Origin of the sequence: Campylobacter sp. BCW_6463, assembly GCF_001762785.1 — a bacterium.
Classification (GTDB): domain Bacteria; phylum Campylobacterota; class Campylobacteria; order Campylobacterales; family Campylobacteraceae; genus Campylobacter_D; species Campylobacter_D jejuni.
The window spans coordinates 57672-113469 of the sequence record NZ_MJXL01000048.1; the positions used below are offsets into that span (position 1 = coordinate 57672).

Here is a 55798-nt window from a genome sequence, read left to right on the forward strand (position 1 = left end):
TAGAACCTATGCAAAATCGTATCGATAGAGGAAAAATCGCTATACAAGCTCTAAAAGACTATAAGCTTGCTAAAGAAAACAATGATACAATAGCTATGGCAAATCACAAATCTATTTTAGAAACTCATTTTAAAGATTTTGGCTATGGATATCTAGAAAAACCAAGCGATACTATTCCGCCTGTGGCTTTAACTTTTTATAGCTTTCATATCATGGTTGCTTTGGGAAGTTTTTTCTTTTTACTTTTCATCGTTACTCTTTATCTTACTATGGCAAATGATATTGAGAAATTTAGAAAAGTACTTTGGGTATGTTTATTATCCATTCCATTGGGTTATATCGCCGCTGAAGCAGGCTGGATTGTTGCTGAAGTAGGCAGACAACCTTGGGCAATTCAAGACTTACTTCCTGTACATATCGCAGCAACGCAACTTGGAAAAGTCAATGTTCAAATTTCATTTTGGATTTTTGCAGTACTTTTTACAGCCTTATTGATTGCAGAAGTTAAAATCATACTTACTCAGATTAAAAAAGGTTTTGACGCACATGCAGAGCATACTCCACTTATGGGCAAAGGAGAAAAATGATGTTTTTTGGTTTAGAACTCGAAGGTTTGCAAATTTATTGGTGGTTGATTTTAAGTTTGCTCGGCGGACTTTTAGTTTTTATGTTTTTTGTCCAAGGTGGACAAACTTTAATCGATGAGCTTAGCAAGGATGAGCTTGAAAAAACCATGCTAGTCAATTCTTTAGGGCGTAAATGGGAGCTTGGTTTTACAACTCTCGTACTTTTTGGCGGAGCTGCTTTTGCAGCTTTTCCACTTTTTTATAGTACAAGTTTTGGCGGAGCTTATTGGGCTTGGCTTTGTATTTTATTTTGTTTTATTTTACAAGCTGTGGCTTATGAGTATCGTAAAAAAGAAAATAATGTTTATGGCTCTAAAACCTATGAAATTTTTCTTAAAATTAATGGCTATTTAGGTGTGTTTTTAATCGGAGTTGCAGTAAGTAGCTTTTTTAGCGGTTCCGAATTTATCTTAAATGAGCATAATTTTGTTTCTTGGCAAAATCCTTTGCACGGCTTAGAGCTTTTACTCAATCCTTTTAATTATCTCTTAGGCTTAGCTTTGGTATTTTTAGCAAGGCTTTTAGGCGCAGCGTATTTTATGAACAATATCAATGATGAGAATATCAAAATAAGAGCTATGAAAAAACTTATGATCAATAGCATTCTATTTTTACCTTTTTTCTTAGGTTTTTTAGCGTGGATTTTCTTAAAAGATGGTTTTAGTGTAGATATCAATGGAGTTGTAAGCATGAGTGCGAATTTATATTTATATAATTTCTTAAATCAAATGATTTTTGCTGTTTTGCTTGTTATTGGTGTGATTTTAGTGCTTTTAGGTATGGTTCAAGGAGCAAAAGGTTGCTCTAAGGCTATTTTTACTTTAGGACTTGGAACGGTTTTAATAGTTTTTGCTTTATTATCAAGTATTGGTTTAGGTCAAAGTGCTTTTTACCCATCTTTAAGTGATTTACAAAGTTCTTTAACTTTAAAAAATGCAAGTTCAAGCTATTATACTCTAAGCGTCATGGCTTATGTGTCTTTGCTTGTACCTTTTGTTTTAGCTTATATTATCTATGTTTGGAATGCAATGGATAAGGTAAAAATCACACGCGAAGAAATCGCAAACGATGATCACGCATATTAAGGAGAAAAAATGTTACATGCTTTGTTTTTATTGACTTGGCCTTTAGTAATTTATCTAAGCTATAAATTTATAATGCTAAATATCAATCAATTAGAAAAAGATAGCAAACTATAAAGCAAGATAAGATTTAAACCGATATAAGTATAAATCTTTTCAAAATATTGCAATTTGCCCACTTTTGGGCATCTTTTAATCATAAATCTTTTAAAGCTTCATTAGCAGCATCAAGGGCGTGAATAAGGCTTGTGTCAAAAATTTTGATATTTGTATCATTTTTGGATATTAATAAACCAATTTCAGTGCAAGCTAAAAGCACTCCCTTTGCACCTTTTTCTTGTAATTTTTTTATAATATTTAAATATTTTTCTTTAGATTCTTGCTTGATTTTACCCTTGCAAAGCTCATTAAAAATAATATCATTAACGATTTTTATATCTTCATCGCTAGGAATAATAACGCTAATATTTTCTTCAATAAGCATTTTTTTATAAAAATCCTGAGTCATTGTGTATTTAGTACCCAATAAACCAATTTTTTGTATGTTTTCTTGTTTTAAAGCCTTAGCAGAGCTTTTTGCAATATGCAAAATAGGGATATTTATGTTTTGTTGAATTTCATCAAAAACCTTATGCATAGTATTAGTTGCAATTATTATAAAACTAGCCCCTGCAAGTTCTAATTTTTTAGCACACTGAGTTAAAATTTGCGCAGCTTCTTGCCATTTATCTTGGCTTTGTAAATTTTCTATTTCTTCAAAATTAACACTGTAAAGTAAAATTTTTGCAGAATTTAAAGATTTTAATTTATCATTTATAGCTTGATTTATTGTTTTATAATAAGTAATAGTACTTTCAAAACTCATTCCGCCTATAATACCAATGGTTTTCATTTTTCTCCTTAAAAATTAATTTTTGAGTTGTTTTATTATAATATATTTCATAGAAATACGATTTATTTTTAAATAAATAAATATATTTTAATATTTTTATTAAAATTTAAAATAATTTTTTAAACTATTTTCCAATCTACAGGAATTTTACCAACTTTTTTTAAAAATTTATTAGCCTTTGAAAAATGTTTACAACCTAAAAATCCTGTTCTAGCTAAAGGGCTTGGGTGAGCTGCTTTTAAAATCAAATGCTTAGCATTATCAATCAAAATCTCCTTGCTTTTTGCGTAATTTCCCCAAAGCATAAAAACAAGCCCTGATTTTTCATTGCTTAATTTATGTATTATAGCATCACTAAATTCTTGCCAACCCCACGAACTATGACTAGCTGCTTTATTTGCTTCAACGCTAAGAATAGAATTTAAGAGCAAAACTCCTTGTTTTGCCCAAGAGCTTAAATCTCCGCTTTTTGCTGGAGCGATGTTTAAATCATTTTGCAATTCTTTAAAAATATTATTAAGACTTGGTGGGATTTTTACATTTTTTGGAACCGAAAAACTAAGCCCCATTGCTTGGTTTGGTTGATGATAGGGATCTTGTCCTAGGATAATAATTTTAATTTCTTTTAAGGGACATAAATTAAAAGCATTAAAGATTAAATTTGCAGGCGGATAAATAATTATATTTTGATCAATCGCATTTAGGTATTGTTTTTTGATTTCTAGAAAATATTTTTTTTGAAATTCGTCTCTTAAAAATTCTTTCCAGTCATCATTTATTTTAATCTTATCTATGTTTATTGTAATTTCTTCCATGTTATCCCTAATTATTTAAATTATTAAAAATTTTATTCTAGCAAAAAAAGCTTGCAAAAATATATTAATTTTTTTTGAAGTAAATAAAATTTTTTATATTAATAAAAATTAAATATAAAGACATAATTTAGGATATAAAAATACTTAATTTATTATATTTTGAAAGTATTTTAATTATTAACCAATTATTAACTAAAAATGCAATATCATTATTTTATGATTTAAATCAAAAATTTTTGATTTTAAATTAAAATACTTTTTATGAAAGGTTCAAAATGGGAACAAGAAAAGAACATGATTTTATTGGGGAATTGGAAATCTCTGATGAGGTTTATTATGGAGTGCAAACTTTTAGAGCTGTTGAAAATTTTGATATTTCTCATGATAGATTAAAAGATTTTCCTCGCTTTGTTAGAGCTTTGGCTAGAGTAAAAAAAGCTGCAGCTATGGCAAATCATGAATTAGGTCTTTTGGATAAAAATATCCAAGATGCGATTATTAAAGCGTGTGATAAAATTTTAGAAGGCGGGTATTATGATCAATTTGTAGTAGATATGATCCAAGGAGGTGCTGGAACAAGTACAAATATGAATGCTAATGAAGTTATAGCAAACATAGGACTTGAACTTATGGGTCATAAAAAAGGTGAATACCAATATCTTCATCCAAATGATCATGTTAATTTAAGCCAAAGTACTAATGATGCTTATCCTACAGCTTTACACCTTGCCTTGCATGATTATTTAAGTGATTTGGCAAAAGCTATGGAGCATCTGAAAAAAGCTTATGAGAGAAAAGCTGAAGAATTTAAAGATGTTCTTAAAATGGGTAGAACCCAACTGCAAGATGCTGTACCTATGACTTTAGGTCGTGAATTTAAAACTTTTGCCGTAATGATAGGTGAAGATATACAAAGAGTATTAGAAGCTAGAAAATTGATTTTAGAGATCAATTTGGGTGGAACTGCTATTGGAACGGGAATTAATTCTCATCCTGATTATCCGAAGGTTGTAGAAAGAAAAATAAGAGAAGTGACAGGTTTTGAATATACTGTGGCTGAGGATTTGATCGAGGCGACTCAAGATACGGGAGCTTATGTACAAATTTCAGGTGTTTTAAAACGTGTTGCAACAAAACTTTCTAAAGTATGTAATGACTTAAGACTTTTAAGTAGTGGTCCAAAATGTGGTCTTAATGAGATTAATCTTCCAAAAATGCAACCAGGTAGTTCTATCATGCCAGGTAAGGTAAATCCTGTTATTCCTGAAGTAGTTAATCAAGTTTGTTATTTTGTTATTGGAGCAGATGTAACTGTAACTTTTGCTTGCGAGGGTGGACAATTACAACTTAATGTTTTTGAACCAGTTGCAGCATATAGCTTATTTAATTCTATTGTAATGCTAGAAAAAGCAATGTATACTTTAGCTGATAAATGTATAGATGGTATTACTGCAAATGAAAAAATTTGTTCAGACTTTGTCTATAATTCAGTAGGTATAGTAACAGCTTTAAATCCTTATATTGGTTATGAAAATTCAGCTTCTATAGCTAAAGAGGCAATGAACACTGGAAAAAGAGTGGCTGATATTGCGCTTGAAAGAGGGCTTTTAAGTAAAGAACAAATTGATGAAATTTTAACACCATCAAATATGCTAAATCCTCACATGGAAGCTAAAAAATAGCATTTTAGGATTTAATATGGATATAATGATAATTTTGCAAGTAATCGTCCTTCTTGGGGCAATTTTTATCGGTATTCGCCTAGGCGGTATTGCTATAGGTTATGCTGGAGGATTGGGTGTAGTTATACTAGGACTTGTTTTAGGTATGAAACCTGGTAATATTCCTTGGGATGTTATTTTAATTATTGCTGCAGCTATTGCAGCAATTTCTGCTATGCAACAAGCAGGTGGACTTGATTATATGGTAAGGGTGACAGAAAAAATTTTAAGATCAAGCCCTAAATTTATAAATTATTTAGCTCCAGCTTGTGGATGGTTGCTTACAATCTTAGCAGGAACAGGAAATGCAGTATTTTCTTTAATGCCTGTTGTAGTTGATGTTGCAAAATCTCAAAACATAAAACCTAGTGTTCCACTTTCATTAATGGTTGTTTCTTCGCAAATTGGAATCACTGCTTCTCCTGTAAGTGCAGCTGTGGTTTATATGAGCGGCGTTTTAGAGCCACTTGGATGGAATTATCCAACTTTAATTGGAATTTGGATCGGTACAACTTTTATAGCTTGTATGCTTACAGCTTTTATAGTGAGTTTAATCACTCCTATGGATTTAAGCAAAGATAGCGTTTATCAAGAACGCTTAAAAGCAGGACTTGTTAAAGATGCAGGAGCTATTTTACATGGTGAAGATAAACCAGGTGCTAAACTTTCAGTAGGAATTTTCTTGATCACTGTTTTGGCAGTTGTACTTTATGCAACTGCAATTTCAAGTAATATTAAATGGATTGATCCTGTTGTGGTTCCAAGAGATGCAGCTATTATGAGCTTTTTACTTACTGCAGCAACTTTGATCACTTGGCTTTGTAAAGTTGAACCAGGTAAAATTCTTGATACCAGTGTATTTAAAAGTGGTATGACTGCTTGTGTTTGTGTTTTTGGTGTAGCATGGCTTGGAAATACTTTTGTTGCAGGACACGAAGCTTCTATTAAAGAAGTAGCAGGCGACTGGGTTAAACAAACCCCTGCTATGTTAGCAGTTGCATTTTTCTTTGCAAGTATGCTTTTATATTCTCAAGCAGCAACCGCAAAGGCCATTGTACCTGTAATTATCACCGCTTTAGGAATTTCAGCAACAAATCCGCATGATTCTTATATGCTTGTAGCTTGTTTTGCAGCAGTTTCAGCACTTTTTGTGCTTCCAACTTATCCAACCTTACTTGGCGCTGTGCAAATGGATGATACAGGAACGACTAGAATTGGTAAATTTATATTTAATCACTCTTTCTTTATACCAGGAGTTTTAGCTATTGCAATTGCTGTAGCATTAGGCTTTGTATTAGCTCCTATGCTTATTTAAATCAAACCCTAGGTTTTTCTCCTAGGGTGAAAATTTTTTCATTAGTTTTTAAGTATATACTACGCTATAATATTCATTTTTAATTTTCTTTAAGAAAGGAATTTAATGAAGATAAAAGTTGGGTTGATTTTTTCAGGTATTGTTTGCCTTTTTTTAACAGCTTGTGTTAATCAGGTTAAACAAAATACAACATTTGAAAATGCTTTAACACAAAAATATTGTGGTGATGATTTTTTCAATCAAAATTTAGAAAAAATTAAAAAAAATGATGATGTCATTTATACAGGATTAAATGCAGGTTTGATTGCTAGAAATTGTGGTGATTTTAACAAAAGTAATGTATTTTTTGATGCTGTGGAAGAATCTTATAAATATGATGTGGATTTAGAAAATGTAGGCTCTAAAGCAGCTAAATTTGTTGGTACAACCTTGCTTAATGATACTATAGTTGATTATGATGGTTCTTTATATGAAAGAATTATGGTTAATATATATAAAGCTCTAAACTATATGGAAGAAGATGATTATGAAAATGCAAGAGTTGAGTTTAATCGTGCTTTAATGCGTCAAGATAAGGCAAAAGAATATTTTGCTAAAGAAATTGAGAAAAATCGTGCTGATTTAGATAAGGCAAAAGAAGATAAAAATTATGATAAAAATATGAATGAAAACTCAAAAGTTATAGAAGCACAATACGATAACTTATTTAAAGAGTTTGATACAACAAAAAATTTCATAAATCCTTATGCGACTTATCTTGCTTCAATATTTTTCTTTATGGATAAAGATTATAGAAAAGCTGCAGATTTATTTAGAGAAGTAGCTATTATTTATCCAAAAAATAAAACTATCAAAAAAGAGGCTAAAATTTTTAAAGAATATGCCACAAAAATAAAAGTCAAAAAAGCTAAAAAATATGTTTTTGTAGTTTATGAAAATGGATTTGGTGTAGTTAAGGATGAATTTGCTTTAACCTTACCTTTTATAGTGGATAAAAAAATTATTAGCACAAATATTGCTTTACAAACCTTGAAAAAAAGGGAAGCTTCTTTTGCAAATTTAAATATAAATGGTCAAAATACAAATGATTTTGTAGATTTAGACAATATTGTCGCTACTGAATTTAAAATAAATATGCCTGCAATGATTGCTAAAGCCTTAGCTCAAACTATAATTAAAACCACTTTAAATGTAGCTGTTGCAAATAATGACTCTACAGGTGGATGGCTAAGTCTTGCAACAGCAGTAGCAACTGCTGCAACCAACAAAGCTGATGTGCGTTCTTGGAGAGGTTTACCAAAAAGTATTGCCATAGCAACAATAGAAAACGACGGAAATTTAGAAATCAAAGATCCACAAGGCAATATTTTGTTTCAAAAATCATTGGATAAAAATAAAAATGCTCTTGTTGTAGTGCGTTCTTTTGCTCCGTATTTACCTGCAAGTGTTGCTATCATGGAAAAATAAGGCTAAAAGATGAAAAAAATTATTTTATTTATTTTAATGTTTTTACTTAGTGCTTGTGCACCAAGTTATCAAATAAATTCAAATCAAAATACTGTAATTTTAGGTTCAAATTTACCAAAAAGTTTAGTAAAACAATTTCAAAAGCGTATAAATAGCAATGGTTATTTAGAATTTGAAGTGATTTTACGCAGTACTTTTGCTAAAGATGTAATTTATAAAGTAGATTGGTTAGATAAAGATGGTTTTGTGCTAAGAGATGTTTTAAATGAGGATTATCAAGCCCTTAGAATTCCAGCAGGACAAGAGGTAATTCTTCGTAAACTTGCATCTGATACAAGAGCGAAGGATTTTAGATTAGAAATTAAAGCAAAAAATTAATCTCATTTTAGGAAGGATAAATCATGAAAAAAACAAAAATTTTAGGAACAGCTCTTATTGGAGCTTTGCTTTTTAGTGGTTGTGCGCAAACAGCTTATACAGATGGAAAGGCAAGTCAGGTAAAAAAAGGCGATGCTTTAACCTTGGGTCTTGATAGACAAGATTTTGAAAGTGCAGCTGAAACTATGATAAATAGTATGTTAAGCGATCCTGCTTTTGCAAATATTAAACCAGGTACAAGAAAGGTTATTGCTATTGGTAGGGTTGTGAATGATACCCCGCAAAGAATCGATACTGAAAAACTCACCGCAAAAATCACTTCTGCATTAAGAAAATCAGGTAAATTTGTTCTAACTTCGGCAGTTGCTGCAGGCGGAGCGCTTGATAGCATGAGTGAAGATGTAAGAGAATTAAGAGATAATGATGAGTTTAATCAAAAAACCATAGCAAAAAAAGGGACATTGGTATCGCCTGATTTTTCTCTTGCGGGTAAAATTAGACAAGATAATGTAAAACTTAGCAATGGTAAAACTCAAGTAGAATACTTTTTCTTACTAAGACTTACTGATTTAACATCAGGTTTAGTTTATTGGGAAGATGAGCAAACTATTGATAAAACTGGTTCTAGTAAATCAGTTACTTGGTAAAATAAAAATTAATTTATGAATAAAATTTTTAGCTCAAGTGTTTAGCTTGAGCTTTTTTTATGATTTTTAAAAGGATATGAAATGAAAAAAATATTATTTATTGGCTCTTTAGTTATGGCAAGTTTACTTTATGCACAAGGTTCCCAGCCTGTAGAAATTACACAACAAGATATAAATACTCAAAATGAAATGTCTGATGCAAGTACTAAGGATATTACCCCAAAATCAATTGAAGATTTTTTTGAAGAATTTGCCGATAATTTCGGTATAGAATATGGTATAACCAAAGATGGAAAAACTTTTTATACGGGAAAAAGTACTGTTGCTGTAAATGATACTGATCCACAATTTGCACAAGCTTTACAAAATGCTTATCAAAAAGCAATGTTAAATTTACAAAGCGAATTTATAAGAGATGCTTTTGGAAGAATTGCTACAAGCAAGATTCAAAATTATGAAGCAGATAATTCTACTAATGCTAAGGAATTTGATGAATTGCCAAAAGGTGATAAGGTTGATCAAATTTTAAATAAACTTACACAATTAGCTGGTGCTCAGCTTGATAAGGCATTAAAAGATTTAGGTATAGATACAAATTCTTTAAGCGAAGACAGAAAAAAGACTTTATTAAAGCAAGAATTTCTTAATAAAACTATGACAAATGCCATAGGTTCTATGAGTGGACTTGTTCCTGTGCAAACTATAGTTACACAAAGAAGAGGTGAGTATGATGTAGGTGTTATTGCTGTTATTTCCAATAAAACTCGCCAATTAGCAAAAGATATGGCACTAGCAAGACAGAGTGCTATTAAGGGTAAAGGCAAGGCAATAAGTGAGTATCTGCCAAAAGATACAAAAGGCTTTTTAAATGAATATGGAATTCGCTTAGTTTATGATGAAAATGGTGCGCCTATTATTTTAAGTTATGGAAACTGGGGTTATGTAGCAGATCCTAGCAATGCTAAAAAAACAAATATTTTAGAAGATAGAGCCAAAGAAACAGCACTTACTATGGCTGATGCTGCTATTATAGAGTTTATTAATACAAATTTAAGTCTTAAAGATGAAAGAACAACTGGTGATACTTACGAGGAAATTATCAAACAAAGTATTAATGTTAATGATAGTTCCACTCAAGAACAAACTCAAAACATAACAAATATTATTGACAAAGTAAGTAGTAAAATAAAAGCAAGTGCAAGCGGTAAAATTCGTGGTATTCGTACTCTTAAAAAATGGAGCTATACAAGTGAAAATGGTATTGAATATGTAGGAGCTGTGAGATTTTATTCTTATGAAAATTTAGCTAACACAAATGAGGCTTTAAATTCAAAGTCAAATACAACAAAAAATGAAGCTAAAAAATCTTCTAGCATACAAAGAAGCTCTAATGTTGTAAATAGCATGGATGATTTTTAAAGGTAAAAGATGAAAATAATTAAAATTCTTTTTTTAGGCTTATTTTTAAGTCTAAGTCTTAATGCTAAAGTTATAACCACAACTTCAACAAAATCAAGCACAGGCGAAGGCACAGGCTTGACTAGGGAAGATGCGATAAACAATGCCATTATAGAAGCTATAGGAAAAATGAGCGGAGTAAGCATCAATTCTCTTAAGAAATCTAACACTAGCGTTTCAACTGATAATTCAGGTTCAAACATACAAGATAATTACAGCGAGCAAATTTCAAAAGCCACCAAAGGTAGAGCCGATACTTATGAAATCAATAGTGTTGAACAAGATGTAAATGGTAAATATACAGCCAATGTAACGATTTTTAAAACCACAACAACAAAAAAGTATCAAGCTCCAGGTTTAAGTGCAGATAATAGAAGAAGTATTACTGTTTTTGATTCTACTCCAGATGTTGCAAAAAGAGGTATAGGCTCAGCTTTGCAACAAAAAATCATTTCTGATTTATTGCAAAGTCGTAAATTTAATGTTTTAGACCGTGATTCTAGTGGCTATTATGAAATGGAAAAAGCTTTAATCAAAAGTGGCGACGCAGCTAGTGATGAAGTTTATAAACTTAAAAATGTGTTAGCAACAGATTATATTTTATTGTTTTCTATTTCAGGACTTGAAGGTAAGCAAAAAACAAGCAATTTAACAGGAAAAAGCAAAACTGAAATTGAAGTTATCGTAGATTATCGCGTGTTTTTATTTGCTACAAGACAAATTAAATTTTCTAATACTTTAAGTATGAAAGTTAGCATTAAAGACGATAGCCTTAGTGCCAATGAAGCTGCACTCAAACAAATTGCAAATCGTATTGCAGGAGATATTTTAAATGCAATTTATCCTTTGAAAGTTGCAAGCGTTGAAAACAATGAAGTAGTATTTTCTCAAAGCTTAAATCAAGGTGATATTTATGAATGTTTTGCTCTTGGGAAGGTTATAAAAGATGCTTATACAAAAGAAAATACAGGAAGAGTAGAAAGCAAAACAGGAAGTATTGAAATCACTCGCACAAGCCCTAAACTTTCTTATGCAAAAATCACAGAAGGTAGTGTAAAAGTAGGCGATATTTGTAGACCTTTAATTGGTAGCAATAGTGGAAATGGTTATACTATAGGTCGTGATGCAAATTATGAAACCCAAGAAGGTGGCGGAGTAAATCTAGGCTTTTAAATTTTTAGAGTTTGATTTTTCTCAAACTCTAAATCCTTTCTTAAATTCATCAAAAATTAAAGAAAAATTTTGTAAAATCAAAATTCTATTAAACCACTAAAGCTTTTAAATCCGTTATTGCGGTGCTTTATGGTACTACCAATTTATAAGGAAAAGCAATGTATGCTATTATCAAACACAGCGGAAAGCAATACAAAGTAAGTGTTGGCGATGAGCTAAAACTAGATCACTTTGAAGCTGAAAGCAAAGCAAGTATTGAAGTAAGCGAAGTTCTTGCTATCAATGATAAAGAATTAAAGGTAGGTGCGCCTTTCGTAGCAGGTGCAAAAGTTGTTTTAGAAGTGATCAATCACGGAAAAGATAAAAAAGTTGTGATTTACAAAAAAAGACGCAGAAAAGATTCTAAACTCAAACGCGGTTTTAGAAGACAATTTACTCGCGTTGTAGTAAAAGATATCAAAGCTTAAGGAGTAAAGAATGGCACACAAGAAAGGTCAAGGTTCAACTCAAAATAACCGCGATTCTATAGGTCGTCGTTTAGGTGTTAAAAAATTTGGTGGCGAGTTTGTTAGAGCTGGAAATATCATCATCCGCCAAAGAGGAACTGCAACTCATGCAGGTAACAATGTAGGTATGGGAAAAGATCATACTATCTTTGCTCTAATTGATGGTTTTGTAAAATTCGAAAGAAAAGACAAAGACAGAAAAAAAGTTTCTGTATATCCTGCATAAGTTTTCAGGACGCTTTTTTAGCGTCTTGAAAACTTTAAATTTATAAATTTAACTTCTTTTATTTACTCAAATTTAGCTTTATAAATTTAAAGTCAAAGGCAATTTAAATGTTTATTGATAGTGTTAAAATTACTTTAGCTTCAGGCGATGGCGGCAAAGGTGCTGTAAGTTTTCGCCGTGAAAAACATGTTCCACTTGGTGGCCCTGATGGAGGAGATGGTGGAAATGGTGGTGATATTATTTTCGTATGTGATAATAATACCCACACTCTTGTAAATTTCAAAGGCAAAAGAGAATTACGCGCACAAAATGGTGCTGGTGGAATGGGGCGCAATAAAAATGGCAAAAAGGGTGAAAATTTAGAACTTATAGTGCCCGAAGGAACGCAAGTTATCGATGCGCAAACTAATGAAATTTTACTCGATCTTACCAAAGAAGGACAAAGAGAGCTTTTTTTAAAAGGTGGAAAAGGCGGACTTGGCAACACTCATTTTAAACACGCCACTAATCAACGCCCCGATTACGCACAACCTGGTATAAAAGGAGAAAGTCGCTTAGTCAGACTTGAGCTTAAACTTATTGCCGATGTAGGGCTTGTGGGCTTTCCAAATGTGGGAAAATCTACTCTTATAAGCATTGTTTCAAATGCAAAACCTGAAATTGCAAATTATGAATTTACCACCCTTACTCCAAAACTTGGACTCGTGGATGTAGATGAGTATAATTCCTTTGTTATGGCTGATATTCCAGGGATTATCGAAGGAGCAAGTGGGGGTAAAGGCTTAGGACTTGCCTTTTTAAAGCACATAGAAAGAACGAGCTTTTTACTTTTCGTGCTAGATCCTATGAGGCAAATGCCTTTAAAAGAACAATTTATAGTACTAAGAAAAGAACTTGAAAAATTTTCCAATGAACTTTTTGGGCGTAAATTTGGCATCATGATTTCAAAAAGTGATAGTGTTAGTTTAGGAGAAGAATTTGCCGAGCAAATTGCTTTAAACATTAATGAGTTAGAAAATTATCTCAAAGAAATAAATAATCCGCAAAGCTTTTTAATCAAAGTCTCAAGTCTTGAAAAAACAGGACTTAAAGAACTTAAATTCATGCTTTTAGAAGAAATTAAAACTTTAAGAAATAACAAATAAAAATTTTAACAATCTAGGAAGTGTTTTATATTAAAAGTTTCAAACACTCCCTATTTTTTCAAACAATAACTAGTTTATATGAAATTTTGGCTAAAATTATAAAAATTTTTCAAGGAATAAGCATGAAAAGAATAGTTGTTAAAGTGGGTTCTCATGTGATTAGTGAAGAAAACACTTTAAGTTTTGAGCGTCTTAAAAATTTAGTCGCATTTTTAGCTAAACTCATGGAAAAATATGAAGTGATTTTAGTAACTTCAGCAGCGATTTCAGCAGGACACACTAAACTAGATATTGATAGAAAAAACCTCATTAATAAACAAGTTTTAGCCGCTATTGGACAACCTTTTTTAATCAGTGTTTATAACGAGCTTTTAGCCAAATTTGGTAAACTAGGCGGACAAATTTTACTTACAGGCAAGGATTTTGACTCTAGAAAAGCTACCAAACACGCAAAAAATGCTATCGATATGATGATAAATTTAGGAATTTTGCCTATTATCAATGAAAATGACGCTACAGCTATAGAAGAAATTGTCTTTGGTGATAATGATAGCTTAAGTGCTTATGCTGCGCATTTTTTTGATGCGGATTTGCTTGTGATTTTAAGCGATATTGATGGATTTTATGATAAAAATCCTAGTGAATTTAGTGATGCAAAACGTTTAGAAAAAATCACTCATATCAAAGAAGAATGGCTACAAGCAACCATAAAAACAGGTAGTGAGCACGGAACGGGTGGTATAGTAACCAAACTTAAGGCAGCTAAATTTTTACTTGAACACAATAAAAAAATGTTTTTAGCAAGTGGATTTGATTTAAGTGCGGCAAAGACATTTTTATTAGAAGATAAACAGATAGGTGGAACTTTGTTTGAGTGATTAATTTATTAAATTCTCTTTTAAAATCAAATAAGTTATAATTAAAACTTTTAATTTCACATAAAGCGAAAAAATGAAAAAAATTATTTTTATGGGTACTCCATCTTATGCAACTTGTATTTTAAAAGCACTAGTAGAAAATGAAAATTTTAAACTCGTAGCACTTTTTACCCAGCCTGATAAAGCCGTAGGTAGAAAGCAAATTTTAACTCCAAGTGATACTAAGGCTTTTTTAAGTCAAAATTATCCTAGTATTCCTATTTTTACTCCAAGTTCTTTAAAAGATGAAAATATTATAAGAGAGATTAAGGATTTAAATCCTGATTTTATCGTGGTTGCTGCCTATGGAAAAATTTTACCTAAAGCCATTTTGGATTTAGCACCTTGTGTGAATTTGCATGCTTCTTTACTTCCAAAATACCGCGGTGCCAGTCCGATCCAAAGTGCGATTTTAAACAAAGATGAAAAAAGTGGAGTTTGCACCATGCTCATGGAAGAAGGGCTTGATACAGGTGCTATACTTGAAAGCTTAGAGTGTGATATAAAAGATAAAAATTCAAGTGAAGTTTTTGAACTTTTAGCAAATTTGGCCGCTAAGCTCATCCTCACTACTCTTTTAAATTTTGATAAAATCACCCCTAAAAAACAAGAGGAAAGTCTAGCAACACTTTGTAGAAAAATCAAAAAAGAAGATGGACTTATAAATTTGCAAAATGCAAGAGAACTTTATCAAAAATATCTAGCTTTTACTCCTTGGCCTGGAGTTTTTTTGGAAAATGGACTTAAATTCTTAGAGCTTGAACTTGTGGATGAATTAAAACAAAATGCTAAGATGGGTGAAATTTTAGAATTGGAAAAAGAAAGTTTTTTGCTTGCTTGCAAACAAGGAGTTTTGCGTATTAAAAAACTTCAAGAAAGTGGAAAAAAAGCTCTTGATGGTAGGACTTATTTAAATGGAAAAAGGCTTAAAAGTGAAGATAGTTTGTGTTGAAAGTATAGACTCAACTCATCTTTTTTTATGCAAGCAAATACGCAATGGAAAGATTGATGGAAATTTTGCTATTTATGCTTTAGAACAAACAAATGGAGTTGGAAGTAGGGAAAATTCTTGGCAGAGCTCTAAAGGAAATTTACATCTTTCTTTTTGTATTAAAGAAGAAGACTTGCCAAAAGATTTACCTTTAGCTTCTGTGAGTATTTATTTTGCTTATTTACTTAAAGAAGTTTTACAAGAAAAAGGTTCTAAAATTTGGCTTAAATGGCCTAACGATTTATATTTAGATGATAAAAAAGCTGGAGGGGTTATAAGTGCTAAAATTTCAAATTTTATCATAGGTGGTATGGGTTTAAATCTTAAATTTGCACCCCAAAATACAGCTTTTTGTGATATAGAAATTTCGCTTAAAGATTTAGTGAGTGAGTTTTTGCAAAAAGTAGAAAAAAAAAATTTATGGAAGAATATTTTTAGCAAGTATATGTTAGAATTTGAAAAATCAAGAAAATTTAGCGTCCATCATGAAGGTAAAGTTTTTTCACTTGAAAATTCTTTTTTGTATGAAGATGGTTCAATTTTACTAGGTGATAAAAGGGTGTATAGTTTAAGATGAGCGAAATTATTACAATAGCAAATCAAAAAGGTGGAGTAGGAAAGACTACAACAGCAGTAAATTTAGCTGCTTCTTTGGCTGTGGCTGAAAAAAAAGTACTTTTGATCGATGTTGATCCGCAAGCTAATGCGACTACAGGACTTGGTTTTAATCGTAATAATTATGAGTATAATATTTACCATGTTTTTATAGGAAGAAAAAAGCTTTCAGATATTATTTTAAAAACAGAATTGCCACAACTTCATTTAGCTCCTTCAAATATAGGTCTTGTAGGTATAGAACAAGAGCTTGCTAAAGGTGAAAATAATGAAAAAAAAATGCTGCTTAAAAATCAAATTCAAGAAGTGATTGATGAGTATGATTTTATTATTATTGATTCTCCACCTGCTCTTGGAAGTATTACTATAAATGCTTTTGCAGCAAGCGATAGTGTAATTATCCCTATACAGTGTGAATTTTATGCGCTTGAGGGTGTAGCTATGGTTTTAAATACAATTAAAATTATCAAAAAAACTATTAATTCTAAACTCAGGGTTCGTGGATTTTTACCGACAATGTATAGCTCTCAAAATAATCTTTCTAAAGATGTTGTAGATGATTTGAAACAAAATTTTAAAAAACAACTTTTTACTATTAATGGAAACGAAGATGACTTTATTGTGATCCCTCGCAATGTAAAGCTTGCAGAAAGTCCAAGTTTTGGAAAGCCTATAATTCTTTATGATATTAAATCGCCAGGTTCTGTTGCTTATCAAAATTTGGCGTATTCTATATTAGGATAATTATGATGGGGTTAAATAAAGATAGGGGTTTAAGCAGTTTAATCAGTGATATGGATACTGTTTATAGTAAAGAATTGGGTTTTGATAAAAATCAAAGCACTATGATAGAAATTGATCAAATTTCACCCAATCCATTTCAGCCAAGAAAGAATTTTGATCAAGAAGCTTTAGATGAGCTTGCTAATTCTATCAAAGAATTTGGGCTTATTCAGCCTATTATTGTATTTAAAAAAAATAGTAAATTTATTTTAATTGCTGGAGAACGTCGCTTAAGAGCGGTGAAAGCATTAGGAAAAAAAGAAATTCTAGCTTTTATTGCTGATATTGATGAGAATAAGCTTAGAGAATTGGCTCTTATTGAAAATATACAAAGAGAGAATTTAAACCCTATTGAGCTTGCTAATTCTTATAAGGATTTGATGCAAGTTCATAAAATTACTCAAGAGAATTTAGCAGAACTTATTCATAAGTCTCGTACTCAAATAACAAATACTTTAAGACTTCTGAATTTAGATATTAGAACTCAAGAGTTGATTGCTTCTGGAAAAATTTCTCAGGGTCATGCTAAAGTTTTAGTTGGTTTAGATCAAAAAGATGAAAAAATGTTGGTTGATAGTATAATAGGTCAAAAACTTAATGTTAGAGATACCGAAAAAATAGTTAAAAAAATAAAAAATAATGAAAGCTTACCTAATCAAGAATTTGAAGATGAAATAAAGAAATTAAAACACATACTAAATCGCTTTGGATTTGACTGCAAAAATAAAAATAATGATTTTGTAATTCATTTAGAAAATATTGATAAAATTAAAAAATTAATCAAAATGCTTGAAAAGTTTTAACCAAAATCTTAGCTTTTTTATGGTAGAATAGTCCTTCAAAAATTCTAACCAAGGAGAATTATGTTTGAAGATATGCATCCTTCCATAATGCTTGCTACTATGGCTATTTTTTTAGCTATGATAGTTATTTTAAATAGTATGCTGTATAAGCCGCTTTTAAAATTTATGGATGAAAGAAATGATTCTATAAAAAATGATGAGAATAAAGTAAAAGAAAATTCTCAAGAAGTTTTAGGTGTGAATGATGAACTAGAAGCTATTCATATTAACACTAGAGAAGAAATTCAAAAAATTAAACAAAGTGCTATAGCTGTTGCTAAAGAAGAGGCAGAGCAAATTCTTAGAAGCAAAAAAGAAGAATTAGAACGAAAAATGGCCAGCTTTTATGCAGATTTAGCTGTTCAAAGAAAAGAGTTGCAAGAACATTTAAACATACATTTACCTGAGCTTAAGCAGGCTTTGCAAAATAACATAAAGAAAATTTAAGAGGAGAGAAATGAGTAAGTTATTCTTTATTATATTTTTGCTACCTTTGTATGCCTTTGGTGCATCAAATGGTAGTGGAGAATATGATATTATTCCAAGGACTATTAATTTTCTAATTTTTGTGGCTATATTGTATTATTTTGTTGCAACTCCATTTAAAAATTTTTACAAAAACCGTATTGTAAAAATTTCTTCTAAGCTTGATGAAATTCAAAAAAAACTTTTAGAAAGTAAAGCTAAGAAATTAGATACGATGAAAAAACTTGAAGAAGCGAAAGCAAATGCTGCTGCTGCTTTAGTTACAGCAAAAAAAGAAGCTGAAATCTTAGTTCAAAATATTAAGAAAGAAACTCAAGATGAGTTGGATTTACTTCAAAAACATTTCGAGGAACAGAAAGATTATGAATTTAGAAAAATGGAAAAAGAATTAGTATCAAATACTTTAAACGAAATTTTTTCTGATCCAAATATGACATTAAAACAGAGTGAAATAATAGAACTTATGATGAAGAAGGTATCTTAAATATGGAGAATATAATTGCAAGAAGATATGCAAAAGCGATAGCTTCAAGAGCTGATATAAATGATTTTTATCAGAATTTGTGTATTTTAAATTCTGCTTTTGTTTTGCCGAAATTTAAAAATGTTATAGAATCTAACGAGATTAAAAAAGAAAGAAAAATGGAATTTCTTGATTCTTTTTTTGATATTAAAAATTCTAGTTTTCAAAATTTTTTAAGACTTTTGATTGAAAATTCAAGATTAGAATACATTCCTCAAATAGTTAAAGAACTTGAAAGACAAAAAGCTTTTAAAGAAAATATTTTTGTTGGTATTGTGTATTCTAAAGAAAAATTAAGTCAAGAAAATCTTAAAGATCTTGAAGTAAAACTTAACAAAAAATTTGATGCAAATATTAAATTAATCAATAAAATCAGTCAAGATGATAGTGTTAAAATAGAATTAGAAGAATTAGGTTATGAACTTTCTTTTTCTATGAAAGCTCTTCAAAATAAGCTAAACGAATATATATTGAAAATTATCTAAGGAGAAAAAGTAAATGAAATTTAAAGCTGATGAGATCAGTTCAATAATCAAAGAAAGAATTGAAAATTTTGATTTAAATCTTGAAATTGAAGAAACAGGAAAAATTATTTCTGTAGCTGATGGTGTTGCTAAGGTATATGGACTTAAGAATATTATGGCTGGAGAAATGGTAGAATTTGAAAATGGTGATAAAGGAATGGCCTTAAACCTTGAAGAGTCGAGTGTAGGTATTGTTATACTTGGAAAAGGAGAAGGTTTAAAAGAAGGTGCTTCTGTAAAAAGACTTAAGAAGTTACTTAAAGTTCCAGTAGGTGAGGCTTTGATTGGCCGTGTTGTAAATGCTTTAGGTGAGCCAATTGATGCTAAAGGTGTGATCAATGCTAATGAATATCGTTTTGTTGAAGAAAAAGCAAAAGGTATTATGGCGAGAAAAAGTGTTCATGAGCCTTTACATACAGGAATTAAAGCTATTGATGCACTTGTGCCAATTGGTCGTGGTCAAAGAGAGCTTATCATAGGCGATAGACAAACAGGTAAAACTACTGTTGCTGTTGATACTATTATATCTCAAAGAGGTCAAGGAGTTATCTGTATATATGTTGCAATTGGTCAAAAGCAAAGTACAGTGGCACAAGTGGTTAAAAGACTAGAAGAACATGGTGCTATGGAATATACTATTGTTGTAAATGCCGGCGCTTCAGATCCTGCGGCTTTACAGTACTTAGCTCCATATACTGGTGTAACCATGGGTGAATTTTTTAGAGACAACGCAAAACATGCTTTAATTGTTTATGATGATTTGAGCAAGCATGCTGTAGCTTATCGCGAAATGTCTTTGATTTTACGTCGTCCTCCAGGTCGTGAAGCTTATCCAGGCGATGTTTTTTACCTTCATTCAAGATTGCTTGAAAGAGCAAGCAAGCTAAATGATGAATTAGGTGCTGGTTCTTTGACGGCATTGCCGATAATTGAAACACAAGCAGGAGATGTTTCTGCTTATATTCCAACTAATGTTATTTCAATTACAGATGGACAAATTTTCTTAGAAACTGATTTATTTAACTCAGGAATTCGTCCTGCAATTAATGTTGGTTTATCAGTATCTCGTGTAGGTGGGGCTGCTCAAATTAAAGCTACAAAACAAGTTTCAGGCACATTAAGACTTGACCTTGCTCAATATAGAGAGCTTCAAGCTTTTGCACAATTTGCTAGTGATTTAGATGAGGCAAGTAGAAAACAACTTGAACGTGGACAAAGAATGGTTGAACTCTTAAAACAACCACCTTATTCTCCGCTTAGCGTTGAAAAACAAGTAGTTTTAATTTTTGCAGGAACCAAAGGTTTCTTAGATGATATTGCTGTTTCTAGAATTAAGGAATTTGAAGATGGAATTTATCCTTTTATTGAGGCAAAACATCCAGATATTTTTGAGCAAATTCGCTCTAAAAAAGCTTTAGATTCTGATTTGGAAGAAAAACTAGCTAAAGCCATTAATGAGTTTAAAGCAAATCATTTATAAGGTCTTTTATGTCTAATTTAAAAGAAATTAAAAGAAAAATTAAAAGTGTTCATAACACTCAAAAGACTACAAATGCTATGAAGCTAGTTTCTACTGCTAAGTTAAAAAAAGCAGAAGAAGCAGCTAAAAGATCAAAAATTTATGCACAAAAACTCGATGAAATTTTGAGTGAAATTTCATTTCAGATCAATAAAATTGTTCACAATGAAGATGATGTGTGTTTATCTTTGTTTCATAAAAAAGAACAAATTAAAACCGTAGATTTAATATTTATCACTGCAGATAAAGGCTTATGCGGTGGTTTTAATATTAAGACTTTAAAAACAGTAAGTGAAATGCTAAAAGAATATGAAGCAAAAAATATTAATATTCGTCTTAGAGCTATAGGTAAAACTGGGATTGAATATTTTAATTTTCAAAAAATAGAATTGTTAGAGAAATATTTCCATCTTAGTTCTAGTCCTGACTATGAGAAAGCATGTGAAGTAATTCATGCTGCTGTAGATGATTTTTTAAATGGAAATACAGATGAAGTGATTTTAGTTCATAATGGTTATAAAAATATGATTACCCAAGAACTTAAAATTAATCATCTTATTCCAGTTGAACCAAAGAGTATTGAACAGACTCATAATTCTCTTTTAGAGCTTGAACCGGAAGGAACTGAGCTTTTAGAAGATTTAATGAAAACGTATTTTGAGTATAATATGTATTATGCGTTAATCGATTCTTTGGCGGCAGAGCATAGCGCAAGAATGCAAGCTATGGATAATGCAACTAATAACGCAAAGGCAAGAGTGAAACAACTAAATTTAGCTTATAACAAAGCAAGACAAGAATCTATTACTACTGAGCTTATAGAAATTATCAGTGGTGTTGAATCAATGAAATAGTAAATTTTAAGGAGAAGATAAATAATGCAAGGATTTATTTCACAGGTATTAGGTCCGGTTGTTGATGTAGATTTTAACGACTATTTACCTCAAATTAATGAAGCAATTGTTGTAAATTTTGAAAGCGAAGGAAAAAAACATAAACTTGTTTTAGAAGTAGCAGCTCATTTAGGAGATAATAGAGTTAGAACTATTGCTATGGATATGACAGATGGTTTGGTAAGGGGCTTAAAAGCTGAGGCTTTAGGTGCTCCTATTAGTGTTCCTGTTGGTGAGAAAGTTTTAGGAAGAATTTTCAATGTTACTGGAGATTTGATCGATGAAGGTGAAGAAATTTCTTTTGATAAAAAATGGGCGATTCATAGAGATCCACCAGCTTTTGAAGATCAAAGCACAAAAAGTGAGATTTTTGAAACAGGGATTAAAGTTGTGGATTTACTTGCTCCTTATGCAAAAGGTGGTAAAGTAGGTCTTTTTGGCGGTGCAGGTGTTGGTAAGACTGTTATTATTATGGAGCTTATTCACAATGTTGCATTTAAGCATAGCGGCTATTCTGTATTTGCAGGTGTGGGTGAGAGAACTCGTGAAGGAAATGATCTTTATAATGAAATGAAAGAAAGCAATGTTTTAGACAAAGTTGCTCTATGTTATGGGCAAATGAATGAACCACCAGGGGCAAGAAATCGTATTGCTTTAACAGGTTTAACAATGGCTGAGTATTTTAGAGATGAAATGGGTCTTGATGTGCTTATGTTTATTGATAATATCTTTAGATTTTCACAATCAGGTTCTGAAATGTCAGCACTTTTAGGAAGAATTCCATCAGCTGTGGGTTATCAACCAACCTTAGCAAGTGAAATGGGTAAATTCCAAGAAAGAATTACTTCAACTAAAAAAGGCTCAATCACTTCAGTTCAAGCTGTTTACGTTCCAGCTGATGACTTAACCGACCCAGCTCCAGCAACTGTTTTTGCTCACTTAGATGCTACAACGGTTTTAAATAGAGCTATTGCTGAAAAGGGTATTTATCCTGCAGTTGACCCACTTGACTCAACTTCAAGAATGCTTGACCCAAATATCATTGGAGAAGAACATTATAAAGTTGCTCGTGGTGTTCAATCAGTGCTTCAAAAATACAAAGATTTACAAGATATCATCGCCATTTTAGGTATGGATGAGCTTAGCGAAGAGGATAAACTTGTAGTTGAAAGAGCGAGAAAGATTGAAAAATTCTTATCACAACCATTTTTCGTTGCAGAAGTTTTCACAGGTAGCCCAGGAAAATATATAAGCCTTGAAGATACAATAGCAGGATTTAAGGGAATTTTAGAAGGTAAATATGATCATTTACCAGAAAATGCTTTCTATATGGTTGGAAATATAGATGAAGCTATTGCAAAAGCGGATAAATTAAAAGGTTAATTTATGAACGATTTGATTAATTTCGAGATAGTTACGCCTTTGGGTGTAATCTATCAAGGAGAAGTAAAATCTGTTACTTTACCGGGTAGTGAAGGAGAATTTGGCGTGCTTAAAGGACATGCTGCTTTGGTTTCTTCTTTAAAATCTGGAGTAATTGATATTGAAAAAGCTGATTTAAATCATGAATTAATTGCTATTGATGCTGGGCATGCAAAGGTAGATGAAGATAAGATTTGCGTGCTAGCAAAGGGTGCGGTTTGGGTTTGCGGAAGTGATGAAAGTGAGATTGAAAAAAATCTTGCTCAAGCAAAAGATTTGATCAAATCTATGAGTTCTGATAATGCAGCTTTAGCGGCAACTTTTTCAAAACTTGATAATGCAAGGATGCATTAATGAATTTTGAAGCTATATTTCATTTTTTCAATAGTTCAAGTATTATTACTTATATAGTTTTATTATGGCTTTCTTTATATTTTATTTTAGCGTTTAGTATTTTGTTTGCTAGATTGACTTATTTGGCTACATGGAGAAATAAGGAAAAAGAAAGTTTAGAAACTTTGCTCTTGGGTGAGAAGGATTTAAGTCGTACTGATTCGATTTTAAGAAAATGCAATGATACAACTTCAAATCATTTAGAAATCTATAAAAATTTAGCAAGTCGTCGCGCTTCTGCTGGACTTACTTGGCTTAGTATTATTGCTTCAACTTCACCTTTTATAGGTCTTTTTGGGACAGTTATTTCTATACTTGAAACTTTTGGTGGGCTTGGAACTCAAAATTCTTTAAGTATCATAGCTCCTAAAATCAGCGAGGCTTTAGTTGCTACAGGTTGCGGTATTTTAGTGGCAATTCCTGCTTATACATTTCATCTCATCATTAAAAGAAAAGCTTTCGAACTTTTAAGCATTATTGATAGCGAGATTAAAGTTATAAGTTCGAGTAAATAAGGTTAAAAATGCCATTTGATGATGAAAAACCTGAACTTAATATCACACCTTTAGTGGATATTATGCTTGTATTGCTTGCGATTTTAATGGTAACAGCTCCAAGCATTACTTATGAAGAAAAAATTAATCTTCCACAAGGTAGTCAAAAAAATACTAGCGCTCCAACTGTTAAGAGTTTAATTATTAGTATTAATGCAAAAAAAGAAATTTTTTTAAATCAAGAAAAATACGATTTTATAAGTTTTGCTGACAATCTTGCTCAAAGAAAAGCACAATTTAATACCGAAGATCCAGTTTTTATACGCGCTGATAAAAGCTTAAAATATGACGATGTTATTTCAGTCTTAAGAAGTGTAAAAAATTTAGGATTTAATAAAGTTGCTTTACAGACTGAATAATCATGAAAAATTATGGTTTGAGTAATTTAAATTCGTTTTTACTTGCTTTAGTAATATATATTAGTATAGTAATTCTTGTTTTTTTTAGACTTGTAAGCGAGGTTGAATCTGCTATACAATATACCGATATAAAAGATAGTTTTGTAGATATTGAACTTACTGAACCATCAAAACAAGTTATTACTCAAAGCAACACTCCTAAAGAAATACAAAAACCAACAGAGCAAATTGATATAGAAAAACTTTTTGCTCAGACTACAAATAAAACAGTTAAAACTGAAGATATTGACCAAAAGGCAAGTAATTTTAATGAGCTTTTTGGAAATATTAAAGAAATACAAGAAGAAAAGACTACAAAAATTCAATCAAGTGCTAAATCAGGAATTTCTAGTGCTCCAAAACCTCAAGCTTCCGAACTTGTAAAACAACTTAATGATAGTTTACTTCAAGAAGAAAGTTCAACGCAAGGCGAAAGCACAAAGGCGCAAAAGATTGGAATTTATGATGAATTTTTAGGGAAAGTTGTGCGTATTATCACTCAAAGATGGACTCAGTATTATCCAAATAGTGAAAAAATTTCTGTTAAGGTAAAAATTTTTATTGATGAAAATGGAAAATTTGGCTATACTTCAGTTGAAAAAAGTGGGAATCCTTTATATGATGCTAAAGTGGCTGAATTTTTAGAAAGTCAAAAAGGTAAATTTATTACTTATCCTCCGCAAAATAAAAATATAAGCATTACCATGAATTTAAGAGATGAAGCAAAAGTTAAAAATGATTAGGAGAAAAAAATGAAAAAAATTGTAGCAATTTTTTTAGTCTTTTTAGGAAGTCTTTGGGCAGAAGATCCAGTGATTGATGTTGTTAATTCTGGTGTAGTTTTACCAAAGATTATTGTTAAAGATAATTCAAATTTAAGTGATGAGAATTTAAAGAAAAGCTTTTATAATATCATTGTGAACGATTTGAAAGTAAGTTCAAACTTTGAAGTTGTTGCTAATGCAACTGAGACAAGTAATTATACTTTTGAATACGCTTTAAATAAAAATGGTAACACTTTGAGTTTAAATGTAAAAATAAAAGCTGGCGGTTCTGATAAGTCAGAGCAAACTTATACTTTAAATGGTTTAGAGCAATATCCATTTTTGGCACATAAAAGCGTCAAAGCTTCTGTAAATGCGTTAGGACTTGCACCTGTTGATTGGATGGATCATAAAATTTTGATCGCGAGAAATTCTAGCTCTAAGAAAAGTCAAATTATTATGGCTGATTATACTTTAACTTATCAAAAAGTTATTGTTGATGGTGGGCTTAATTTATTTCCAAAATGGGGAAATAAAGAACAAACTCTATTTTATTATACAGCTTATGATCATGATAAGCCAACTTTATACCGTTATGATTTAAATACCAATAAAGCTAGTAAAATTTTATCAAGCGGCGGTATGGTTGTAGCAAGTGATGTGAGTGTAGATGGAAGTAAACTACTTGTTACCATGGCTCCAAAAGATCAGCCTGATGTTTATTTATATGACTTAAATACCAAAAATCTAACACAATTAACTAATTATTCTGGTATTGATGTTAATGGAAATTTTATTGGCTCAGATGATAGTAAAGTGGTATTTGTAAGCGATCGTTTAGGATATCCTAATATTTTTATGCAAGATTTAAATAGCAATAGTGCTGAACAAGTTGTTTTTCATGGTAGAAACAATTCGGCTGTTTCGACTTATAAAGATTTTTTGGTTTACTCAAGTCGTGAACCAAATCAAGCAGGTGTTTTTAATATTTATTTGATGTCAATTAATAGTGATTATATTCGTCAACTTACAGCAAATGGAAAAAATTTATTTCCAAGATTTTCTAGTGACGGTGGAAGTATAGTATTTATTAAATATTTAGGTGCGCAAAGTGCTTTAGGTGTTATTCGTGTAAATGCAAATAAGACTTTTTATTTTCCTCTTAGGGTTGGAAAAATTCAATCAATTGATTGGTAAAAATTTCAATTTTAGGTTAAAATTAATTAAAAATTAGATATAATAGTAAGAATTTATTAACTTTGAAAGGTCATAAATGAAAAAAATTCTTTTTACTTCAATTGCAGCTCTTGCAGTTGTTATTAGTGGTTGTAGCACAAAAAGCACTAGCGTAAGCGGTGATAGTAGTGTTGATTCAAATCGTGGTTCAGGTGGAAGTGATGGTTGGGATATTGATTCAAAAATTTCTCAACTTAATGATACTTTAAATAAAGTATATTTTGATTTTGATAAATTCAACATTCGTCCTGATATGCAAAATGTTGTAAGCACGAATGCTAATATCTTTAACACTGAAGTAAGCGGTGTAAGTATTACTGTTGAAGGAAACTGCGATGAGTGGGGAACTGATGAATATAACCAAGCTCTAGGTTTAAAAAGAGCAAAAGCTGTAAAAGAAGCTTTAATCGCTAAAGGTGTAAATGCTGATAGAATTGCTGTTAAAAGCTATGGAGAAACAAATCCTGTGTGCACTGAAAAAACTAAAGCTTGCGATGCGCAAAACAGACGTGCTGAATTTAAATTATCAAGATAATTAATGAAAAAAATATTCACAGTAGCTCTTCTTGGAGCTACTTTACTTTATGCAGAAAGCTCAGCTTTTGGTGCAGGAGATATAACAAGCAATTCTTCTTATGGTTTAACTTCAAATGAAAAATTATTTAAAGAAAAGTTAGATAATTTAAATAATGAAAATATACAAACAAATGCTAGAATTAATGAAATTAACGAAAGAATCGAGGGTTTACAAAGCACTTTAGAAGGTATAAATTCTCAATATGCTAAATCAAATTCTAGATTAAGTCAAGTTGAAGAGAATAATCAAAATATTGAAAATAATTTTACTAGTGAAATTCAAAAATTAAAGGCTTATGTTGAAGAAAGTAGAAAAATTCAAGAAGCTAATAATAAGCAAGTAAAAAAAGTTTTAGCCGAACTTAGTTCTTTAGTAGATGCTATTAATGCAAATTATGTTTCTAAAAACGAATTAAATGATGCAAATTTAAGCGTTAAAGCTACTACACCTAGTGTTGTTGTTTCAACTACAGATTCAAACAGTACTATTGAAAACAATAATGCTCAAAATACCCAAGATGATAAAGTAAAACAAATTGATGAATCTTGGAAAAAGAAAAAAAATAATGAAATTTTAGAATTAGCGATAAAAGATGTTGATAAAAATGCTTTTGAAGATTCCAAAGCAAAATTAAATTTTCTCATAACAAAGCAGTATAAACCCGCAAGAGCAAATTTTTGGTTAGGGGAGATCGAGTATAAACAAAAAAATTATAACAATGCTATTGTTTATTATAAAAAAAGTTCTTCTTTGAGTACAAAAGGGGATTATTTCCCAAAACTTTTATATCATACTGCCATTTCATTGGATAAAACAGGTGATACAAAAACAGCAAATGGTTTTTATAAAGCTTTAAAAACTAATTATCCAAATTCACCCGAAGCAAAAGCTTCACCCAATAGAAAATAAATTAAGGAGATAAAATGGCTATAGAAAAAAATAGTGTAGTTTCAATGTTTTATGAGTTAAAAGACGCAAATACAAATGAAGTTTTAGAATCAAATTTATATTCTCAACCTATTTCTTTTATTTTAGGCAAAGGTCAGATTTTAGAAAGCTTAGAAGAAGAAGTGATGAAGCTTGATTGTCCTAGCAATGCTGATGTGGTAATTAAAAAAGAAAAAGGTTTAGGCGAATACGATGAAAATGCCGTTCAAACTTTACCAAAAGAGCAATTTGCAGGTATTGATTTAAAGGTAGGTATGGAGCTTTTTGGCGAAGGTGAAAATGGCGAAACTGTTCGTGTAACTGTAAAAGAAATTAGTGAAAATGATGTGACAATTGATTATAATCACCCTTATGCGGGTCGTGATTTGCTTTTTTCTTTAAATATCGTAGATGCTAGAGCTGCAAGTGAAGATGAAATTCTTACAGGTATTATCGCAGGAAGTCATAGTTGTGGTTGTGGAAGCGGACATGGACACGATCATAATCACGGACACGGTGGCGGCGGTTGCTGTGGTGGCGGCGGTTGCGGTTGTCATTAATGAAGACCGCGTTTATATTTCCAGGTCAAGGCTCACAAAGTCTTGGCATGGGAAAAGATTTTTATGAAAACTCTATAAAAGCCAAAGAACTCCTTCAAAACGCAAGTGATTTTTGTAAGATTGATTTTAAACATTTGCTTTTTGAAGAAAACGAAAAACTCAATCAAAGTGAATTTACTCAACCCGCCATCGTTTTAAATTCCTTAATGGCTTATAGTGTTTTACTTGAAAAAAAACCTGATTTAAGTTCGAAATTTGCTTTAGGGCATTCTTTGGGAGAATTTTCAGCCTTAGCTGTCAATGGTGCTTTTGATTTTTTAGAGGCTCTTTCTTTGGTCAATAAAAGAGGGCTTTTTATGCAAGAAGATTGTGTAAAAGTTGAAGCGGGTATGATGGTTGTTTTAGGGCTTGATGATGAAAAGGTTGAAGAGCTTTGTCAAAAAGCACAAAAAGAAAACAAGCAAATTTTCGCTGCAAATTATAACTGCGATGGACAAATCGTTGTAGCAGGTTTAAAACCTGATTTAGCAAGTTATGAAAGTGTATTTAAAGAAGCAGGAGCTAAAAGAGCTATGCTTTTAAATATGAGCGTGGCAAGTCATTGTCCTCTTTTGGAAAATGCTTCAGCTAAGCTTTGTGTGGAGCTTGAAAAGGTGTTAAAACCAAATTTTAAAGCCGTAATTTCTAATGCAAATGCCAAAATTTATACAAGCAAAGAAGAAGCCCTTGAGCTTTTAAAAGCACAACTTATCTCTCCTGTGCTTTATAAACAAAGCATTAAGGCATGTGAAAATGAAGTAGATTATTTCATAGAATTTGGCGCAAGTGTGCTTAAGGGTTTGAATAAAAAAATCACTTCAAAAGAAACTTATGCTTTAACAAATATGAATGATATTGATGAATTTTTAAAGGTTATATGATGAAAATAGCAATTTTAGGAGCCATGAGTGAAGAAATCACTCCTTTGCTTGAAACACTTAAAGATTATACAAAAATAGAACACGCTAATAATACTTATTATTTTGCAAAGTATAAAAATCATGAACTTGTTTTAGCGTATTCTAAAATCGGCAAGGTAAATTCTACTCTTAGTGCTAGTGTGATGATAGAAAAATTTGGCGCACAAGCTTTGCTTTTTACAGGAGTTGCAGGTGCTTTTAATCCTGAACTTGAAATTGGTGATTTGCTTTACGCAACAAAATTAGCTCAATACGATCTTGATATTACCGCTTTTGGGCATCCTTTGGGTTTTGTTCCAGGTAATGAAATTTTTATCAAAACCGATGAGAAATTAAACAATCTTGCTTTAGAAGTTGCTAAGGAATTAAATATCAAACTTCGTGCAGGTATTATTGCAACGGGTGATGAGTTTATTTGCGATGAAGCAAAAAAAGCAAAAATTAGAGAAATTTTCAATGCGGATGCTTGTGAAATGGAAGGCGCAAGTGTGGCTTTGGTTTGTGATGCTTTAAAGGTGCCTTGTTTTATCTTAAGAGCTATGAGTGATAAAGCAGGGGAAAAGGCTGAATTTGATTTTGATGAGTTTGTGATCAATTCAGCTAAAATTTCAGCCAATTTTGTGCTTAAAATGTGCGAGAAATTATGATAAATCTTAGCAAAAAACTTATACGCCAAGTTGCACAAGCTAATGCTAAATTTGGACTTATTAAAGATGAAGATAGGGTTCTTTTAGGGCTTAGCGGCGGGAAAGATTCTTTGGCTTTAGCCCATCTTTTAAATCGTATGCAAGCTCATGCTCCTTTTAAATTTGAACTTGAAGCGGTAACTTTGAGTTATGGCATGGGCGAGGATTATTCTCATCTTCATGCACATTGTGAAGAACACGGCATTAGACATAGCGTGCTTGATTCAAATATTTATGAAGTTTCAGGTGATACCATAAGAGAAAATTCAAGTTTTTGTAGTTATTTTTCGAGAATGCGTCGTGGAGCTTTATATACTTACGCTCTTGAAAAAGGTTTTAACAAGCTTGCTATAGCCCATCATTTAGATGATGCAGCAGAAAGCTTTTTTATGAATTTTATTCATAATGGAGCTTTAAGAACCTTAGCGCCTATTTATCAAAGCAAACGCGGTGTAATTGTGATACGCCCTTTGATTTTTGTGCGAGAAAGACAGCTTAGGGATAATGCTACGCAAAATGAACTTAGCGTGATAGGAAATGAATTTTGTCCTGGTATGAAACTCAGCGAAAAAAATGTAAAATTCCCCCACGCTAGAGAAGAAGCTAAACAGCTTTTAGCAAATTTAGAAAAAGATCATCCTAAGCTTTTTACAAGTTTAAAAACCGCTTTTGCCAATTTACACACGGAGAGTTTTTGGCTTCAAAAGGCATAAAAGCATGAAAAAAGCTTTTGTTTTAGTGGATTATCAAAATGATTTTATTGATGGAAGTTTAGGTTTTGATAAGGCTTTAAAAATCAAAGAAAATATTCTTAAAGCCTTAAATCAAATCGATTTTAATAACACGCATTTGCTTTTAACCTATGATACGCATGATGAGCATTATCTACAAAGTAAAGAAGGTTTAAATTTACCTGTAAAACATTGTATTAAAGAGAGTTTGGGTTGGCAAATGCCAAAGGAATTTGAACCTTTTTTACAAAAAGCTCATAAAATTTTTTATAAAAATACTTTTGGTAGCTTAGAACTAGCTAATTTCATACAAAAAAGCGATTATGAAGAACTTCATTTTGCAGGGCTTGTTTCTCATATTTGTGTGTTTTGTAATATCATTTTAGCTTTTGGTGCTAAGCCTAATGCAAGGATAATTTTACACCAAAATTTAAGTGCAAGTTTTGATGAAAATTTAGAAAAATCCGCTTTTGATATACTTAGAGCTTATGGTATTGAAATTGTTTAATGCAAGGCTTTATACTTCATACTCAAAAAGTTAAAGACGAGGATTTGATCGTTTATATTTTAAGTCCTAAAATGCTTATTAAGGCTTATCGTTTTTATGGACTTAGACATTCTAGTATTTTAAGCGGCTATAAAATCGACTTTGCTTTAGAAGAAAATCCTAGTTTTTTACCAAGACTTAAAGATGTATTGCATTTGGGATTTTTATGGATTATGCAAAGGGATAAAATGCTTATTTGGCAAGAATTTATCCGTCTTTTATATAGACACTTAAAAGATGTGGAAGAGCTTGATAGTTTTTATTTTAATTTACTTGATGAGTGTGTGAAAAGGTTTGAAAAACAAAATCCAAAGCGTGTTATTGTTGATGCTTATTTAAAAATTTTGGAATTTGAAGGAAGATTGCATAAAGATTTTTTTTGTTTCGCCTGTGATGAGAAAATTCAAAATTCCATTACATTACTAAGGGCTTTTTTACCTTCGCATTCTCAATGTGCTTTAGGATTTGAGTTTGAAGAGAAAAAACTAAAACAATTTTATAGCAGTAAAAATTGTGCGATTTTTGATGATGAAGAAATAGAAAATTTATATCATTTGATTAAGGAAGGTTTATGATATTAAGTGATGAAAAATGTGATTTTTTAGAATCTATAGCAAGTTTTTTAAGCCCTAAAGATGTGGAGCTTGTCTTTGTGGATAGTAAAGAAATGCAAGAAATTAACTTAGAGCAAAGAAAACAAGATAAAACCACTGATGTACTTTCTTTTCCGCTTGAAAATATCGATGAAAGTTTGCCTTTGGGTTCTGTTGTGATCAATGTGGATTTGGCAAAAGAGAAGGCTAAAGAGTTAGGGCATAGCTATGAAGAAGAAATAAGCTTGCTTTTTATCCACGCTATGCTTCATTTGTTAGGTTTTGATCATGAAAATGATAATGGAGAAATGAGAGAAAAAGAGAAAGAACTTATAGAGCATTTTAATTTGCCTAAAAGTTTGATTATAAGGACTTTAAAAGATTAAGTAAGAATTTTTTCTTCGAGTGTTAGAAGGTTTTATATTATATATTTTAAATTATGAGTAGATATTTTAAGAAAAAATCATTTTTGCCGATTTATCTTAATAAATTTCATTTACAAGGAAGGCAAAAATGATTAATGGTATAAATTCTTATTCAAACTACAATTACACAAATACTTTTAGTAATACTACTTCAAATACAAAATCATCTAATGCCATAGCAAATAATAACCTTGTAAGTGATAAATCACAAGCGGTAGATAAAATTTTAGGCTATGGCGTAGATAAAGAGGGCTTTTTTACAAGTGATTTCAACGAAGCAGCAGGCTTGCCAAAAGATTATAAGATTTATGCAGATGGTTTAAATAATTTTGTAAATAACTTTATTAAAAGACAACCTTTTTACTCTCAAATAGACATTGCCAAAACAATAGGAGATGCTTATAACTCTTTTTCTTCTTTTGTTAAAGATAAGGGATTAGGAGAAAGCTTTCAAGAACAGGATTTAAAAAATCTATCCCAAAAAGATGGGGTAAATTATTGGCAAGAATTACAAAGCGATAATGCTTTCATTTGGAAGCTTGCTGATAAAAATATAGCGGATTTGGGTTCTAATAAATATCAAATACATGATAACAAAATATCTAAAGGTGGTGCTTTAATTGCGTTTTTTATAAATAATCTTAGCACAATTAAAGGACAAACAACCTTACTGGGTAAATTAGCTGGACTTAATAGCGATACGGACAACAATGAAATAAAAGAATTTTTGTCCTTTATGAATAAAAATCCCTTAAAATATTCCTACGAGCAAGATGGCTGGGGCAATCCTATGGGAGATAGTTTATCAATATGGAATTATATAAATAGAGCTAAAAATTTAGGAGATGATAAACTAATAAAAACTATTGAGAATTTAGGAGATGAATACAATAAGCTTATTAATTCTAATATGAGCCTAGAAGAATTTAAAACTAAATATCTTGATTTTAAACAAAGGCACGATGAGTTTGTAAAATCACTAGAAGAAACAGAAAAGGCAAAAGGTGTAGATTATAGCAATCCTTTAAAAAATACAAATAACAAAGAAACTTCAGAAGAAGACAAAGAAAAGCCTTTTAAACCTATACAAGCAGAAAGTAAAAACAAAGAAACTTACAAAAATGATAATGTAAGAAACGAGCTTGTAAAAAAACTATTAGAAGGTAAATTTAGCACAAGCGATGAGTTAGAACTTCTTTTTGGTATGAAATTTAGTGATGATAACACAGGAGAATTTAATAAAATTCTTTCTTTAAATTCTGCACCAAAAAGTATAGATATTAAGGCTTAAGGTTTTTTAAATTATAAAAATCGATCAAGTTAAACTAAAAAATTCTTCTATTTTTTTTCGCATTTCTTCGACATTGTCGATACGATTAACGCTATCTCTAAAGGCTGAAGCGTCTTTATAGCCTTTAGAATACTCGTGTAAATGTTTGCGAAATATACTTACGCCTTGATCTTTGTAGTGTTTTATCATTTCATCAAAATGAGTGAGTATGATTTCTTTTTTGAGTTTTTCATCTACGCTTTTACCGCTTTTGATTTCATAAAATATCCAAGGATTTCCCACGCTTGCACGCCCTATCATGAGTCCATCGCATTTTGTGATTTCATAAACTTCTTTAGCGTTTTGTGCGTTAATATCACCATTTGCAATCACAGGAATTTTCACGCTCGCTTTAGCACTGGCAATGGATTCATAATCGGCTTTTCCGCTATAAAGCTGTTTTCTTGTGCGTCCGTGGATGCTTACAAAATCCACCCCCAAGCTTTCACAAATTTTAGCCATTTTTTCAGGATATTTTTCATTAAATCCTAGTCGAAATTTCACACTTGTAAGGCTTTTTTTATTGTTTTCTTTAATTACTCCTACAAGATTTTTAAAAAGCTCTAATTTTTCTAGCAAAGCACTACCAGCGCATTGTTTAACAACTTTATTTACAGGGCAACCGCAATTAAAATCAATCCCATCTACAAAATCCATTTCATTTAGCATTTGCACTGCTTTTTTTAGCACTTCTTTATCTCCACCTGCAATTTGGACTATATAAGGATTTTCTAATTCAGCTCTTTCTAGCATATGTAGAGTTTTAGAACTTTCATAAACTAAGGCATTAGAACTTATCATTTCGCTTATGGTGATATCAGCACCAAATTTTTTTACTACATTACGAAAAGGCAGATCTGAAAAACCTGCCATAGGAGCTAAAAATAAAGGTTTTTTGCTAAAATCTATCATTGTATGAGTTGGTTTAGATTGATTTTGATATTTTTTTCACGCAAGGCTAAAAAGGCCTTAAAATCATTAAATTTCTTATCATCATTGTGAATTTGCTCTCTTAACTCATCTAAAAGTCCAAATTCAGCTAAAAGATATAAATGTGCTCTTAAAGCTTCGCTTTTTTCATTTTTAATTTTGTTAAAAATTCCTAAAATAGCATCAGGATTTAAAAGTTTAGTACTTAGTTTTGCTGCGTTAAGATAGTCTTTTTCGCTTAGTATATTGTGTGAAAGTAAAACTTCGTATTCTGCTGCACTAAGTTCTAAATTTCCTTCTTTAAAACGCTTGATAAGTGTGAGAACTTCAGAAGGCTTTTTAGGGATTTTTACATTTTTAATTTGTTCATAACTAGCTTTTTCTATAAGAGTATTAAAAGCAATTTCTTCAAATTCATCTTTGATTTCATTAAGGTTTTTAAGTTTGCTATAGGCATAATTTGCATCGTTTTTGAGATGATTTTTTTCATTTTGCAAATATAAAACATTGTTATTTTCGAGTTTAAATTTACTAAGGTTAAAAAATTCGTTTTTATTTAAACCATCAATAAGATCTAAAATTTCATTGATTTTATTTGAGTGTGGAATTTTTTCATGTGTTTTTAGGGTTTTAAAAAGCTGTGCCACAGCTCTAAATTCTTTTGTTTGAAAAGTGGTTTTAAGATCTTTTTCAAGGAGCAAATCTTGAGTATAAGCTTCAAATTTAGTTGCATCTTTAAAAAAATGCTTAAATTTTAAATAACGCAAAAATCCATAAAATGCTATGTGCAAAACGGCTAAAATCATATAAACAAATAAAGGAATAACAAGCCATATCATAATAGGTAGTTCAAAGGTATAAGTACTGATATTTAGAGTATAGCTTCCTAGTTCTAGATGCCAAGCAAAGGCAAAAATAAGTGCTATATAAATAAAACTTGCAAGTAAAAAGAGTTTAATTTTCATGTTTTTTTCCTTGTTCTGCAATTTGACGGCAAGTGATACAATATCTTGCGTGAGGTTTGACTTTTAGTCTTTGAGAGTCGATTTCATCATCGCAAGATTCGCAAATTCCATAAGTGCCGTTTTTGATTTTATCTAAAGAATTTTCGATTTCTATAAGTTCTTCTTTGAGATTGGTGCTGATAGTAAAGTCAATTTGAGAGCCTGTTTCTATGATAGAAAAATCTACACTATCGCTTGGGACGCTATTGTGAAGAGCTTCGATTTCATTTGAATTGCTTTGCAAATTTTCTAAGATGGTTTTTTTTCTTTCTTCTAAAATATTTTTGAAATTTTGTATTTCATTTTTTTTCATTTTAAAACTTTCTATTTGTGATAAGGGTGATTGTTGTTGATGCAAAATGCACGATAAATTTGTTCTAAAAGTAAGGTTTTAACAAATTGATGTGCTAAAGTAAGTTTGCTTAATGATAGTCTAAAATCCAAACTTTGATTAAATTCTTCTCTTAAACCATAAGCACCACCTATAAAAAAACTTAATTCATTTTTATCTTGGATGAGTTTTGCAAATTCTATACTTGTAAGTTCTTTCCCTTTTTCATCAAGAGCGATACAATAGCCTTTTTTATAAGGCATAAAAGCTTCTTCATAGCTTTTTTTTGCTTCTATGGCATTTAAATTTTGAGCTAAGGCTATTTTTTTATTAAAAACATTTATTTCTTTTAAAGTGGCGTATTTAGAAATAAGTTTAGAGTATTTCTCACTCCAAGTTTTAAATTCATCACTTTTTTGAATACAAAAGATATTAACTTGCAAATTATTTTCCACTGAAAAATTTTAGCACATCGCTAAGATATTGTTTTTGTTCTCCTCTTTCAACTATGGCATCTATAAGTCCATGTTCTAACAAGAACTCTGCTTTTTGAAAGCCTTCAGGTAAATCTGCTCCTATAGTTTGTTTAATAACTCTTGCACCAGCAAAACCGACTAAAGCTTCAGGTTCAGCGATGATTAAATCTCCAAGCCATGCAAAAGAAGCACTTACCCCACCCATAGTAGGATCAGTTAAAATGCTAATATAAGGAAGTTTTTCTTTGCTAAGAAGTTTAAGCGCGGCGCTAGTTTTGCTCATTTGCATTAAAGAATAAGTGCTTTCTTGCATTCTAGCTCCACCGCTTGCACTTACGATGACAAGAGGGGTTTTGCTTGTGATAGCTCTTTGTATAGCTCTAACGATTTTTTCTCCTTCAACAGAACCTAAAGATCCACCCATAAAAGAAAAATCAAATACAACAAGTTGGGTTTTTAAACTGTTGATTTCACATTCTCCGCTGATGACAGAACTTTTTCTACCTGTTTTACTTTCACCTTCGCTAAGGCGTTTTTTATAGGATTTGCTATCAACAAATTTTAAAGGATCTATAGCTTCTAAATTTGCATCATACTCAATAAAACTGCCTTCATCGCTTAAAAGTTTAATACGTTCATCAGCTGAAATTCTCATGTGATAATTGCATTTAGGACAAACATTAAAACAAGATTCTATTTCTTTATAATACATCAAAGCATGACAACTTTGGCATTTTACCCAGTGATTTGGAGCTTCTTTAACGCTAGGTTGTTGTCTTCTTATTTTTGAAAAAATATCTGCAAAATTCATATATTCACCTAATTATTTTTTAAAAATTTTAAGATTATATCAAAAATTTTCTTGTCTTGGCTTAGTAGAAGGAAATTTTCATTTTTTTCTATATATAAATTTTGATGAATTGTTAAAGCAGCTACTGTATCAAAAATTCGTGTTTTTCCAAGAATTAATACAAAACTAAAATACGAAGCATAAGCGAGACTTAAAGCTGTTGCGCCCAAAGAGCGAAATTTTAATTGATTTTTTGTTAAAAAATCGAGAAGTTCTGGATAAAGTGAAATTTTTTCAACTATACCTATTTTAGAAAATAGATTAGGTGTTAAGGGTGAGTATTTTGGATCGAAAAGATTAGATTTAAAAGCTTGATTGTTATTAAAAGCAAAAATTTCTTGACTGACAAGATTGCAAACAAAAGCGCTTTTTGCCTGATCTTTTTCTATGAGAGCTATAGAAGTTCCATAAAATGGTATTTTAGAAACAAAATTTGAACTTCCATCCAAAGGATCAAGAATCATTTGTTTTGGGTTATCTTTCCCGATCAAGCCACTTTCTTCAGAAAAAATTTGCCCAAAACAACTAAGATATTTTATGAAAATTTGTTCACATTTTAAGTCAAGCTCATAGCCTTGATTTTCATCATAGCCTAATTTAGAGCAAAGTTTAAGATCATTTTGTGGGATATTGTTTAGATACTTGCGTATTTGCAAATTTGCATTCAAGCAAGCATCTAAAAATTCTTTCATTAAAAGCGTGTTCCAAGATTAAATTCAAAACTGTTAGTATCATCACCTTTTTTATCATTAAGAGGTTTGGCAAATACAAGTTGTAAAGGTCCAATTGGTGTAATCCATTCAATGCCTATACCTGTACTCATTCTTTTTATTTCATCTAAATTTTTGCGTCCTATCATACCATAATCAAAAAACACGCTACCACGAAGTTTAATTCTATCAATCAAAGGAAAACTAAGTTCTACGGAATTGGCAAAAGCTATGGTTCCTCCCACTTCATCTCCCCATTGGTTTTTAGGGCTTACTGTTCTGCTTTCAAAACCGCGTATCGATCTAATACCACCTAAATAAATTCTTTGGTTAATTGGTAAATAACCTTCATTCCATACTTTATAAAAGCTTGCTTTGTAGCGATAAATAAGATCATATCCTATATAGTCTTGCAAACCTTGATAAAAGTTAAATTTAGAGCTTGATGAAATAAATTCTTGATCTCCGCCAAGTCCAGCGTATTCTAAACTAGTTGAAGCAATGATACCTGATCGTGGCAGATAATAATCATCTGTATTGTTAAAGGTGATTGCTGGAGTTATAGAGCTTTTAATACTTTTGCCAAGTTCATATCCTGTTCTTAAAAGATTTGGACTTAAGTGATAAATATCGCTTTGTTCAAGATTATAAGTTAAGCTTACATTATAGTATCTTGCAAATTGGCGTCCAACTGTTATATCAAAGCCGTAATTTTTTTCTGAATAATTATCCCATTCATAGTCATTTGAATAAAGTGTTCCACCTAGGCTATATTGACTATCAAGAACGCGTGGATTTATGAGACTAATCCTTCCTGATAAGGTATCATCGCTTTTATCTACGCTTACAGAGCTTTTTATCCCTGAACCAAAAATATTTGTATCTGATAAAGAAGCATTAAGTAAAATACCATCGCTTGATCCATAGCCAATGCCTCCAGAAATAGCTCCTGTAGAAGCTTCTTTAACATCAACAATCAAATCAATATGTGTATCGTCAACTTTTTCTTCTTTGATATTCACATCGTCAAAATAAGAAGTTCTTTTTAAAGCATTTTTTGACTCGCTTAAGTCTGTTCTATTGTATAAATTACCTTCTGTTATATATAATTCTCGGCGTATGACGCGATCTACAGTGCGTGAATTTCCTGAAATAATAACATTTCTTATATAAACTTTATCGTGAGGGATTACTTTAAATACAACAGTAGCTTCTTGAGTTTGATCATTTTTTTGAATATCAGGATAGACTTCTACAAACGCATAACCTAAATCAGCACTTTGTGTTTCTATGGTTTTAACATCTTTTCTAATGTCTTCAATATTGATAGTTTTGCCAGCGCTTGATCTTAAATCTTTTACGGTTTGTGCATTTTGTTTATCATCAAATAAAGGATTTTCTATGTTTATACTTTTAATTTTATAAGGCTTTCCTTCTTTGATAAAATAAGTCAAATTTGCTTGATAAGTATCTGTGTAGGTTTTAAGATAAGGAGGAGATACTTGAACATCTAAATATCCTTTTTTCATGTACTCATCAGCAATTCTTGAACTATCATTGCTAAGCTCAAAAACTTTTAATTTTCCATCATTGCGTCCCCACATCCAACCCATAAATTCTTTTTCTTTATTGACAATTGAAGGTTCTATATCAGAATATGAAAATTTCTTGGCTCCACTTAAATGAACATTATCAATAATGATATTTTCACCACGATTTACTATAAATTCAAGCTCTAACCCATCGGTATTTTCTAAAGTCTTTTTTTTGTATTCTACAATAGTATCAAAGTAACTTTTTGCTTCATAATAAGCTTTAATGCGTTCAATAGCTTCTTTTATACTTCCTTCATCAAGTAGCGTACCTCTTTTAATCCCTAAAATACTTTCAACTTGTTTTCTATCATTTGAAGCTATACCTGTGATAGTAACCTTTGCTATAGTTGGTTTTTCAGTAACTATAATTTCCAAAATTCCATTGTTGTTTTCTACTGCAATATTTTCGAAATAATTTTGTTTATAAAGATTAAGAATAGCAGTGTTGATTTTTGCAGGATTTATTTCTTCTCCTATTTTAAGCCCTGTAATATTTATGGCACTTGTATTTGATAAGTGGTTTAATCCGATAAATTTAATATCCTTAATGGTTGCTGCATTGGCTATAGCAACTAAAGCACAAATACTAATAAGATGTTTTTTCATTGATTTTTTACCTAAAGCTTTATTAAAAGCTGTATAATAGCAAAAAAAATTTAACAAAAAAACTAAGGTAGAAAGTATGAAAATAGCAATTATAGGGCTTGGGCTTATGGGTGGATCTTTAGGGCTTTGTTTGAAAGAAAATAAGCTTATTTCTTGTGTTTATGGTATGGATTTAAGTAAAGAAAATGAAAAAGATGCCCTGCGATTAGGTCTTATTCATGAGCTTATAGAATTTAAAGATTTAGCTTTATGTGATATGATTTTTGTCGCAACTCCTGTTAATGCTATTATAGAAATTTTGCAAAAGTTAGTTGATTTGCCTTCTAATGTAACAATTATAGAGCTTGGAAGTACAAAAAGAAAAATTATAGAAAGTTTGCCTAAGAATTTAATCAAACAAACTCTTTTTGCTCATCCTATGACAGGAACTGAAAATTCAGGTCCAAAAGCGGCTTTTAAAGAGCTTTATAAAGATGCAGTTTGTGTTCTTTGCGATAGTGAAATAGCTGATGATTTGCATCAAAAAAGAGCAGTAGAAATTTTTTCTCATTTAGGGATGAAAATTGTTTTTATGGATAGTAAAGCCCATGATCATCATGCTGCTATTATTTCTCATTTGCCTCATGTTATAAGTTTTTCTTTGGCTAATTTTGTAATGAAAGAAGAGGATAAAAGAAATATTGTTCATTTGGCTGGAGGATCTTTTAAAGGTATGAGCAGAATTGCCAAATCATCACCACAAATGTGGGAAAGTATTTTTTTACAAAATAAAGATAACTTATTAAGTTCTATTGATTTTTTTCAACAAGAATTAGAGAGATGTAAACAAATGATACAATTAGATAAAAACGATGAATTAAGAGAATGGATGAAACAGGCTAATACTCTAAGAGAAATTTTATAAATTTGCTAGATATTTACTGAAAATATAATAGAATTTATACTAAAAACAACAAAAACATCGAAAATTTTTAAGGAAGGTTATGGCAAAAAGAAAAGGCAAAACTTATTTATCTGTTTTAATTTTAGTTTTAATAGCAATTTTGATTTTTTTTATTTCAAGATTAAGTATTTTTGAAAAAAATCCTCCTCAAATTTTAATGCCAGATGTTGTATATACTGATCTTAAAAAACCTATTTTAGTGCATGTTAAAGATGATGAAAGTTCTATCAAAAATGTACAAATTATATTGCATAAAGACGACAATACTAGTGCAATGGTTATAGCAGATGAAAAGATTTCTAATTTAAAAGATATTACCTTACAAGTTGCTTTGCCAAAATTTGGTTACAAAGAAAATGTAAAATCTTTTGTTTTGGAGGTGATAGCTAAAGATTCTAGTTTTTGGAATTTTTTTAGTGGTAATGAAGCAAGAAAACAAATTGCGGTATTAGTAGATAATACGGCTCCAAAAATCAATATCATAAGCAATTCTTACCAAATCGAGCAAGGCGGTGCTGGGGCTGTTGTTTTCAAGGCTGATGATGCTAATTTAGATAAGGTATATATAGAGACAAATAAAGGTAAAATTTTTAAAGCTACGCCTTATGTAAAAGAAGGGTATTATGCGGCTTTGATTGCTTGGGATGCAAGAGATGAGGAATTTCGTGCATTTGTTATCGCTACGGATAAAGCGGGAAATATTTCAAAAGAACGTATAAGGTATTATTTTGTTAATCGTAAATATCGTGTTTCAAATATCAATCTAACGGATAAATTTTTAGATGGAAAGATTGAGAATTTAGCAAATCAATACGCTCCAAAAGATAATAATTTCAATCGTTATGAAAAATTTAAGTTTGTCAATGAAACTTTAAGAAATAGTAATGAAAAACTTATCCATGAAATCACTTCAAAAGTACCTGAGGAAAAAATTGATAATTTTGATTTGAATTTATTTTTACCTCTTAAAAATGGTATGAAAGTAGCGGATTTTGCTGATCATAGGTATTATTCTTATAATGGGCAATTTGTGAGTGATTCTTATCATATGGGGCTTGATCTAGCAAGCGTAGCACAAGCTCCTATCATAAGTAATAACGCGGGCAAGGTTGTTTTTGCTGCTGAAAATGGGATTTACGGTTTAAATTTAATTGTTTATCATGGTTTTGGTGTTTATAGTCTTTACGGGCACTGTTCTTCTAAAAATGTTGATTTAGATGAAATGATTAATAAACAAAGTATTATAGGCAAAACAGGAACAAGTGGGTTAGCCTTAGGCGATCATTTGCATTTTGGAGTTTTGGTTCAAGGAGTTGAAACGCGTCCTGAACAATGGCAAGATAAAAAATGGATAGAAAATAATATTTACAATGTTTTAAATGATGGTAAAAAGATAATTTTAGGAAAAAATTAATGAAACAATTAACTTTAGCAAAAACTGTCAAAGGCGTAGGTATAGGACTTCATAAGGGTGAACCTATAGAAATTACTTTAGAGCCTTTAGAAGCAAATAGTGGTATAGTATTTTTTAGAAGCGATCTTAATGCAAGCTATAAGGCAAGTCCTGAAAATGTGATCAATACTCAAATGGCAACTGTTTTAGGAGATGATCGTGGATTTATTTCTACAATAGAGCATTTAATGAGTGCGATTAATGCTTATGGAATCGATAATGTACGCATAGTTTTAAATGCAAATGAAGCTCCTGTTATGGATGGATCAAGTATTAGTTTTTGTATGATGCTTGATGAAGCAGGGGTAAAAGAACTTGATGCGCCTAAAAAAATTATGGTAATTAAAAAGCCTATAGAAGTAAGAGATGGTAATAAATTTGTGCGTTTAACTCCTACTAAAGAACCCCGTATTAATTACACAATTAAATTTGACAATGCTGTTATAGGTGAACAAAGTTACAATTTTGAATTTAGCAAAAAAAATTATATAGAAAACATAGCAAGGGCTAGAACTTTTGGTTTTTTAAAAGATGTTCAAGCTCTTAGGAGTATGAATTTAGCACTAGGTGGAAGTTTAGAAAATACTATAGTGGTAGATGAAAATCGTATTTTAAATCCTGAGGGTTTGCGTTTCAAAGATGAGTTTGTAAGACATAAAATTTTAGATGCAATTGGAGATTTAACTTTACTTGGATATCGTGTTTTTGGAGATTATACTTCATATGCTGGGAGTCATCATTTAAATCATTTGCTTACTAAAGAAGTTTTAAAAGATAAAGATGCTTATGAAATTGTAAGCCTTGAAAAAACAACCCAAAAAGCTTATGAAAAGGTATTTGCATAAAAACCTCTCTTTTGCTTAATGCTTTATCTAAGCCTTTAATGATCGGAATTTATCAAGATGATGAACTTATAAAAACTTATAAAAGTGAAGAAAAAGCAAGCGAATTTTTACCAAAAATTTTAGATGAATTGCTTAAAGAATATGATTTTACAAGTTTAATTTATGCTAATGGTCCAGGTTCTTATATGGGGATTAAAATTTCTTATGTAAGTTTGAGTACTTTAAGTATAGTAAAAAATATTCCTTTATTTGCGGTGAGTGCTTTTGAATTAAATGGCTATAAACCCATAAGTGCAAATAAAAATTTTTGTTTTGTATATAAGGAAGGTGAAATTTGTTTAGAGCAAAATATCCCAGCAGAGTTTTTTTTACCAAAAAATTTACAAGAGCTTAAACTAAATAATGATAATCTTCCCTTTTATTTTTTAGATGCAATTTAGGATGAAATTTGAAAATTTTAGTTCCCGCTACGAGTGCGAATTTAGGGCCAGGTTTTGATTGTTTAGGACTTAGTTTAAAGCTTTTTAATGAAACTCAAATCCAAAAATCAGGTGTTTTTAGCATTAGTATTGGAGGTGAGGGCAGTGATAATATTTTTCTTAAAAAAAACAATATATTTGTAAATATTTTTTATGAAATTTATGAAAAACTAAGCGGAAAAAAAGATAATTTTCGTTTTATTTTTCAAAATAACATTCCTCTTTCAAGAGGGTTAGGAAGCTCTTCAGCTGTGATTGTTGGAGCTATTGCCAGTGCTTATTATATGAGTGGATTTAAGGTAGAAAAAGAACGTATTTTAGATGAAGCTTTAATTTACGAAAACCATCCAGATAATATCGCTCCAGCTACTCTTGGTGGTTTTGTGTGTTCTTTGGTTGAAAAAAATAAAGTTTATAGCATCAAAAAAGAGATTGATAAAGATTTAGCTGCTGTGGTTGTGATCCCAAATTTGGCAATGAGCACGGAACAATCACGCCAAGCTTTGGCCAAAAATTTAAGTTTTAATGATGCGGTTTTCAACCTTTCCCATGCTTCATTTTTAACCGCTTGTTTTTTGGAGAAAAAATATGAATTTTTAAAATTTGCAAGTCAAGATAAGCTCCATGAAATCAATCGTATGAAAAACTTACCCGAGCTTTTTGAAGTGCAAAAATTTGCCTTAGAAAATAAAGCTTTAATGAGTACGCTTTCAGGTTCGGGATCGAGCTTTTTTTCTTTAGCTTTTAAAGATGATGCTTTAGCTTTGGCAAAGAAAATGCAAACAAAATTTAAAGATTTTCGTGTGCAATATTTAGAATTTGATGATAATGGCTTTGAAATTTGCTAAAAAATATAAAAAAAAGATATAATTTTGAAAAAACATATACCAATTAGAATGTGCATAGTGTGTAAAAACCGCTTTGAGCAAAATATGTTATTTAGATTTAAAGTTGTTTTAGGAGATATTGTGCCTAAAGCAGAACATGGAAGAAGCGGATATTTATGTCAAAATTGTATTGAGAAAGAAGATAAAATCTTACAAAAAGCATTTTCTAAAATATGTAAAAATTTAAATACTAAAATTACTCAGCAAGGACTTAAGGAGATATTTTTAAATGGCAAAGATTAGAATTCATGAAATCGCAAAAGAATTAGGTTATGATAGTAAGGAAATTATTGAAAAGGCAAATGAATTAGGACTTGGAATTAAAACAGCATCAAATGCTGTAGAGCCTGAGATCGCAGCAGCTATTTATGAGTATATACAAACAAGAGAAATTCCAGAAGCTTTTAAGAAAAATATCAAAACTCCTACGGCAAAAAAGCCTAAAAAAGAAAATATAAAAGAACAAGAAAAGCTAAATGAATCTGAAAAAAAAGAACCTAAAAAAGAAGAAAAGCTTAAAAAAGAAGTTAAAAAAGAAGAATTAAAAGTTGAAAAAGAAAATGCAAAAGAGGAAGAAAAACAAGAAATTATTGATACTCATAAGCCACAAAGCCTTGCTAGTGCAACTTTAGCCAAAAGACGCGGACTTGTCATTGTTAAAAAGAAAAAAGACGAAGAAGAAATTCAAGTTAAAAAAGAAGAAGTAAAAAATTCAAATGATATATCTATCAATAATGAAGAGCGCTTAAGTTTAAAAACTATGTTTTCAAATGCTGATGAGAGTTTAAAGAAAAAGAAAAAAGAAAAAAAATCTTTTGTTGCGAGTAAAAAAGAAAGTACCGAAAAAATGAATTTTTTAGATGAACATGATTTTGGTGATATTTCTTTAGATGATGAAGATGAGGTAGTGTTACCTGATTTTAGTGTAAAAGAACAAGAAAAACCACAAAATATCAATAAAAAACAACCTAATTTTATAAGACAAGCTGTTGGAAATTCTGCGGGTTTTGGGCTTGAAGGTGGAATTCAAAGAAGAAGTCGTAAAAAACCACCTAAAAAGATTGAAAAAAAGGAAGTAGAAGAAGTAAGTAGTGTTTCTATTTCTAAAGAAATTCGTGTGTATGAATTCGCTGATAAGATAGGAAAAAGCACTAGTGAAGTGATTTCAAAACTTTTCATGCTTGGAATGATGACAACAAAAAATGATTTCTTAGATGAAGATGCGATTGAAATTTTGGCTGCTGAATTTGGTATAGAGATCAATATCATTAACGAGGCTGATGAGTTTGATTATGTAAAAGACTATGAAGAAGAGACTGATGAAAAAGATTTAGTGACTAGAGCACCTGTGATTACCATCATGGGGCATGTTGATCATGGTAAAACTTCTTTGCTAGATTATATCAGAAAATCACGCGTTGCAAGTGGTGAAGCAGGGGGTATTACTCAGCACGTGGGTGCTTATATGGTAGAAAAAAATGGACGTAAAATTACTTTTATCGATACCCCAGGTCACGAAGCTTTTACTGCTATGCGTGCAAGGGGTGCAAGTATCACTGATATTGTAATCATTGTTGTGGCCGCAGATGATGGGGTAAAACCACAAACCAAAGAAGCGATAAATCATGCCAAGGCAGCAGGTGTGCCTATTATTATTGCTATTAACAAAATGGATAAAGAAGCAGCAAATCCTGATATGGTAAAAACTCAACTCGCAGAAATGGAAATCATGCCAGTAGAATGGGGCGGATCTTATGAATTTGTAGGGGTTTCGGCTAAAACAGGAATGGGGATTGAAGATTTGCTTGAGATCGTGCTTTTACAAGCTGATATTTTAGAACTTAAAGCCAATCCAAAAAGTTTTGCTAAAGCAAGTATTATAGAAAGTTCTGTGCAAAAAGGGCGTGGTGCGGTAGCTACTATCATCGTGCAAAATGGAACACTTACTGTAGGAAGTACTGTGGTTGCAGGTGAGGCTTATGGAAAAGTGCGTGCGATGAGTGATGATCAAGGTAAAGCTTTAAAAGAAATCAAACCAGGCGAATGTGGGGTTATCGTAGGGCTTAGCGAAGTAGCAGATGCAGGTGAAATTTTAATCGCAGTAAAAACCGATAAAGAAGCAAGAGAATACGCTAATAAACGCCACGAATACAATCGCCAAAAAGAACTTAGTAAATCTACTAAAGTTAGCATTGATGAGCTTGGAGCTAAGATCAAAGAAGGTAATCTAAAAGCCTTGCCTGTTATTTTAAAAGCTGATGTACAAGGATCTTTAGAAGCCTTAAAAGCAAGTTTAGAAAAACTTAGAAATGATGAGATTAAAGTGAATATCATTCATAGCGGGGTAGGAGGGATCACACAAAGTGATATAGAGCTTGCAAGTGCGAGTGAAAACTCTATAGTACTAGGTTTTAACATACGCCCAACAGGGGAAGTTAAAGAGCGTGCTAAGGATAAAGGCGTAGAAATTAAAACCTATAATGTGATTTATAATCTTTTAGACGATGTAAAAGCCTTGCTTGGTGGTATGATGAGTCCGATTATTTCTGAAGAGCAATTAGGACAAGCAGAGATTAGACAAGTGATCAATGTGCCAAAAATCGGACAAATTGCAGGTTGTATGGTAACTGAAGGGGTGATTAACCGTGGAGCTAAAATTCGCCTTATCCGTGACGGAGTTGTGGTTTATGAAGGAAATGTAAGCTCGCTTAAACGCTTTAAAGATGATGCTAAAGAAGTGGCAAAAGGCTATGAGTGTGGCGTAGGTATAGAAGGGTGTGATGATATGAGAGTGGGTGATTATATAGAAAGCTATAAAGAAGTAGAGGAACAAGCAAGTCTATGAACCCAAGTGAGATTAAAAAACTACGCACTGAAAGTATCTTAAAAGAGCTGATCCCTGAAGCTTTAGCAAATTTAGATGATGAAAATTTGAAAAATTTGTGTGTAGTGGATGTAGAGTGTAAAAAAGGCAGATATGATGCTTTTGTGTATCTTGATAAGATGTTTTTTAATGTTCATGAGCAAGAAAAAATTTTATCTTCTTTAAAAAAGGCAAGTAGAGCTTTGCAAAATTACTGCATGAGTGAGCAGGGCTGGTATAGGTGTCCGAATTTTCACTTTAAATTTGATGATAGGCTCGAGTATCAAAACCATATGGATGCACTTTTTGAAAAAATAAAAAAGGATAAAAATGAATCTTGAAGCCCTTTGCAAAGAAGCAGGACTTAGTTTTTATGATGATGAGCTAGTAAGTGAAAATGGCAGAAAAATTTATAGAATTTATGTGCAAAAAGAAGGCGGGGTAAATCTTGATGATTGTGCAAGGCTTAGTGAAATTTTATCGCCTATTTTTGATGTAGAACCACCTGTAAATGGAGAGTATTTTTTAGAAGTATCTTCACCAGGACTTGAAAGAAAACTGAGTAAGATAGAACACTTTGCTAAAAGTATAGGTGAACTTGTGAAGATCACAACCAATGAAAAAGAAAAATTTCAAGGCACACTTTTAGAAGTCAAAAATGAACGCATTCTTATAGAAGACTCAGAAGAAAAAATCAGTATAGAAATTGCAGATATTAAAAAAGCTAGAACTTTTGTAGAGTGGTAGGAAATTTAAATATGATTTAAAATAGCATAATTTAAGGATTTGGTAATGTGGAATTTAGATGAAAAAAAATTACAAGAAATGCTTGATGGCTTTTTAAATTTTCAAGAAGTATGGACTTTAGAAAAAGTTAAAAATATGACTCTTGAAGAATATACTAACATTAAAAAAGATAATCCAAATAGAGATGATTTTACTTTTTGGATAGAAAGCAAATTGGATAATCTAGGAAGTATTTGGGGTGGCTCAGCTTTTAAATTTGGTATATATAGAAGAAATGATGAAAGTCAGAAAGAATCTTCTAGTGGTAGATTATATAGTCAAAATTATGCTTGGATTGCTAAATATGGCAATAATGAAAATGAAGCATTTAATAATATCAAAGAAAAAATCATACAAATAATACAAGCAAGTCAAGATAATAATTTAAAAACTATAGAAAAAATAGATTTTGGGGATGCAATTAAATGGAAAATAGCTTTTCATTATCAAGATGTAAAGAATATAAAAATAGTTAATATTTTTTCTAAAAATGTTTTAGATTTAATATCTTTAAATGAATTTAAAGAAAAATTAAAAATATATCAAATACATAAAAAATTATTAGAGAATAAAAATTTATCATTAGTTAAAATGATAGAAAATATAGCTATTCCTTTATGGAATAAATATGGCATGAATAGTCAAAATTATATAGATAAAATGAAAAATTTATTTAGTGAATATTTAAATAAAAAGAAATTAGATAAAAATACTATAAATAAATATATTCAAGTTATAGAAAATATATCAAAAGAATTTTTAAAAGAAAATCTATATAGTTGTGATTTATTTAGTTTTGATCAAAATATAAATAAATTAAATAAAAATGAAGAATTTAAGTTAAAAAACAGCAATTCTAGTGCATTGAATTATTATAGAGCTTTTTTGATTGATTATTATGAACAAGATATTTTTATAACTGAAAGAGTGCAATCTGAGGAATCAAATATGAAAATTATACCCTTAAATCAAATTTTTTATGGGTCTCCAGGGACAGGAAAAACTTATCATACTATAGATAAAGCTTTGGAAATTTTGGGCAAAAATTTAGAAAGTAGAGATGACAAAAAAGCAAAATTTGATGAGTATGTCAAAAAGGGACAAATAGTATTTACTACTTTTCATCAAAGCTATGGATATGAAGAATTTGTAGAAGGTATAAAGCCTCGCATAGATAGTGAAGAAAATTCTAAAGAAATAGAATATGAAATAAAAGATGGAATTTTTAAAGAACTTTGCGAAAAAGCTTTGGATAATTATGAGAATAGTATCTTAAATGCAGATGAGTTGAATAAAAAAATAGAATTAAAAGAAAAGGTTGAAAATTTTTTAAATTGGCTTTTGGAAACAAATGAGCCTATTGGTAAAACAAAGGGTGGAAATTTCTTTGTTATTGAAATTGATAATAAAACAATTGTGATTTATAGTGAAGGCATAGAGAGATTCGATGGAATTTTTAATTTAAATTTATCTATATTTATGGAGTTATTAAAATGCAAAGATGAATTTAACAATGCTACTGAAATGTTTAAAAAGGTATTTAATAGAGATTATGCTGATAGAACTCATACTTATTACTTTAATTTAGTGAAAAAATTTAAAGCATATGAAAAACAATTAACTGCAAAGATTGAAAATAATAAAAACAATGATAATTCTTTAAAACCTTATATAATCATCATAGATGAGATTAATCGTGGTAATGTAAGTAAGATTTTTGGTGAGCTTATAACCTTGATAGAGCCTAGTAAAAGGATAGGTGAAAAAGAAGAGTTAAAAGTGACTTTGCCTTATAGCGGTGAAAAATTTGGAGTGCCTAAAAATGTTTATATCATAGGCACTATGAATACAGCCGATAGAAGCATAACTTCTCTTGATACAGCTTTGCGAAGACGCTTTGAATTTATTGAGATGATGCCTGATGTGAGCAAATTATCTATGGATTGCGAAGGTATTAATTTACAAGAATTATTAAAAGCTATAAACACTCGTATAGAATATTTACTAGATAGAGAAAAAACCATAGGACACGCATTTTTTATAGGTGTTGAAAATTTAAATGATTTAAAAAGTATTTTTCAAAACAAAATTATCCCGCTTTTGCAAGAGTATTTTTATAATGATTATGCTTTGATTAATGCGGTTTTAAATGATAATGGTATGATTTTTGAAGATAAAAAAGATGATAAATATCTTCAAAAAATAAAAAATCTAGATAGTGTTAATAGCGAGAGAAGTATTTATAATATTGCTTCATTTGATGATAAAATTTGGGATAAAATAGAAATATATCAAGCAATTTATAATGATGAAATAGCAAATAAATTAAAAAACGAAAATGAATAGCACTTTTTCCATCATCGAACACCAAGCTTTTTCTAAAGAAGATTTAAAAGAAATTTTCAAAGAAAAGGCCGAAGGGTTTTATAAAGAGCTAGAAGATTTTGCAAAAAATAATGAAAATCTTCTAGGCTTTAAAAATAAAAATACCTTAAAAGCTAAAAATTATGTCGGCATTATACAGACTAAAAGTGGGGTTTTGGAGATCTTGCCAAAATGCACGAATTTAGATAGCTATAAAAAAGAAGATAGCTCTTCAAATCACGATAAAGAAAAACTAAAAAGATACTATGAATTAGACAATATTTCTAAAAATAATGATTTTTATGAAAAAGATTTTAAATTTAATCCCAAAAATCTTTTGATAAATATGCTAAAAACCTTAAAAAACTCCCCCTTTAAAAAATCGCAAATTTCATCTTTGCAAAGTTCTAAAATTCCTTTATTTGAAGTGTTTATCACTATGTTTTTAGATGAATTTGATAGCGTGTATAAAAAAGGCTTGATGAGATCTTATCTAAGTTGCGAAGAAAATAGGGCTTTTTTAAAGGGAAAATTACTATTTAACAAGCATATCAAGCAAAATTTGATACACAAAGAAAGATTTTTTACAAGCAATGATGAGTTTGTTTTAGATATAGCACCCAATCGTTTGATAAAATCAACGCTAAATTTTTTAAAATCCAAAACAAGTTTGAATAAATTTAGACTTATAAAATCTATGCAAATGCTCGATGAGGTAGAATTTTCTAAAAATTATGAAAAAGATTTTAGTTATAAAATTTCAAGACATTTTGATTATTATGAAAACTTGCTTTTGTGGTGTAAAATTTTCTTAAAAAATGAAAGTTTTATGCCTTATCATGGTAAAAATGAAGCTTTTGCTTTGCTTTTTCCTATGGAGAAAATTTTTGAAGATTATGTAGCTTATATGCTAAAAAAAGCAAATCCAACTCAAGATATTAAAGTTCAAAACAATGGAAAGTATTTAATCTCAAAAAATGATGAAAATTGTTTCATGTTAAAGCCTGATTTATATATAGAAAATAAAATGATTTTAGATACCAAGTGGAAAATTCCAGATAGTGATGAAGATAAAAAGCAGGGCATAGAACAAAGCGATTTATATCAAATGTTTGCTTATGCTTGCAAATTTAAAATTTATGATATTAAACTTGTGTATCCTTTATGTGAAAAAACTCAAGATTTACAAAGAAAAATCGCAGAAAAATTTTTTGTTTTTAAAGCAAGCGAACATTTGTATTTTAAAGAACAAGGGCAAAAAGATATAAAAGTGCAAGTGTGTTTTGCACCTTTACCTTTTTAAAAATTTGCCTATCAAATGCACTAAAAAACTAAAACAAGCTACAGCTATGATGCAAGCACCGCTTGAGAGATTAAGATAATAGCTAAGTATAAGTCCTAAAACACAAAAAATCATACTTAAAAAACTTGCCAAAATCATGATAAAGCCAAGTCTTTTAGTGAAATTTTCAGCAATAAAGCTTGGGATACTAAGCAAAGCCATAACCAAAATAAGCCCTACAAGGCGTATAGAAATAACTATACAAAAAGCCATAAGGGCGATTAAAAGATAATGAAAAAAACTTGTATTGATACCACGAACTTTTGCAAATTCCGCATCAAAGCTTAATGCTTCAAATTGTCTATAAAATAAAAAGATCAAAAGAACCACCACGCTATCAACCAAAGCCATAAGCCATAAATCTTGTGTTCCTACAGCTAAAATACTTCCAAAAAGATAAGCCATTAAATCTGTGTTATAACTAGGGCTTAAATCGATTAAAATAATCCCAACAGCCATTCCAAAAGCCCAGATTACAGCGATAATACTATCACTTCTGTGTTCATAGTGTTTAGCTAAAAAAGCTACTAAAAAAGCCAAAAATAAAGTAAATATTCCCGTGCTTAATAAAATAGGTAAAGAGAAATAAAAAGCTATACCTATACCACCAAAAGCTCCATGTGTTATACCTCCAGCCATAGAAAAAAGGCGATTTATCATCACCAAAGTACCTATGATCCCACAAGCTATACTAACTAAAATCGCTCCTAGTAAAGCGTTTTGAAAAAAGGTGAAATTTAAAATTTCAAGCATTATTTTCCTTTGAAAATTTTAAACAAAAATTTTCTTTTTTAAATTCTGTTTTTTTCAAATTTCTTCTTGTAAATTCTTGTTCGCATAGTTTTTTACTATCGCAATTTTCTTCATCACAAAAACAAGTATTTAAACTCATTTCTACATCACAAAAATGAGAGTGGTTTTCGTATAAATGTTTTAAAAATGAACTTTTTTCTTTTTCTTTAGTGTTGGTATGCAAGAAAAGTTCTTTGTTTAAATGTGCAATTTTATCGCTATAAGCTAATACAAGGTTGATATCGTGACAAATGAGTAAAATTCCCATGCCTTTTTGGTGTAAAGAGCTTAGAAGTTCAAAAATTTGTATAGCAGACTTGTTATCAACGCTTGCGGTAGGTTCATCTAAAATAAGCATCTTACATTCACTAGCTAAGGCTCTTGCGATAAAAACACGTTGTCTTTGTCCTCCGCTTAGAGAATCAATTGTTTTGTTCCAAAATTTTTCCATTCCTACGCTTCTTAAAGCTTGCATAGCTTTTTCTTTATCTTTTTTCCCATAAAAACCAAAAATTTTTTTACTTAAAAGTCCCATAAGAACGATTTCAAGCACTCTTGGACAAAAATTAGGATTGGCTAGAGTGTGTTGAGGAACATAGCCTATTTCTTTTCTTTGAAGAGCTTTGAAATGGATTTTATTTTTGGATTTTAAAAGTCCTAAGATAAGTTTTACGAGTGTTGATTTTCCTGCGCCATTTGGACCTATGATAGAGAGAAAGTCTTTATTGTCATAGCTAAGATTGATATTTTTTAAGATGATTTCATTGTCATAAGCGTAGTTTAGATTAGAAATTTCAAAAAAAAGCATCAAAAAGCCTGATTATAAATTATGAGAAAAGGCATCAGCAGTTTTTAAAAGCTCATTTTCCCAATCATAAGATAAATGATCTATTTTGTAAATTTTTACATTACATTCTTTAGCAAGTGTTTTTGCTGCATTTTCAGGGAATCCATTTTGAACAAAAATGACTTTTAAATTTTTATCTTTTATTAGAGTAATAAGGTTTTGCAAATCTTTGCTTTTTGGTTCTTTGCCTAAAATTTCTACAGGAATTTGCGTAAGATTATAGCGTTTTGCAAAATATGTCCAAGAAGGATGATAAACTACAAATTCTCTATTTTTTAATTTTTCTAATTTTGAGGCAATTTGTAAATTTAAACTATCTAATTCTGCTAAAAATTTATCTAAATTTTGTTTATATAAATTTTTATTTTGTGGATATTTTTGAATTAAGGTGTCATAAATATTTAAAGCCATAGTTTGGACTAAAATAGGATCTAACCAAGTATGAGGATCAAAATGCTCATGTTCATGAGAGTGTTCGTGAGTGTCATGAGTTTGAATTAAAGCTATGTTTTTTTGCATATTTACAACTTGAAGTTTTGGAAAATTTTGTTTAAATTTATCCGTAAAAACTTTCTCAAATTCTAAGCCCATGGTGAAATAAATATCACTTTTTTCAAGTTTTTTCATAGTGCTTGGTTTAAATTCAAAATTATGCTCATTGCTATTTGGGGGCAAAATAACATTGATATCTAGAGTATTTGCAGCTATTTTTTTAACAAAAAATGCTTGAGGTGCTATACTGACACTAACTAAATTGCTGTTGTTATTTTGATCTTGTTCGAAGTTTTTAGCTTGTGTGAAAGTATAAAATATCCCTAAAGATAAGATAAATAATATAATTTTTTTCAAAATATTTCCTTCGATATAAATTTTTCTAAATTATAACGATATTAAGCTTAATACATAGAATTTTCGAAGCGATATTACTTTAAATAAAAATAATAAATATAAATTAATTTAATATTAATTAAATTAATTTTTTATAACTTTTAAATTTAAGTAAAAATTTAAATTTTTTAATTTATAATTATAAAACTTTATGTAAATATCCCTATAAAATAATATTAGAAAGGAGCGCTTAAATTATGAAAAGCGTAAAATTGAAGGTTTCACTGATTGCAAATTTAATCGCAGTAGTGTGTTTGATAATTTTAGGTGTTGTAACATTTATATTTGTAAAGCAAGCAATTTTTCATGAAGTTGTGAATGCTGAAATAAATTATGTTAAAACGGCTAAAAATTCTATGGAGTCTTTTAAGGCAAGAAATTCTTTAGCTCTTGAAAGTTTGGCTAAAAGTATTTTAAAGCATCCTGTAGAACAGTTAGATAGTCAAGATGCTTTAATGCATTATGTTGGAAAAGATTTAAAGAATTTTAGAGATGCTGGAAGATTCTTAGCAGTTTATATTGCTCAACCAAGTGGCGAACTTGTTGTAAGCGATCCAGACTCTGATGCTAAAAATTTAGATTTTGGAACTTATGGAAAAGCTGATAATTATGATGCTAGAACAAGAGAATATTATATAGAAGCAGTTAAAACAAATAAACTTTATATTACCCCATCTTATATTGATGTAACTACAAATTTACCTTGCTTTACATATTCTATTCCGCTTTATAAAGATGGTAAATTTATAGGAGTTTTGGCCGTAGATGTTCTTGCAGCAGATTTGCAAGCTGAATTTGAAAATTTACCAGGTAGAACTTTTGTATTTGATGAAGAAAATAAAGTATTTGTTTCTACAGACAAAGCTCTTTTACAACAAGGTTATGATATTAGTGCAATTGCAAATCTTGCAAAAACCAAGAAAGATTTTGAACCTTTTGAGTATACTAGACCAAAAGATAATAGTGAAAGATTTGCTGTGTGTGCAAAAGTTTCTGGAATTTATACTGCTTGCGTTGGAGAACCAGTAGAACAAATAGAAGCTCCAGTTTATAAAATTGCATTTATACAAACTGCGATTGTTATTTTTACAAGTATTATTAGCGTCATCCTCCTTTATTTCATCGTATCAAAATATCTCTCTCCACTTGCAGCTATCCAAA

General features: G+C 30.5%; 62 protein-coding genes (1 of these 62 running past the window's edge). 50 read left to right on the forward strand and 12 right to left on the reverse strand.

The window, feature by feature from the left end; translation table 11 throughout:
* Both AJ884_RS05300 and cydB read left to right on the forward strand, forming a co-directional pair.
* Positions 1–587 carry the final stretch of a cytochrome ubiquinol oxidase subunit I gene (locus AJ884_RS05300; protein ID WP_070233969.1) on the forward strand. Its footprint begins 976 nt before the window's first position, so the window shows 587 of its 1563 coding nt (coding positions 977–1563); its start codon lies off the left edge, out of view; its stop codon occupies positions 585–587.
* A complete protein-coding gene (gene cydB, locus AJ884_RS05305; protein ID WP_070276150.1) occupies positions 587–1711 on the forward strand; it encodes a cytochrome d ubiquinol oxidase subunit II in 1125 nt (374 codons plus the stop codon). Before AJ884_RS05300 ends, cydB begins: the two co-directional genes overlap by 1 nt.
* Before the next feature lie 193 nt (positions 1712–1904).
* Here cydB and AJ884_RS05315 read toward each other — a convergent pair whose 3' ends face one another.
* Together AJ884_RS05315 and ung are read right to left on the reverse strand one after the other, a co-directional pair.
* Positions 1905–2600 (reverse strand): aspartate/glutamate racemase family protein, encoded by a 696-nt coding sequence (locus tag AJ884_RS05315; RefSeq protein ID WP_044779849.1) that lies wholly within the window; start codon positions 2598–2600, stop codon positions 1905–1907.
* 119 nt (positions 2601–2719) lie between these two features.
* Complete coding sequence (gene ung, locus AJ884_RS05320) at positions 2720–3415, reverse strand: uracil-DNA glycosylase (protein ID WP_070233966.1); 696 nt, start codon at positions 3413–3415, stop codon at positions 2720–2722.
* Between the two features lie 275 nt (positions 3416–3690).
* Here ung and aspA point away from each other — a divergent pair, with 275 nt between their 5' ends.
* The 36 genes from aspA (at position 3691) to AJ884_RS05500 (ending at position 33607) form a co-directional block, all read left to right on the forward strand.
* Positions 3691–5097, forward strand: coding sequence for an aspartate ammonia-lyase (aspA, locus tag AJ884_RS05325; protein WP_002854440.1), 1407 nt, complete (start codon positions 3691–3693; stop codon positions 5095–5097).
* A gap of 16 nt (positions 5098–5113) precedes the next feature.
* Positions 5114–6451 (forward strand): anaerobic C4-dicarboxylate transporter, encoded by a 1338-nt coding sequence (locus tag AJ884_RS05330; RefSeq protein ID WP_044779367.1) that lies wholly within the window; start codon positions 5114–5116, stop codon positions 6449–6451.
* A 105-nt stretch (positions 6452–6556) separates the two neighbouring features.
* On the forward strand, positions 6557–7918 hold the full coding sequence (locus AJ884_RS05335; protein ID WP_070233964.1) for a COG3014 family protein: 1362 nt from the start codon (positions 6557–6559) through the stop codon (positions 7916–7918).
* 9 nt (positions 7919–7927) lie between these two features.
* Positions 7928–8296, forward strand: coding sequence for a YcfL family protein (locus tag AJ884_RS05340; RefSeq protein ID WP_002881373.1), 369 nt, complete (start codon positions 7928–7930; stop codon positions 8294–8296).
* A 23-nt stretch (positions 8297–8319) separates the two neighbouring features.
* Positions 8320–8943 carry a penicillin-binding protein activator LpoB gene (gene lpoB / locus AJ884_RS05345; RefSeq protein ID WP_002851945.1) on the forward strand — a complete coding sequence of 208 codons (624 nt, stop codon included), beginning with the start codon at positions 8320–8322 and terminating at the stop codon, positions 8941–8943.
* Positions 8944–9024: 81 nt separating this feature from the next.
* A complete protein-coding gene (locus AJ884_RS05350; RefSeq protein ID WP_070233960.1) occupies positions 9025–10362 on the forward strand; it encodes a DUF6844 domain-containing protein in 1338 nt (445 codons plus the stop codon).
* 9 nt (positions 10363–10371) lie between these two features.
* A complete protein-coding gene (locus AJ884_RS05355; protein WP_070233957.1) occupies positions 10372–11574 on the forward strand; it encodes a CsgG/HfaB family protein in 1203 nt (400 codons plus the stop codon).
* Positions 11575–11732: 158 nt separating this feature from the next.
* Positions 11733–12041: a 50S ribosomal protein L21 gene (rplU, locus tag AJ884_RS05360; RefSeq protein WP_002778820.1), complete on the forward strand. Its 309-nt coding sequence runs from the start codon at positions 11733–11735 to the stop codon at positions 12039–12041.
* Between the two features lie 10 nt (positions 12042–12051).
* Positions 12052–12306, forward strand: coding sequence for a 50S ribosomal protein L27 (rpmA, locus tag AJ884_RS05365; RefSeq protein WP_002800974.1), 255 nt, complete (start codon positions 12052–12054; stop codon positions 12304–12306).
* Between the two features lie 107 nt (positions 12307–12413).
* The gene (obgE, locus tag AJ884_RS05370; RefSeq protein WP_044779370.1) at positions 12414–13451 is read left to right on the forward strand and encodes a GTPase ObgE; all 1038 of its coding nucleotides are present in this window, start codon (positions 12414–12416) and stop codon (positions 13449–13451) included.
* 122 nt (positions 13452–13573) lie between these two features.
* The gene (proB, locus tag AJ884_RS05375) at positions 13574–14329 is read left to right on the forward strand and encodes a glutamate 5-kinase (protein WP_044779371.1); all 756 of its coding nucleotides are present in this window, start codon (positions 13574–13576) and stop codon (positions 14327–14329) included.
* Between the two features lie 73 nt (positions 14330–14402).
* Positions 14403–15320 carry a methionyl-tRNA formyltransferase gene (gene fmt, locus AJ884_RS05380; protein WP_044779372.1) on the forward strand — a complete coding sequence of 306 codons (918 nt, stop codon included), beginning with the start codon at positions 14403–14405 and terminating at the stop codon, positions 15318–15320.
* Positions 15283–15936, forward strand: a complete 654-nt coding sequence (locus AJ884_RS05385; protein WP_002881382.1) for a biotin--[acetyl-CoA-carboxylase] ligase — start codon at positions 15283–15285, stop codon at positions 15934–15936. Before fmt ends, AJ884_RS05385 begins: the two co-directional genes overlap by 38 nt.
* Entirely contained in the window at positions 15933–16718 is a 786-nt protein-coding gene (locus AJ884_RS05390) for a ParA family protein (RefSeq protein WP_002851697.1), read from the forward strand. The genes AJ884_RS05385 and AJ884_RS05390 overlap by 4 nt, the downstream gene beginning before the upstream one ends.
* A gap of 5 nt (positions 16719–16723) precedes the next feature.
* Positions 16724–17560, forward strand: a complete 837-nt coding sequence (locus AJ884_RS05395) for a ParB/RepB/Spo0J family partition protein (RefSeq protein ID WP_044779401.1) — start codon at positions 16724–16726, stop codon at positions 17558–17560.
* Positions 17561–17620: 60 nt separating this feature from the next.
* Positions 17621–18046 carry a FoF1 ATP synthase subunit B' gene (locus tag AJ884_RS05400; protein WP_044779373.1) on the forward strand — a complete coding sequence of 142 codons (426 nt, stop codon included), beginning with the start codon at positions 17621–17623 and terminating at the stop codon, positions 18044–18046.
* A gap of 10 nt (positions 18047–18056) precedes the next feature.
* The gene (locus AJ884_RS05405; RefSeq protein WP_044779374.1) at positions 18057–18569 is read left to right on the forward strand and encodes a F0F1 ATP synthase subunit B; all 513 of its coding nucleotides are present in this window, start codon (positions 18057–18059) and stop codon (positions 18567–18569) included.
* A 2-nt stretch (positions 18570–18571) separates the two neighbouring features.
* A complete protein-coding gene (locus AJ884_RS05410; protein ID WP_070233955.1) occupies positions 18572–19093 on the forward strand; it encodes a F0F1 ATP synthase subunit delta in 522 nt (173 codons plus the stop codon).
* A 13-nt stretch (positions 19094–19106) separates the two neighbouring features.
* Positions 19107–20612 (forward strand): F0F1 ATP synthase subunit alpha, encoded by a 1506-nt coding sequence (gene atpA, locus AJ884_RS05415; protein ID WP_002851836.1) that lies wholly within the window; start codon positions 19107–19109, stop codon positions 20610–20612.
* Positions 20613–20620: 8 nt separating this feature from the next.
* Positions 20621–21505, forward strand: coding sequence for an ATP synthase F1 subunit gamma (atpG, locus tag AJ884_RS05420; RefSeq protein ID WP_070286485.1), 885 nt, complete (start codon positions 20621–20623; stop codon positions 21503–21505).
* A 24-nt stretch (positions 21506–21529) separates the two neighbouring features.
* The gene (atpD, locus tag AJ884_RS05425; RefSeq protein ID WP_002852005.1) at positions 21530–22927 is read left to right on the forward strand and encodes a F0F1 ATP synthase subunit beta; all 1398 of its coding nucleotides are present in this window, start codon (positions 21530–21532) and stop codon (positions 22925–22927) included.
* A 3-nt stretch (positions 22928–22930) separates the two neighbouring features.
* Complete coding sequence (gene atpC, locus AJ884_RS05430; protein WP_002851752.1) at positions 22931–23320, forward strand: ATP synthase F1 subunit epsilon; 390 nt, start codon at positions 22931–22933, stop codon at positions 23318–23320.
* Positions 23320–23874: a MotA/TolQ/ExbB proton channel family protein gene (locus AJ884_RS05435; RefSeq protein WP_002854361.1), complete on the forward strand. Its 555-nt coding sequence runs from the start codon at positions 23320–23322 to the stop codon at positions 23872–23874. Before atpC ends, AJ884_RS05435 begins: the two co-directional genes overlap by 1 nt.
* Before the next feature lie 8 nt (positions 23875–23882).
* On the forward strand, positions 23883–24272 hold the full coding sequence (locus AJ884_RS05440; RefSeq protein ID WP_002866730.1) for an ExbD/TolR family protein: 390 nt from the start codon (positions 23883–23885) through the stop codon (positions 24270–24272).
* Between the two features lie 2 nt (positions 24273–24274).
* The gene (locus tag AJ884_RS05445) at positions 24275–25054 is read left to right on the forward strand and encodes a TonB C-terminal domain-containing protein (protein ID WP_070286486.1); all 780 of its coding nucleotides are present in this window, start codon (positions 24275–24277) and stop codon (positions 25052–25054) included.
* Positions 25055–25063: 9 nt separating this feature from the next.
* Entirely contained in the window at positions 25064–26272 is a 1209-nt protein-coding gene (tolB, locus tag AJ884_RS05450) for a Tol-Pal system protein TolB (RefSeq protein WP_002860943.1), read from the forward strand.
* A 76-nt stretch (positions 26273–26348) separates the two neighbouring features.
* On the forward strand, positions 26349–26846 hold the full coding sequence (gene pal / locus AJ884_RS05455; RefSeq protein ID WP_002851617.1) for a peptidoglycan-associated lipoprotein Pal: 498 nt from the start codon (positions 26349–26351) through the stop codon (positions 26844–26846).
* A 3-nt stretch (positions 26847–26849) separates the two neighbouring features.
* Positions 26850–27797 (forward strand): tetratricopeptide repeat protein, encoded by a 948-nt coding sequence (locus AJ884_RS05460; protein ID WP_070276136.1) that lies wholly within the window; start codon positions 26850–26852, stop codon positions 27795–27797.
* Between the two features lie 14 nt (positions 27798–27811).
* Complete coding sequence (locus AJ884_RS05465; protein WP_070233950.1) at positions 27812–28375, forward strand: peptidylprolyl isomerase; 564 nt, start codon at positions 27812–27814, stop codon at positions 28373–28375.
* A 47-nt stretch (positions 28376–28422) separates the two neighbouring features.
* Positions 28423–29295 carry an ACP S-malonyltransferase gene (locus AJ884_RS05470; protein WP_230099754.1) on the forward strand — a complete coding sequence of 291 codons (873 nt, stop codon included), beginning with the start codon at positions 28423–28425 and terminating at the stop codon, positions 29293–29295.
* A complete protein-coding gene (gene pfs / locus AJ884_RS05475; protein WP_002859787.1) occupies positions 29292–29981 on the forward strand; it encodes an aminodeoxyfutalosine nucleosidase in 690 nt (229 codons plus the stop codon). The genes AJ884_RS05470 and pfs overlap by 4 nt, the downstream gene beginning before the upstream one ends.
* Positions 29978–30733 carry an ATP-binding protein gene (locus AJ884_RS05480; protein ID WP_070286487.1) on the forward strand — a complete coding sequence of 252 codons (756 nt, stop codon included), beginning with the start codon at positions 29978–29980 and terminating at the stop codon, positions 30731–30733. The genes pfs and AJ884_RS05480 overlap by 4 nt, the downstream gene beginning before the upstream one ends.
* Positions 30734–30737: 4 nt before the next feature.
* Positions 30738–31259, forward strand: coding sequence for an isochorismatase family cysteine hydrolase (locus AJ884_RS05485; RefSeq protein ID WP_002785057.1), 522 nt, complete (start codon positions 30738–30740; stop codon positions 31257–31259).
* Entirely contained in the window at positions 31259–31873 is a 615-nt protein-coding gene (gene recO / locus AJ884_RS05490) for a recombination protein RecO (protein ID WP_070286488.1), read from the forward strand. The genes AJ884_RS05485 and recO overlap by 1 nt, the downstream gene beginning before the upstream one ends.
* Complete coding sequence (gene ybeY, locus AJ884_RS05495; protein ID WP_002871111.1) at positions 31870–32277, forward strand: rRNA maturation RNase YbeY; 408 nt, start codon at positions 31870–31872, stop codon at positions 32275–32277. The genes recO and ybeY overlap by 4 nt, the downstream gene beginning before the upstream one ends.
* Before the next feature lie 127 nt (positions 32278–32404).
* Positions 32405–33607 (forward strand): Cj0814 family flagellar-dependent secreted protein, encoded by a 1203-nt coding sequence (locus tag AJ884_RS05500; protein ID WP_070286489.1) that lies wholly within the window; start codon positions 32405–32407, stop codon positions 33605–33607.
* Between the two features lie 24 nt (positions 33608–33631).
* Here the strand turns inward: AJ884_RS05500 and AJ884_RS05505 are convergent, their stop codons facing one another.
* The 7 genes from AJ884_RS05505 to bamA are packed head-to-tail and all read right to left on the reverse strand — an operon-like array spanning position 33632 to position 40148.
* Complete coding sequence (locus AJ884_RS05505) at positions 33632–34558, reverse strand: tRNA dihydrouridine synthase (RefSeq protein ID WP_070243412.1); 927 nt, start codon at positions 34556–34558, stop codon at positions 33632–33634.
* Positions 34555–35541 carry a hypothetical protein gene (locus tag AJ884_RS05510; protein ID WP_002870402.1) on the reverse strand — a complete coding sequence of 329 codons (987 nt, stop codon included), beginning with the start codon at positions 35539–35541 and terminating at the stop codon, positions 34555–34557. Before AJ884_RS05510 ends, AJ884_RS05505 begins: the two co-directional genes overlap by 4 nt.
* Positions 35531–35893: a molecular chaperone DnaK suppressor DksA gene (gene dksA, locus AJ884_RS05515; protein ID WP_002870403.1), complete on the reverse strand. Its 363-nt coding sequence runs from the start codon at positions 35891–35893 to the stop codon at positions 35531–35533. The genes AJ884_RS05510 and dksA overlap by 11 nt, the downstream gene beginning before the upstream one ends.
* A gap of 11 nt (positions 35894–35904) precedes the next feature.
* Entirely contained in the window at positions 35905–36354 is a 450-nt protein-coding gene (locus AJ884_RS05520; RefSeq protein WP_002870404.1) for a 23S rRNA (pseudouridine(1915)-N(3))-methyltransferase RlmH, read from the reverse strand.
* Between the two features lies 1 nt (position 36355).
* On the reverse strand, positions 36356–37198 hold the full coding sequence (accD, locus tag AJ884_RS05525) for an acetyl-CoA carboxylase, carboxyltransferase subunit beta (RefSeq protein WP_070233944.1): 843 nt from the start codon (positions 37196–37198) through the stop codon (positions 36356–36358).
* Positions 37199–37206: 8 nt separating this feature from the next.
* Entirely contained in the window at positions 37207–37929 is a 723-nt protein-coding gene (locus tag AJ884_RS05530) for an inositol monophosphatase family protein (RefSeq protein ID WP_070233943.1), read from the reverse strand.
* Entirely contained in the window at positions 37929–40148 is a 2220-nt protein-coding gene (bamA, locus tag AJ884_RS05535) for an outer membrane protein assembly factor BamA (protein ID WP_070233942.1), read from the reverse strand. Before bamA ends, AJ884_RS05530 begins: the two co-directional genes overlap by 1 nt.
* A gap of 76 nt (positions 40149–40224) precedes the next feature.
* Between bamA and AJ884_RS05540 the strand changes: the two genes are divergently transcribed.
* From AJ884_RS05540 to AJ884_RS05590, 11 genes are all read left to right on the forward strand, one after another.
* Positions 40225–41052 (forward strand): prephenate dehydrogenase, encoded by an 828-nt coding sequence (locus AJ884_RS05540; protein ID WP_002860956.1) that lies wholly within the window; start codon positions 40225–40227, stop codon positions 41050–41052.
* Between the two features lie 79 nt (positions 41053–41131).
* Positions 41132–42505, forward strand: coding sequence for a M23 family metallopeptidase (locus AJ884_RS05545; RefSeq protein WP_070233941.1), 1374 nt, complete (start codon positions 41132–41134; stop codon positions 42503–42505).
* Complete coding sequence (lpxC, locus tag AJ884_RS05550; protein ID WP_002859351.1) at positions 42505–43389, forward strand: UDP-3-O-acyl-N-acetylglucosamine deacetylase; 885 nt, start codon at positions 42505–42507, stop codon at positions 43387–43389. The genes AJ884_RS05545 and lpxC overlap by 1 nt, the downstream gene beginning before the upstream one ends.
* Before the next feature lie 38 nt (positions 43390–43427).
* Positions 43428–43829, forward strand: coding sequence for a tRNA threonylcarbamoyladenosine biosynthesis protein TsaB (locus tag AJ884_RS05555; RefSeq protein ID WP_032599159.1), 402 nt, complete (start codon positions 43428–43430; stop codon positions 43827–43829).
* An 8-nt stretch (positions 43830–43837) separates the two neighbouring features.
* Positions 43838–44716, forward strand: a complete 879-nt coding sequence (thrB, locus tag AJ884_RS05560; protein WP_002857455.1) for a homoserine kinase — start codon at positions 43838–43840, stop codon at positions 44714–44716.
* 24 nt (positions 44717–44740) lie between these two features.
* Positions 44741–44998, forward strand: a complete 258-nt coding sequence (locus AJ884_RS05565; protein WP_002870410.1) for a DUF448 domain-containing protein — start codon at positions 44741–44743, stop codon at positions 44996–44998.
* Positions 44985–47600, forward strand: coding sequence for a translation initiation factor IF-2 (infB, locus tag AJ884_RS05570; protein ID WP_052858947.1), 2616 nt, complete (start codon positions 44985–44987; stop codon positions 47598–47600). The genes AJ884_RS05565 and infB overlap by 14 nt, the downstream gene beginning before the upstream one ends.
* Positions 47597–47959: a 30S ribosome-binding factor RbfA gene (gene rbfA, locus AJ884_RS05575; RefSeq protein ID WP_002778650.1), complete on the forward strand. Its 363-nt coding sequence runs from the start codon at positions 47597–47599 to the stop codon at positions 47957–47959. Before infB ends, rbfA begins: the two co-directional genes overlap by 4 nt.
* Positions 47949–48365: a ribosome maturation factor RimP gene (gene rimP / locus AJ884_RS05580; protein WP_070233940.1), complete on the forward strand. Its 417-nt coding sequence runs from the start codon at positions 47949–47951 to the stop codon at positions 48363–48365. The genes rbfA and rimP overlap by 11 nt, the downstream gene beginning before the upstream one ends.
* 45 nt (positions 48366–48410) lie before the next feature.
* On the forward strand, positions 48411–50750 hold the full coding sequence (locus AJ884_RS05585; protein ID WP_070233937.1) for an McrB family protein: 2340 nt from the start codon (positions 48411–48413) through the stop codon (positions 50748–50750).
* A complete protein-coding gene (locus tag AJ884_RS05590; protein WP_070233935.1) occupies positions 50743–52071 on the forward strand; it encodes an McrC family protein in 1329 nt (442 codons plus the stop codon). Before AJ884_RS05585 ends, AJ884_RS05590 begins: the two co-directional genes overlap by 8 nt.
* Here AJ884_RS05590 and AJ884_RS05595 read toward each other — a convergent pair.
* Genes AJ884_RS05595 through AJ884_RS05605 form a run of 3 tightly spaced genes read right to left on the reverse strand, consistent with a single transcriptional unit; the run spans position 52060 to position 54598 of the window.
* Positions 52060–52863 carry a metal ABC transporter permease gene (locus AJ884_RS05595; protein WP_002870414.1) on the reverse strand — a complete coding sequence of 268 codons (804 nt, stop codon included), beginning with the start codon at positions 52861–52863 and terminating at the stop codon, positions 52060–52062. The two genes, AJ884_RS05590 and AJ884_RS05595, sit on opposite strands and share 12 nt — an antisense overlap.
* Positions 52856–53710 carry an ABC transporter ATP-binding protein gene (locus tag AJ884_RS05600; protein ID WP_070233933.1) on the reverse strand — a complete coding sequence of 285 codons (855 nt, stop codon included), beginning with the start codon at positions 53708–53710 and terminating at the stop codon, positions 52856–52858. The genes AJ884_RS05595 and AJ884_RS05600 overlap by 8 nt, the downstream gene beginning before the upstream one ends.
* A gap of 12 nt (positions 53711–53722) precedes the next feature.
* On the reverse strand, positions 53723–54598 hold the full coding sequence (locus AJ884_RS05605) for a metal ABC transporter solute-binding protein, Zn/Mn family (RefSeq protein ID WP_070233931.1): 876 nt from the start codon (positions 54596–54598) through the stop codon (positions 53723–53725).
* 236 nt (positions 54599–54834) lie between these two features.
* Between AJ884_RS05605 and AJ884_RS05610 the strand changes: the two genes are divergently transcribed.
* Positions 54835–55798: cache domain-containing protein (locus AJ884_RS05610; RefSeq protein WP_214283842.1), on the forward strand; the 964-nt coding region annotated here is incomplete at its 3' end.

Excerpts from the sequence above, each read along its gene's own strand:
- AJ884_RS05435 (WP_002854361.1), top strand. The coding sequence starts at position 23,320 with ATGAATTTTGAAGCTATATTTCATTTTTTCAATAGTTCAAGTATTATT.
- cydB (WP_070276150.1), top strand. The coding sequence starts at position 587 with ATGTTTTTTGGTTTAGAACTCGAAGGTTTGCAAATTTATTGGTGGTTG.
- AJ884_RS05340 (WP_002881373.1), top strand. The coding sequence starts at position 7,928 with ATGAAAAAAATTATTTTATTTATTTTAATGTTTTTACTTAGTGCTTGT.
- pal (WP_002851617.1), top strand. The coding sequence starts at position 26,349 with ATGAAAAAAATTCTTTTTACTTCAATTGCAGCTCTTGCAGTTGTTATT.
- AJ884_RS05330 (WP_044779367.1), top strand. The coding sequence starts at position 5,114 with ATGGATATAATGATAATTTTGCAAGTAATCGTCCTTCTTGGGGCAATT.
- AJ884_RS05530 (WP_070233943.1), bottom strand. The coding sequence starts at position 37,929 with ATGAAAGAATTTTTAGATGCTTGCTTGAATGCAAATTTGCAAATACGC.
- atpA (WP_002851836.1), top strand. The coding sequence starts at position 19,107 with ATGAAATTTAAAGCTGATGAGATCAGTTCAATAATCAAAGAAAGAATT.
- proB (WP_044779371.1), top strand. The coding sequence starts at position 13,574 with ATGAAAAGAATAGTTGTTAAAGTGGGTTCTCATGTGATTAGTGAAGAA.
- tolB (WP_002860943.1), top strand. The coding sequence starts at position 25,064 with ATGAAAAAAATTGTAGCAATTTTTTTAGTCTTTTTAGGAAGTCTTTGG.
- bamA (WP_070233942.1), bottom strand. The coding sequence starts at position 40,148 with ATGAAAAAACATCTTATTAGTATTTGTGCTTTAGTTGCTATAGCCAAT.
- infB (WP_052858947.1), top strand. The coding sequence starts at position 44,985 with ATGGCAAAGATTAGAATTCATGAAATCGCAAAAGAATTAGGTTATGAT.
- AJ884_RS05540 (WP_002860956.1), top strand. The coding sequence starts at position 40,225 with ATGAAAATAGCAATTATAGGGCTTGGGCTTATGGGTGGATCTTTAGGG.
- lpoB (WP_002851945.1), top strand. The coding sequence starts at position 8,320 with ATGAAAAAAACAAAAATTTTAGGAACAGCTCTTATTGGAGCTTTGCTT.
- AJ884_RS05555 (WP_032599159.1), top strand. The coding sequence starts at position 43,428 with ATGATCGGAATTTATCAAGATGATGAACTTATAAAAACTTATAAAAGT.
- AJ884_RS05545 (WP_070233941.1), top strand. The coding sequence starts at position 41,132 with ATGGCAAAAAGAAAAGGCAAAACTTATTTATCTGTTTTAATTTTAGTT.
- AJ884_RS05385 (WP_002881382.1), top strand. The coding sequence starts at position 15,283 with ATGGAAAAAGGCTTAAAAGTGAAGATAGTTTGTGTTGAAAGTATAGAC.
- AJ884_RS05460 (WP_070276136.1), top strand. The coding sequence starts at position 26,850 with ATGAAAAAAATATTCACAGTAGCTCTTCTTGGAGCTACTTTACTTTAT.
- AJ884_RS05315 (WP_044779849.1), bottom strand. The coding sequence starts at position 2,600 with ATGAAAACCATTGGTATTATAGGCGGAATGAGTTTTGAAAGTACTATT.
- AJ884_RS05485 (WP_002785057.1), top strand. The coding sequence starts at position 30,738 with ATGAAAAAAGCTTTTGTTTTAGTGGATTATCAAAATGATTTTATTGAT.
- AJ884_RS05600 (WP_070233933.1), bottom strand. The coding sequence starts at position 53,710 with ATGCTTTTTTTTGAAATTTCTAATCTAAACTACGCTTATGACAATGAA.
- AJ884_RS05395 (WP_044779401.1), top strand. The coding sequence starts at position 16,724 with ATGGGGTTAAATAAAGATAGGGGTTTAAGCAGTTTAATCAGTGATATG.
- AJ884_RS05410 (WP_070233955.1), top strand. The coding sequence starts at position 18,572 with ATGGAGAATATAATTGCAAGAAGATATGCAAAAGCGATAGCTTCAAGA.
- atpG (WP_070286485.1), top strand. The coding sequence starts at position 20,621 with ATGTCTAATTTAAAAGAAATTAAAAGAAAAATTAAAAGTGTTCATAAC.
- AJ884_RS05510 (WP_002870402.1), bottom strand. The coding sequence starts at position 35,541 with ATGAAAATTAAACTCTTTTTACTTGCAAGTTTTATTTATATAGCACTT.
- AJ884_RS05400 (WP_044779373.1), top strand. The coding sequence starts at position 17,621 with ATGTTTGAAGATATGCATCCTTCCATAATGCTTGCTACTATGGCTATT.
- AJ884_RS05470 (WP_230099754.1), top strand. The coding sequence starts at position 28,423 with ATGGGAAAAGATTTTTATGAAAACTCTATAAAAGCCAAAGAACTCCTT.
- pfs (WP_002859787.1), top strand. The coding sequence starts at position 29,292 with ATGATGAAAATAGCAATTTTAGGAGCCATGAGTGAAGAAATCACTCCT.
- AJ884_RS05590 (WP_070233935.1), top strand. The coding sequence starts at position 50,743 with ATGAATAGCACTTTTTCCATCATCGAACACCAAGCTTTTTCTAAAGAA.
- ybeY (WP_002871111.1), top strand. The coding sequence starts at position 31,870 with ATGATATTAAGTGATGAAAAATGTGATTTTTTAGAATCTATAGCAAGT.
- AJ884_RS05465 (WP_070233950.1), top strand. The coding sequence starts at position 27,812 with ATGGCTATAGAAAAAAATAGTGTAGTTTCAATGTTTTATGAGTTAAAA.
- AJ884_RS05390 (WP_002851697.1), top strand. The coding sequence starts at position 15,933 with ATGAGCGAAATTATTACAATAGCAAATCAAAAAGGTGGAGTAGGAAAG.
- rbfA (WP_002778650.1), top strand. The coding sequence starts at position 47,597 with ATGAACCCAAGTGAGATTAAAAAACTACGCACTGAAAGTATCTTAAAA.
- recO (WP_070286488.1), top strand. The coding sequence starts at position 31,259 with ATGCAAGGCTTTATACTTCATACTCAAAAAGTTAAAGACGAGGATTTG.
- fmt (WP_044779372.1), top strand. The coding sequence starts at position 14,403 with ATGAAAAAAATTATTTTTATGGGTACTCCATCTTATGCAACTTGTATT.
- AJ884_RS05480 (WP_070286487.1), top strand. The coding sequence starts at position 29,978 with ATGATAAATCTTAGCAAAAAACTTATACGCCAAGTTGCACAAGCTAAT.
- AJ884_RS05445 (WP_070286486.1), top strand. The coding sequence starts at position 24,275 with ATGAAAAATTATGGTTTGAGTAATTTAAATTCGTTTTTACTTGCTTTA.
- AJ884_RS05585 (WP_070233937.1), top strand. The coding sequence starts at position 48,411 with ATGTGGAATTTAGATGAAAAAAAATTACAAGAAATGCTTGATGGCTTT.
- rimP (WP_070233940.1), top strand. The coding sequence starts at position 47,949 with ATGAATCTTGAAGCCCTTTGCAAAGAAGCAGGACTTAGTTTTTATGAT.
- AJ884_RS05505 (WP_070243412.1), bottom strand. The coding sequence starts at position 34,558 with ATGATAGATTTTAGCAAAAAACCTTTATTTTTAGCTCCTATGGCAGGT.
- AJ884_RS05405 (WP_044779374.1), top strand. The coding sequence starts at position 18,057 with ATGAGTAAGTTATTCTTTATTATATTTTTGCTACCTTTGTATGCCTTT.
- aspA (WP_002854440.1), top strand. The coding sequence starts at position 3,691 with ATGGGAACAAGAAAAGAACATGATTTTATTGGGGAATTGGAAATCTCT.
- dksA (WP_002870403.1), bottom strand. The coding sequence starts at position 35,893 with ATGAAAAAAAATGAAATACAAAATTTCAAAAATATTTTAGAAGAAAGA.
- accD (WP_070233944.1), bottom strand. The coding sequence starts at position 37,198 with ATGAATTTTGCAGATATTTTTTCAAAAATAAGAAGACAACAACCTAGC.
- AJ884_RS05350 (WP_070233960.1), top strand. The coding sequence starts at position 9,025 with ATGAAAAAAATATTATTTATTGGCTCTTTAGTTATGGCAAGTTTACTT.
- ung (WP_070233966.1), bottom strand. The coding sequence starts at position 3,415 with ATGGAAGAAATTACAATAAACATAGATAAGATTAAAATAAATGATGAC.
- AJ884_RS05355 (WP_070233957.1), top strand. The coding sequence starts at position 10,372 with ATGAAAATAATTAAAATTCTTTTTTTAGGCTTATTTTTAAGTCTAAGT.
- AJ884_RS05335 (WP_070233964.1), top strand. The coding sequence starts at position 6,557 with ATGAAGATAAAAGTTGGGTTGATTTTTTCAGGTATTGTTTGCCTTTTT.
- AJ884_RS05595 (WP_002870414.1), bottom strand. The coding sequence starts at position 52,863 with ATGCTTGAAATTTTAAATTTCACCTTTTTTCAAAACGCTTTACTAGGA.
- atpD (WP_002852005.1), top strand. The coding sequence starts at position 21,530 with ATGCAAGGATTTATTTCACAGGTATTAGGTCCGGTTGTTGATGTAGAT.
- AJ884_RS05500 (WP_070286489.1), top strand. The coding sequence starts at position 32,405 with ATGATTAATGGTATAAATTCTTATTCAAACTACAATTACACAAATACT.
- lpxC (WP_002859351.1), top strand. The coding sequence starts at position 42,505 with ATGAAACAATTAACTTTAGCAAAAACTGTCAAAGGCGTAGGTATAGGA.
- AJ884_RS05440 (WP_002866730.1), top strand. The coding sequence starts at position 23,883 with ATGCCATTTGATGATGAAAAACCTGAACTTAATATCACACCTTTAGTG.
- atpC (WP_002851752.1), top strand. The coding sequence starts at position 22,931 with ATGAACGATTTGATTAATTTCGAGATAGTTACGCCTTTGGGTGTAATC.
- rplU (WP_002778820.1), top strand. The coding sequence starts at position 11,733 with ATGTATGCTATTATCAAACACAGCGGAAAGCAATACAAAGTAAGTGTT.
- rpmA (WP_002800974.1), top strand. The coding sequence starts at position 12,052 with ATGGCACACAAGAAAGGTCAAGGTTCAACTCAAAATAACCGCGATTCT.
- obgE (WP_044779370.1), top strand. The coding sequence starts at position 12,414 with ATGTTTATTGATAGTGTTAAAATTACTTTAGCTTCAGGCGATGGCGGC.